This is a genomic window from Arthrobacter sp. P1_C12_2 (genome assembly GCF_056406415.1).
In genome coordinates, this window is sequence record NZ_JBFUAF010000021.1 from 1 (window position 1) to 56617 (window position 56617).

The following is a 56617-nucleotide window of genomic DNA, read 5'->3' on the forward strand; positions in this document are numbered from 1 at the left end:
GGCCGGGCGGAGGCTGACGTGCCGCTCGGTGGCGGCGTGCGCGGCACGGTCGGTCACGGTGCGCGGGTCACGCCGGTACGCTGCGGTCCGTGCCGCGGCGACCAGGCGCCGGTCACCCACCCCGGACAGGGTTCCGGTATCGGCGGCGAGTTCCGCGTCGACGGCGGCCCGGTCGGCGGCGGTCAGGCACGCGGTTTCCCGCACCAGCAGGGTGGCGCGCCATTCGTTGAGCTGCCCGGTCTGCAGGGCGGCGAGGGTGTGCGGCATCTCGGTCACGAGGGCCTTGGCCAGGCCCAGGAGCCGGCCGCCCCTGGCCGGGGATTCGCGCCGGGCCAGGGCGATCTGCGCGCCGATCCCGGCGCCAAGCCGGTCCGCGGGGACCCCGGCGGCGGCCTGGTCGCGGCGTTGGGACAGATCCAGTGCGACGGCGTGCCGGGCCTGCCGGGCTGCCAGGGCGGACTTCAGGTCCTCCAGGTCCCGGATCTCGTCGATCAGTGCCGCGGCGCTGTCCGGGGCCGGGAGGAAGGCCAGGATCCGGGCCAGTTCAGCGACCGTCACGGCAGTTGCTGGTGCCGGGTCTGCCGGAACCACGGTGACCGGTCCGGAGGCCGCACCGCGCCCGGCGCGACTGAGGCCAGCGTCGCCGTGTCCTGCCGGAACCACTTCGGGCCCCTGATTGCCGTCCATGAGTCAAGTGTCCCTGCGGGCTATGACATTTTTGGCCTTCCGGAGCCGTTCCACCGCTTCGGAAGCCATCGGCGACCCTCCAGGTCCCAAAGTCACTCCCGGAACGCTGCCCAGGAAAACTTCGAGCTCAAGACGCGTCCGCAACGCGTGGAACGCAGAGCCAAACTCGCCAAGCTGCCGGTACTGTTCGATTATCCCGGCGGGATCCTCGGCCTGACGCACGTCCCGGAGCACGCGGGCGCAGAATGCGAGCAAATCCTGGAGGCCGCCGTCGCCGCGCCCTGCCACTGATGGAGTCACGTCGGGCCCCTGATTGCCGTCCATGAATCCAGTGTCCTTTGGGGGTCTGACAAAATATACCGGTCGCCAGTTGCGACGGCATGAGCGCGCAGGGCGGCTGTCGAAGGCCTCCGGTGCATATGGCCACGGGGGCTCTCGGTCCGCACCGAACACCCCGCATTCCAAAGTGGAATACATGCCGGGACCGGGGGTAGCGTCAACGTATGACACCTGGACGTCCCGTACCCCCGCCCCTTGCCAAGCCGCTGCCGGATTCCGACACCACCGCGAACACCACCACGGGCAGCGGCGCGCAGACCATGGCCCCTACCCTGGCCGCCGCATACGGTGCCACCGCACCGGACAGCGGACTTGTTCCCTTGACCGTAGCCCGTCGCGCCCCCAAAAAAGACGACGTCGAGATCGCCATCGAATTCTGCGGACTGTGCCACTCGGACGTGCACGCCACCCGGGGCGAATGGGGCGGCGACACGTACCCGTTGATCCCGGGCCACGAGATTGTCGGCCGGGTCACCCGGCTCGGTTCCGCCGTCGACGACTTCACGGTGGGTGAACGCGTGGGCGTGGGCTGCATTGTGGATTCCTGCCGCGAGTGCGACAGCTGCCTGGACGGTCTCGAACAGTACTGCGAAAACGCCGCGGTGGGAACCTACGGGGCGAAGGACGCCCGCAACGACGGCGGGATCACCCAGGGCGGGTACGCCACGTCGATCGTGGTGGACCGCAACTATGTCCTGCGGGTGCCGGAAGCCCTGGACCCCGCCGCCGCGGCGCCCCTACTGTGCGCAGGCATCACCACGTATTCGCCCTTGAACCACTTCGAGGTCGAGGAAGGCGACGTGGTCGGCGTCGTCGGACTGGGCGGCCTCGGCCACATGGCCGTCAAGATCGCCAAGGCCATGGGCGCCGAGGTCAAGGTCTTTACGACGTCGGAGAACAAGTTCGCCGCAGCGCGCGAGCTGGGCGCCGACGAGGTCATCCTTTCCACGGACCCGGCCGCGATGGCCGCCGCCGACCGCAGCATCGACGTCATCATCGACACAGTTGCCGCCTCGCACGACCTCAACCCCTACTTCCGCACGCTGCGCCTTGACGGCGCGCTGTTCCAGCTGGGCCTGCCCGCCGAAGCGATGCCGCCCGTCAACCCCGGGGCTTTGATCCGGCGCCGGATCGCCTATGCGGGTTCGCTGATCGGCGGCATCGCCGAGACCCAGGAAATGCTGGACTTCTGTGCCGAGCATGGCGTGGTGTCCGACGTCGAGGTGGTCGGGGCAGACCAGCTCAACGAAGCCTACGACCGCATGGTGGCCGGCGACGTGAAGTACCGTTTTGTCCTGGACGTCAGTACCCTGGGGTCCCCGGCAGAAAAGGCGGACGCATGAGCACTCTCTTCACCAAAATCATCAATGGCGACATCCCGGGCCGCTTCGTCTGGCGCGAGGACGACGTCGTGGCGTTCCTGACCATGGGCCCGCTGGCCGACGGCCACACCCTCGTGGTGCCCACCGAGGAAGTGGACCGCTGGACGGACGCCTCGCCTGAAGTCCTTAGCCGGGTCATGGAAGTTGCCCGCAAGATCGGGGCCGTTCAGGTGGAGGTGTTCGACGCCGCCCGGGCAGGGCTGATCGTGGCCGGCTACGAAATCAACCACATGCACGTCCACGTGTGGCCCTCCAACTCGATGGCGGACTTTGATTTCGGCTCGGCGGACCATCACCCCGATCCGGCCAGGCTGGACGCCAATGCCGAGAAGCTCCGCGAAGGCCTCCGCACGGCCGGCCATGCGGAGCACGTTCCGGCCGCCTAGAACCAAACCACGCAAGCCACTCCCGGCCGCCTCCGCGTAAACAATCCACTGGCGCCGGCGCAGCACTCCCCAGGGGGACTACGCCGGTGCCAGTACCTTGTTCAGCGCCGCCCGGATGCGCTTTTCGGACACCGAATAGGCGGTTCCGAGTTCGACGGCGAAGAGGCTCACCCGCAGTTCTTCGATCATCCAGCGCACGTGGGTTAACTCCGCACCGGCCCGCCGCCCGGGCAGCAGCGCGGAGACGGCGTCGTCGTAGTCGTCCTCGAGGGCCTGGACAGCGGACATGTGCTGGGCGTCCCGCTGGACGTTGCCCGGCAGCTTCTCGAGGCGCTTTTCGATCGCCGTGAGGTAACGGGGCAGCTGGCTGAGCTGGGCATAGCCCGTGCGTGCCACAAAACCCGGATACACCAGCTGTTCGAGCTGGCTCTTGACGTCGTTAAGCGCGCTGATAAGGGCCAGGCTCGTGGTGCCCTTGAGCTGCTTTTCGATCCGGCGGGTGCTGGCCAGGATCCGTTCGACGACGGCGGTGACCGTGAAGACGGTGTCGATCAGCTCCGCCCGTACGGTCTCGTAGAGCGCCTTGAACGATGACTCGTCCCACGGCAGCCCGGCCGGCGTGAGCTTGTCGATGGCGGCCAGGGCGCAGTCAGCGATCAGCGCCGTCACGGAACCGTGCGGGTTCTGGCTGAACGTCAGTTTCTCGGTGTTGTTCAGGTGCTCCAGGACGTAGCGGTCCGGCGGCGGCACTTTCAGGGCCAGGAGCCGGATGACACCGCCGCGCATGGCTTCCTGCTGTTCCGACGGCGTCTGAAACAGCCGCAGCGCCACGGAAGTTCCCTCGTCCACCAGGGCCGGGTAGCCGGTGACGGTGTGCCCGCCAACGCTGCCCTGGACCTGGCGCTGGACGGTTCCGAAGGTCCAGTCCTTGAGCCCGGACAATTCCGTGAACCCACCCGGGGCCGCGGCTGTGGCAGCCGCCAGTGCGGCCGACGGCGACGTGCCTGCCCGTGACGTCCGGGTGTCTTTCCCGTTCGCGCCGGCCTTCCCCCTCGCCGCCGCCGTCCCTTTCGCCGGTGCCGTGGTGCCCGGTGTGGCGCCGAGGGATTCCGCGATGGCCCGCCGGGTGGCCGGGGCCAGCCGCTCCTGCAGAGCGTTCAGGTCCTTACCCTCATCCAGCAACTTGCCGCGGGAATCCACCACCCGGAAGCTGACCCGCAAATGCGACGGCACGGCGTCCCAGTTCCAGGACCCCGGCGGAATGACCTGTCCGCGGATCCGGCGCAGCACGAGCTCCAGCGAGGGTTCGAGCTCGTCTGTGGCGGGATCGAAGTCCGCTTCCAGGGCCGCGACGGCCTGGCGGGCCACGTCCGGGGCAGGAACGAAGTTCTTGCGGATCTGCTTCGGCAGCGACTTGATGAGCGCCGTCACGAGCTCCACCCGCTGCCCTGGGATCAGCCAGCGGAGCGCAGCGTCGTCGAGCTGGTTCAGGAACAGCACGGGGACCTCGGCGGTGACGCCGTCGGACGGATTCGGCGGCGAACCCGGCGCCACGGGGTGGAACTCGTAGCTCAGCGGCAGTTCGAAGCCCTTGTGCAGCAGGGTCTTGGGGTAGGCCGAGTCATCCAGGGCCGCGGCGTCCTCGCTGATCAGCAGGGACTGGTCGAAGTCGAGCAGCGTGGGATCCTGCTGCCGCGCGTCCTTCCACCACTTGTCGAAATGCCGCTCCGAGACGACCTCCGCGCCGATCCGGGCGTCGTAGAACTCGAACAGCGTCTCGTCGTCCACCAGGATGTCCCGGCGCCGCATCCGGGCCTCGAGCTCCTCGACTTCGTGCAGCAGTGCGCGGTTGCGGTGGAAGAACTTGTGGTGGGTCTGCCAGTCGCCTTCAACCAGGGCGTGCCGGATGAAGAGCTCGCGGCAGAGCTCCGGATCCACCTTGCCGTAGTTGATCCGCCGGCTCGGGATGATGGGCACCCCGTACAGGGTGACCTTTTCGTGGGCCATCACCGCGCCCATCTTCTTGGACCAGTGCGGTTCGCTGTAGCTGCGCTTGACCAGGTCAGGGGCCACCTGCTCGGCCCAGAGTGGATCGAACTTCGCCGCGACTCGGGCCCAGAGCCGGCTCGTCTCCACGAGTTCGGCGGCCATGACGAAGGTGGGTGACTTCTTGAACAGTGCCGAACCCGGGAAGATCGCGAAGCGGCTGCCGCGGGCGCCGGCGTACTCGCGCTTTCGCTCGTCGAGGATGCCGACGTGGCTCAGCAGCCCCGAGAGCAGGCTGATGTGGATGCCGTCATTGTGGCCCACCGGATCGGCAAGGCGCTTGTTGTCCAGGCTGATGCCCAGCGGGCGGGCCAACTGGCGAAGCTGGGCGAACAGGTCCTGCCACTCCCTGACCCGCAGGTAGTTGATGAACTCGTTGCGGCAGAGCCTGCGGAATGCCGTGGAGGACAGTTCCTGCTGTTTCTCCTGCAGGTAGTTCCACAGGTTCAGGTAGCCGGTGAAGTCCGAGTTCTCGTCCCGGAAACGGGCGTGCTTCTCCGCGGCGAGCTGCTGCTTGTCCGTTGGGCGCTCGCGCGGGTCCTGGATAGTGAGCGCGGCCGCCAGGATCATGACTTCCCGGACGCAGCCGCGCTTGCCGGACTCCACGATCATCCGGCCGAGCCTGGGGTCCACCGGCAGCTGGGCCAGTTGCTGCCCGACGGCGGTGAGTCCGCCTCCGTTCCTGTCGCTGCCGTTTCGGCTGGCAGCAGCGCCCGCCGGCCGGCGGCCGGGGCGGCCGTCGCCGTCGTCCGCTGGTTCCTGGGCCCGGGCGGCGCTGAGGGCGCCAAGCTCGCGCAGGAGACTGACGCCGTCGTTGATGGCGCGCGAATCCGGCGGCTCGACGAAGGGGAAGTTCTCAACATCCTTCGGTCCCCGGGCCACGCCCATGGCGGTCATCTGCAGGATGACGGCCGCGAGGTTGGTGCGCAGGATCTCCGGGTCCGTGAACAGCGGCCGCGACTCGAAGTCCTCCGCGGAGTACAGCCGGATCGCGATGCCGTCGGAGACACGGCCGCAGCGGCCCGAGCGCTGGTTTGCCGAGGCCTGGGAGACGCGCTCGATCGGCAGCCGCTGGACCTTGGTCCGGTGCGAGTAGCGCGAGATCCGCGCCGTGCCGGTGTCGATGACGTACTTGATGCCGGGGACCGTCAGCGAAGTTTCGGCGACGTTGGTGGCGAGCACGATCCGGCGTTTGCTGCCGGGGTGGAAGACCTTGTGCTGCTCCTGCAGGCTCAGCCGGGCGAAGAGGGGAAGGACCTCGGTGCCGGCCAGGCGCCGGTTGGACTGGATGCGGGCGTTGAGGGCCTCCGCCGCGTCGCGGATTTCGCGCTCGCCGGAGAAGAAAATCAGGACGTCGCCGGGGGCTTCCAGCGCGAGTTCGTCGACGGCGTCGCACACCGCATCGAGCGGGTCGCGGTCCTCCTCCAGTTCGTCGTCCGCTGCTGCGCCTTCCCCGTCACCGTCTTCGGCAGCGCCGCCGGCGGGCTGGGAGAGCGGGCGGTAGCGGATTTCCACCGGGAAGGTCCGGCCCGACACCTCGATGATGGGGGAGGGCTCTTCCTCGCTGCCGAAGTGCTTGGCGAAGCGCTCCGGATCGATGGTGGCCGAGGTGATGATGATCTTCAGGTCCGGGCGCTGCGGCAGGATCCGCTTGAGGTAGCCGAGGATGAAGTCGATGTTGAGGCTGCGCTCGTGCGCCTCATCGATGATGATGGCGTTGTACTTGCGCAGCAGCCTGTCGCGCTGGATTTCCGCCAGCAGGATGCCGTCGGTCATGAGCTTGACCTTGGTGGACCGGCTGACCTCGCCGGTGAAGCGGACCTGGAAACCGACTTCCTGGCCGATCTCGACGCCGAGTTCCTCCGCGATGCGCTCGGCTACCGTGCGGGCCGCGAGCCGGCGGGGCTGGGTGTGGCCGATCAGCCCTTTCTCGCCCAGGCCGAGCTCGAGGCACATCTTGGGAATCTGGGTGGTCTTTCCCGAGCCGGTCTCGCCGGCGATGATGGTCACCTGATTGGCCGCGATGGCGGCCATCAGATCTTCGCGGCGCTCGGAGACCGGCAGCTCGGCGGGGTAGGAAATATGCAATGTCATGGCTGGAGACAGTCTACTGGGGTGGACTGTCCACTGGGGTGGCGACGGCGGCTGTCCGGTCCGGCTGCTTCAGTCGAGCTGTCCAGCCGCGGTGTTCACTCCCTGCGCATGTTGAGGGCCCGGCTGGATAAGCCGGGCCCGAGGGGCGTGGGGACAAAACGTGCGCGGACTCAGAAATTCCGCAGGGTGTAGTTGACGCTCGGCAGGTCCCGGGCCATCCAGTACTCTTCCGAGCGGACGGGCGGGGTGTGGCCGAGGCCGTCCTTCCGCAGGGCGGAGATGGTGGCTGCGAGGCCGGCGATGATCAGGATGATGACGGCGATTCCGAGGAGTTCCATACCTCTATGGTTCTCCTGGCCGCACACTAAAAGAAGTGGCAGAAATGACCAAAAAGCTATAATTTCTGCCACAATGGAAACATGATCAAATCAGTGGCAATGATCGTGGTTCCCAACTTCTCGATCTTCGAGTTCGCGACGGCCTTCGAGGTCTTTGGCATAGACCGCTCGGACCGCGGAAACGGCGTGCCCGCCTTCGATTTCCGCGTCTGCGCCCCGGAGCCGGGCGACGTCCCGCTCAAGTCCGGTCTGTCCATGCACGTCGGGCTCGGGCTGGAAGCGGCCGCGGACGCAGACCTCGTGGTAATGGCCCCGTACGGCCGGGACGAGGACGTTCCCGAATCCGTCCTGGAGGCGCTGCGGGCGGCCCACGCCCGCGGTGCATGGGTGATGTCCATTTGTTCCGGGGCCTTCGCCCTGGCCCGGGCGGGCCTGCTCGATGGCCGGCGCTGCACCACGCACTGGCATTACTCCCAGGAATTGGCCACCAGATATCCGGCCGTCCTGGTGGATGAAAATGTCCTCTATGTCGAGGACGGCCGGATCATCACCAGTGCCGGCACGGCCGCAGGGATCGATGCCTGCCTGCACCTGATCCGCGTTGAGTTCGGCGCCAAGGTGGCCGCCGCCATCGCCCGGGACATGGTGGTCCCGCCGCACCGGGACGGCGGCCAGGCCCAATACATCGACCGGCCCATTCCGCAGTGCGGCTCGGAGCCTATGGAGCAGCTGCTGCAGTGGATGGTCCGGCACCTGGACGCGGAACACGCGGTCAATGAACTGGCGGCACGGGTCCATATGTCGCCGCGGACGTTTGCGCGGCGCTTCCGCGCGGAAACGGGGGCCACCCCGGCGGCCTGGCTCAATTCCCAGCGGGTGCTGCGCGCCCAGGAGTTGCTGGAGAGTACGGAGCTCAATATCGACGAGATCGCGAGGGAGGCCGGCTTCGGGCATTCGGTCCTGTTGCGGCACCACTTTGCCAAGGCGCTGGACACCAGCCCGCAGTCCTACCGGCGCACGTTCCGGGGGCACCTGGCCACGGCATAAGCGGTTACGGCTAGCCAAAGCCCGGCGGTGCCGCCTCCTCGGCCGCGGCCCGGGCGCATTCGACGAGGTCGCGCCAAGGACCCGTCACCTCACGCTCCGGCAGGACCGCCCGGCGTTGATCGGCCCGGATGCTGTACATGAACCGGTCCGGCTGGCCGGATGTCCCGCTGATCCCAGCAACGTCGTCCCAGGGGCAGGCCTCGATCAGCGGCTGCCACCGGTCGGTGTCCTCCGGCGGCTCGGGCCGGACGGTCCACGTCCTTTTCATTCCGGCCACGCCGCCACTGCGCTGGACAGTTATCTTCATCGGACTCGGATCTCAATCAGACTCGATCTGCAGGGGCTCGGCTTATCGTCGGGCTCCCGGGAGCTTTACTTTCACAGTTTCCCACGCGGAGCGAACGGCGTCATGCTCCTTGGAATCATCGCCGAAAAGCTCCTTGGCAGAGGCGACAGTGGCCTTCGCGAAGGCACCGAACGTGGCGGTGGGGGACAGCGTGCCGCCCGTCAGCGTCTGGTACCAGATCTGTGCCGGCGCATCCCAGGCATTGCCGCCGAGGGCCGTGGCCACCAGGCAGAACGCGCGGTTGGGGATTCCGGAGTTGATGTGCACGCCGCCGTTGTCCGCGCTGGTGCGCACGTAGCCGTCCATCGAGTCCGGCTGCGGGTCCTTGCCGAGCACGTCGTCGTCGTATGCCGTTCCGGGGGCCTTCATGGAACGCAAGGCGGCCCCCTGTACTTGGTCGGTGAAGAGGCCTTCGCCGATCAGCCAGCTGGCCTCCGCCGTCGACTGCTTCCGGACATACTGCTCAACGAGGGCCCCGAAGACGTCGGACATCGATTCGTTCAGGGCGCCGGCCTGGTTGCGGTAGACCAGCCCGGCGGAGTACTGGGTCACGCCGTGGGTGAGCTCGTGCCCGATGACGCTTAAGGATTTCGTGAACCGCTCGAAGACCTGGCCGTCACCGTCGCCGAAGACCATTTGCTCGCCGTCCCAGAACGCGTTGTCGTAGAGGCGTCCGTAGTGGACCGTGGCATCAAGGTGCAGGCCTTTGCCGTCGATCGAATTGCGTCCGAAAGCTTCGGCGTAGAGGCGGTGGGTGTGCCCCAGCCCGTCGTAGGCCTCGTCGGCGGCGGGATCGCCGGTGGGCGGTTCGCCTTCTTTGCGGACCACGCTGCCGGGCAGCTTCTCGGCGGACTTGGCGTCGTAGACCGTCCGTTCCGGCGGGGACGGCTTGAGCTCCCGCAGGCCCGGACGACTGCCGGGCCCGGGCACTGTGCGGGAGGCCTGGAAGCTCGGGACGTGTTGCAGGGCCTGCTTTGCCCCGTGGGCGGCCCTGGAGAGCTCCGGCTTTTGCTGTGCGGCCAGCCTGCGGAGCAAATACGGCGGAACGATGGAGCAGTACGGTGTTGGAACGAACATGTGAGACCCCCTCAAGCTTCGGAGCGGGCAGGGTAGCCCGCCACCGATGAACACAGCCTACGAGGGGGCGCCGACAATGGGCAGGGGCAAGCCGCTGGATTTCCGCGGTCTTTCGGCGGGATTCAGGGCACAAATAACCCCGCCGTTTCAAACGGCGGGGTTTTGTCTGTGCCCTCGATTGGAATCGAACCAACGACCTTCTGCTCCGGAGGCAGACGCTCTATCCCCTGAGCTACGAGGGCATCCAGGGATCCTGCCGTTACCGGCGGGACGTCCTAGAGCTTAGCAGGAAGTTGGCCTCCAACGGAAAATCGGCACTCACTGGTGCGGTCAAACGTGTCTTAAGTGCGTGGCAAGTCCCGCGAATTGGCCGGCCGCTCCGTAGCCGGCTCAGTAGCCGGTGAACGTATCCACATGGACCCGGCGGGCGCCCGCACCACGTGCCGCGGCCCGCAGCGAACGCACACTGGCGGGCGAGCCGGAGACGAAGACCACCCGGCCGCTGATGTCGGGGACCAGCTCCTTGAGGGCCGCCGCATCGATCCTTCTGGAGCCTGCGTCCTCCATGTTGGCCGGCGGCGCCGAACCGTCGGCAAGCCGGGCCAGGATGCGCGCCCCGGAGCGCTGCAGCTCGCCGGCGTAGGCCAGCTCGGCGGCATTCTTTGCCAGATACAGGAGGACAACGTCGCGGTCCCCGGACGGGGTCCCGGCTGACGCCGCGGCCAGTTGGGCCATGTAGGGGGTGATGCCGATTCCGGCCGCGATGAGCAGCACGGGGGTGGCCGGGTTCCGCGGCAGGAGGAAGTCGCCGTTCACCGTGGTGGCGGTGAGCCCGTCGCCCGGGGCAAGGGCCAGCAGCGAGCGCTTGGCTGAGGACACCGGTTCCGCCGTCCCCACCCCGATCGTCAGCAGGGAGGCGTCGGGCGCGCTGGTCAGGCTGAACACGCGCCGGATTCCCTTCCCGTCACCTTTGCCGGGCGACTTCCCGTTACCCTTGCCGCCGGTCGTGTCCGGCGGCAGGTGCAGCTCCAGGGCCTGTCCGGGAGCGAAGCGCACCGGGCGCTCCGGGCGGAAGCTGAATTCCGTCGTCGTGGGCGTCAACGGACGGCTGGCGACGAAGCGCAGCCGGACCCCGCCGCGCTGTCCAACGGCGAAGGCGAGCACGTTGCCCACCAGCAGCGCCAGCTCGGGGGAGTTGGCGACAAAGCCCAGGTTGTAGGGAACGGCGAACAGCACCCCGACGACGCCGGCCAGCGCCAGTTGCTGCCAGCGCCGCGGGGGCAACGTGAGCGGCTCGGTGAGCATGAACCCGACGAAGAACAGCACCGGGCGCTGCGCGAGCGTCTGCCACAGAGCCTCGGGAAGCTCCATCCCGGTCCGGAGCAGATCCGCGGCGACAATGGACACGGCAACCACTGTGAAGACGGCCGCCATCGGGAACTTCCCGATCCGGTAGAGCACCAGCAGCACCCCCGGCAGCACGAGCAAGAGCATCGCCGGCGTCGCGGCCCACCAGGTGGCAATGTTGAGCCCGGTCAGCCCGGCGAGGAACGCGCCGGCCGCGGCCGGATTGAAGATGTGCCGGCCGCGCCAGGCCAGCGCATACTTCGAGGCCGAGGCCAGGACGCAGGCCAGGGCGACGCCGGCGAGCTCCGCCAGCTGAACGCCCTGCGTCAGCTGGCTGGGCCAGAAAAGGAAGTACAGCAGCAGGCCGGTGATGAGCGAGGATTCCGTGTGCGGCCGCACATGGAACAGGGCGGCCAGCGCCTGGCTGGAGGCGTACGTCAGGCCAAGGCACAGGGCAAGGTGGGCCAGCATTTCCGGCAGCCCGAACGTCAGCCAGCCCAGCACATTGAGCAGCAGGCTGTAGCCGGCCAGGACGGCCAGGACCCACAGCACCAGCCGGTACATCGTGAGCCGGCCCAATGCGGTGTCCAGCCTCGAGCCGAGTGCAGTGGTGGTGATGGCAGTCATGAGAACAGGGCCCCTTCAAAATCGGCTGAATATTCCGCGTGCCCGTCCGCATAGGCCGTGAGCCAGGCGAAATCGAACTCCTGCTCCAGCCGCGGACCGTCGACAAAGAACAATGCAGTGGCGAGCGCGTCGGCCACCATCGCGGTCCCGGCCATGGCCCAGCTGGCGACGACGGTGCGCACCGGCGCCCCCGTGGTGCCGTCCAGGACGTGATGGAACCCGTCGCCCCACACTCGCCGGTTGGCGGCGGAGGCGCACAGGGCGCCGGCCCCCAGCTGGACGGTGCCGATTGCCCGGGTGGGATCGTAGGGGTGCTCGAGGGCAACCACCACCGGATCCGGTCCCGGATTCAGCAGGTCCCCGCTGGCATCGATGAAGTGCTCGGCGCAGCCGTTGTCCCGGAGCTCGGCGGAGAGCAGATCGGCCAGCTGCCCCTTTCCGGCCGCGCCGACGTCGATCACCACGGGAGCCATGGTTGTCAGCGCGGTGCCCTGCCAGTCCAGCACATCCTCCCACCGCGGGGCGGGAAGCGGCGCGCCGCCGGGACGCAGGGTGTAGTTGGCGTCGTAGCCCAGGCGCTCGAGGCTCCCGCCGATGAGCGGGGTCATTGCACCCTCGGTGAGCCGATACAGCGTGCCGTACAGCTCGCCCAGGGCGGCCCCTTCGGCTGGCAGCTCAATGCGGCCAGGCGTCCGGGCTGCGTCGGCAATGAGCGAATCGGGACGGAACCGGGACCACGCGGCGTCGTACTCCTCCACCGTGGCGAGCAGGCCACGGCGGAGCTTGCCGGAGAGCCGGGACGGCGTGGAAATCTCCCAGCGGGTCCCGATCCCGTCAAAGCTGAAGTGCGCCCAGCCCGGATGCGCCACGATTCCTCCGTCCCTTGTTGCGCTATTGGGCCTGTGACTTGATCTTCGCCACGGCCTGGTTGAAGCCGCCGCTGGTCAGGGAGGATCCGGCCACTTTGGAAACCTTGATCTCGTCGAGCTTCTTGCCAACAACCTGGGACTGGATGCCGCCGGCGAACTCGCCCTGGAATTTGCGGGTGTTCGGATTCGAGGGGTGCTGTGTGATCTTCACGTCGGACACGGCACCGTCGGCCAGCGTCAGTTCCACGCCGACGGTCTCGGTGCCGTTGGGGGAGGTGTAGTTCCCGTCGGCACTGTACGTGCCGTCCTTGTAGGAGCCGGTGCCGGCAGCGGACTCGGATGCCGGGGGCGCGCCCTGCGCGGCCGGGGCCTGCGCAGAAGGGGCGCAGCCAGCCGCAGTTCCGGCCACGGAGAGGCCGGCAATGCCGACGAGGACGCTTTTGCGGAAGGAGGTATTCATGCGGGACTCGATTCTTTGCGGGGATCGGACAGCGAACATTGTGCGGGGATCGGACGGCGAACAAAGTGGAGGCATGACAGGGTTGCAGACGTTGAACTCAGGGTAACGGTTCACCCTTGGTGCGAGGCATTGACGACCTTGGGTTTTCCCGGAACCGGCCCCAGCCGTCATGCCGGGCGCCAGATTCCGCCACACTCCGGGCCCACCGGTAGGCTAGAAGTGTGACCCCAGAAGAACTCTCCCTCGCCATATCCGCCTGCCTGAAGGACGCTGTCGCCGCCGGTGACATAGCCCTTTCCGCAGCCGACATCCCGGATGAGGTGCGCGTGGAGCGCCCCAAGAACAGGGACCACGGGGACTGGGCCACCAACGTCGCCCTCCAGCTGGCCAAGACGGCGGGCACCAACCCGCGGGAGTTCGCGTCCGTCCTGAGCGCCCGGCTCAAAACGATCGACGGCGTGTCAGCGGTGGACATCGCCGGCCCCGGCTTCCTGAACATCACCGTGGACGCAGCCGCCGCCGGTACCCTCGCCAAGGCGATCGTCGAGGCCGGTGCGGCCTACGGCACCAACACCGCGCTCGCCGGGCACGTAGTCAACATGGAGTTCGTCTCGGCCAACCCCACCGGCCCGCTGCACATCGGCCACACCCGCTGGGCCGCCCTCGGCGACGCGATCGCCCGCGTCCTCCGGGCGTCCGGTGCCGACGTCACCGCCGAGTACTACATCAATGACGCCGGCTCCCAGATGAACGTGTTCGCGAACTCCGTGTTCGCCCGGCTGCACGGCAGGGACGTGCCCCAGGGTGGCTACCCGGGCCAGTACATCGCGGACCTCGGCCACCAGGTGCTCACCGAGCACCCGGACATCCGCGAACTCACCGAAGTGGCGGCCCTGCCGGTGATCCGGGGCGCCGCATACAAGGCGCAGATGCATGACATCAAACAGACGCTGGCCGAGTTTGGCGTCGACTTTGACGTCTACTTCTCCGAGCAGGAACTCCACGACGCCGGCGCGATCGAAGACGCCGTCGCCCGCCTGCGCGAACAGGGCCACGTGTTCGACGACGGCGGCGCCGTCTGGCTGCGCACCACCGACTTCGGCGATGACAAGGACCGCGTGATGGTCCGCGCAAACGGTGAGCCCACGTACTTCGCCGCCGACGCCGCCTACTACCTGTCCAAGAAAGACCGCGGCTACACCGAGAAGATCTACCTCCTCGGCGCCGACCACCACGGCTACATCAACCGGCTCAAGGCCATTGCGGCCGCCGCGGGCGATGACCCCGAGGTCAACATCGAGGTCCTGATCGGCCAGCTGGTCTCCGTCAACGGCGCCAAGCTGTCCAAGCGCGCCGGCAACATCATCGAGCTCAAGGACCTCATCTCCTGGCTCGGCAAGGACGCCGTCCGGTACTCGCTCGCCCGGTTCCCCGCCGATTCGCCGCTGACGCTGGACCCGGAGCTGCTGAAGAAGCACAGCAACGAAAACCCGGTGTTCTACGTGCAGTACGCGCACGCCCGCTCCCGCGGTGCCGCGCGCAATGCCGTGGCCGCAGGCGTGGAGCGCCGTGTGGACGGCAAAGACAGCTTCAACGCCGCCTTGCTGGACCATCCCACCGAAAACGAGCTGCTCTCGCACTTGGGCAGCTATCCCTCGATCGTGGCCAAGGCCGCCGAGCTGCGCGAGCCGCACCGCGTGGCCCGCCACCTCGAAGTCATCGCCGGCGCCTACCACCGCTGGTACGACGCCTGCCGCGTGGCGCCCCAGGGCGAGGAGCCCATCACGGACACCAATCGCACCCGGCTGTGGCTCAACGACGCCACCAGCCAGGTGTTGGCCAACGGCCTGGAACTGCTGGGCGTCTCGGCGCCGGAACGGATGTAACCGCCATGACGTCAAAATCAGGACAGCCCGCAAACCCAGGACAGCCGGCCGACGCGCGCAACACCGGCCATGCAGGCTCGCCGCTCGCGCCGGGCTGGCTCGAGGTCCCCGCCGACCTCAACGCCCTCCACGAACCGCTGTGGGCGGGCGGGGTCACGCGGAACGACGACGGCGAGCTCACCATCGAGGGACTGACGGTCAGCGAGCTGCAGCGCCAGTACGGCACGCCCCTGTTCGTGCTGAGCGAGACCGACTTCCGGGCCCGGGCCCGGGCGTTCAGCGACGCGTTCAACGACGCGTTCGCCGATATTTGCGGGGGAGTGGACGTCTACTATGCCGGCAAGTCCTTCCTGTGCACCTCCGTTGTCCGGTGGGTCGAGGAAGAGGGGCTGCGCCTGGACACGGCGTCCGGCGGCGAACTCGCCGTCGCCTTCCGCGCCGGCATCCCCGGCGCCGACGTCGCCCTGCACGGGAACAACAAGTCCGACGCCGAAATCCACCGTGCCCTGGACATGCAGCTGGGCCGGATCGTGGTGGACAGCCTCGACGAGCTCGAACGCGTCGCGGCGATCGCCGCCAACCGGGGTGAGACCGCCAAGGTGATGCTGCGGCTGACCCCCGGAGTGCACGCCCACACCCACGAATTCATCGCCACCGCCCACGAGGACCAGAAATTCGGCCTGTCCATGGCCGGGGATTCCACGGACCAGGCGGGACTGTCCGCCGCGGAGGAAGCCGTGGCCGCGGCCACCGGGCACGCCAGCATCGAACTGCTGGGCCTGCACTGCCACATTGGCTCCCAAATCTTCGAACCGGACGGCTTCGCCCTGGCCGCGGAGAGGCTGCTGGACTTCCTGGCAGCGATGCAGGCGAAGTACTCTATCGTGCTGCCCGAACTCGACCTCGGCGGCGGCTACGGCATCGCCTACACGCCGGTGGACACCCCGCGGCCGGCCGCCGAGATCGCGCAGGCGATGGCCGCCGTCGTCCGTTCCAAATGCGCTGAGCTGGGCATTACCGCCCCCCGGATCTCGATCGAACCGGGCCGCGCGATCGTCGGAAGCACCACCTTCACGCTGTATGAGGTCGGCACGCTCAAGACCGTCCGCGTGGATTCCCCGGGCTCCGGGGCCACTGTTGGTGCCGCGGCCGGCCACGACGCCGCCGGGGACGTTACGTACCCCCGCCGGTATGTGTCGGTGGACGGCGGGATGAGCGACAACCCCCGGCCGGTGCTGTACGACGCGGATTATTCGGCGATTCTCGCCTCGCGGAGCTCCGACGCGGCGCCGCAGCTGTCCCGAGTAGTGGGCAAACATTGCGAGAGCGGCGACATAGTTGTTAGAGATGTATATCTGCCCGAGGACGTGGCAGCCGGTGATCTGCTTGCTGTACCGGGGACCGGCGCCTACTGCTGGGCCCTGTCAAGCAACTACAACTATCTGGCCCGGCCGGGCGTTATCGCTATCAGCGACGGATCTGCCCGGCTCATTGTCCGCGGCGAGACCGAAGAAGATATGCTCAACCGCGACATGGGAGTCTGAATGACCGAATTGCGAACCCTGAAAGTGGCCCTGCTGGGCTGTGGCAACGTTGGGGCCCAGGTTGCGCGGATTCTCATTGACGACGCCGACGCCCTCGCGGCGCGCACGGGCGCCCGCCTGGAACTGCAGGGCATCGCGGTGCGCAACCTCGATGCCAAGCGCGACGTCGAGCTGCCGCAGGAACTGTTCACCACCGACGCCGAAGTCCTCGTCAAGGACGCCGACATCGTCATCGAGCTCATGGGCGGGATTGAGCCGGCCCGTACCCTGATCCTCACTGCCATGCGGCACGGTGCCTGTGTTGTCAGCGGCAACAAGGCGCTCCTGGCCCAGGACGGCCCCGCGCTGTACGAGGAAGCGGGCAAGGCCGGGGTGCAGCTGTCCTACGAGGCCGCCGTGGCCGGCGCCATCCCCATCCTGCGACCCATCCGTGACAGCCTGTCCGGCGACCGGATCACCCGGGTGCTCGGGATTGTCAACGGCACCACCAACTTCATCCTCGACCAGATGGACTCCACCGGCGCGCAGTTCGCCGACGCGCTGGCCGAGGCCCAGCGCCTGGGCTACGCGGAAGCGGACCCCACCGCCGACATCGAAGGCCACGACGCCGCCGCCAAGGCCGCGATCCTCGCCTCCCTGTCCTTCCACACGCGGTTCGCGCTGGAAGACGTCTCGTGCGAGGGCATCACATCGGTCACCGCGGCGGACATTGCCGCCGCCAAGGAAGCCGGCTTTGTCATTAAGCTGCTGGCCATTGCCGAGAAACTGGCTGACGAGGACGGCAAAATCGGTGTCTCGGTCCGTGTCCACCCCACGCTGCTGCCCCGCGAGCACCCGCTCGCCGCCGTCCGCGGTGCGTTCAACGCCGTCTTCATCGAAGCCGAGAACGCCGGCGAGCTCATGTTCTACGGCCAGGGCGCCGGCGGCACCCCGACGGCGTCCGCCGTGCTGGGCGACCTCGTCTCCGCGGCCCGCCGCATTGTCCTGGGCGGGCCCGGCCGGACCGAAACCACCACGGGGCACGTGCCATCGCTGCCCATCGACGCAGCCGTCACCAGCTACTACATCGGACTCGACGTCGCGGACGAGCCCGGCGTCCTGGCCCGGATCGCGCAGCTCTTCGCGGAGCACGGCGTGTCCATCGAAATCATGCGGCAGACCATCCACCGCGACGCCGACTCCAACGTGGAGTCGGCCGAGCTGCGGATCGTGACACACCGTGCACGCGAGGCCGCACTTGCAGCAACCGTCGAGGCCGTCAGGCGCCTGGACGTCATCAATTCCGTCACATCCGTACTCCGGGTAGAAGGAGTCTAAGTGGCTCACCAATGGCGCGGTGTCATCCGCGAATACGCTGACCGTCTTCCTGTCACGGAAGCCACCAAGGTCATCAGCCTGGGCGAGGGCGGCACCCCGCTGGTGCACGCCCGCCACCTCTCCGAACTGACCGGCAGCACCGTCTACCTCAAGGTCGAAGGGATGAACCCGACCGGTTCCTTCAAGGACCGCGGCATGACCATGGCCATGACGGCGGCGGTGGCCGCCGGCGCCAAGGCCGTGGTCTGCGCCTCCACCGGCAACACCTCTGCCTCCGCCGCGGCGTACGCGACGGCGGCCGGGCTGCAGTGCGCGGTGCTGGTCCCCGAGGGCAAGATCTCCATGGGCAAGCTCAGCCAGGCAGTCGCGCACGGAGCCACGCTGCTGCAGGTGGACGGCAACTTCGACGACTGCCTCGACATCGCCCGCAAGCTCGGCGAGTCCTACCCGGTGTTCCTGGTCAACTCCGTCAACCCGGCCCGGATCGAAGGCCAGAAGACGGGCGCCTTTGAAGTGGTGGACTCGCTCGGCGATGCTCCGGACTTCCATGTGCTCCCGGTGGGCAACGCCGGCAACATCAGCGCGTACTGGAAGGGCTACAAGGAATACGCCGCGGCGTTCGAGTCGCCCACCGCCGGGTCACTGCCCGCCGTGTCCACCAAGACGCCCGTCATGTGGGGCTTCCAGGCCGCAGGGGCGGCGCCCTTCGTGGCCGGCCACCCCATCACCGAGCCCGACACCATTGCCACCGCCATCCGGATCGGCAACCCGGCCTCCTGGGATACCGCTGTGGCGGCCCGGGATGAATCCGGTGGCGTGATCGAGGCCGTCACGGACGAGGAAATCCTGTCGGCGCACCGCTGGCTCTCCGCCCGGGAAGGCGTCTTCGTGGAGCCCGGCTCCGCTGCCGGCGTCGCCGGACTGATCAAGAAGCACGCGGCCGGGGAAGTTCCGGCCGGCAAGACGATCGTGATCACGGTGACCGGTCACGGCCTCAAGGACCCGCAGTGGGCCCTGCGCACCGAGGACGGCAGCGATGTGCAGCCGGTCAAGGTCTCCAACGACGTCGTCACCGTCGCCGCAGCACTGGGACTGGAAGAAAAGTAACGTTGGAAACAACCCTCACCGTCCCGGCCGAATCAGCAGCCGGCTCGCCGGCCGTTCCGGCGGGCCAACTGGTCACCGTGCGGGTTCCCGCCACGAGCGCCAACCTTGGCCCCGGGTATGACAGCCTCGGCCTGGCCCTCTCGCTGCATGACACGCTGACCGTGGAAACCCTGGCCAGCGGTGAACTTGAATTCGAGCTCAGTGGCGAGGGTGCCGAGTCCCTGCCCCGCGATGCGACGCACCTCGTGGTCAAAGCCCTCACCGAGGCCCTGCACCGCCTCGGGTTCCGGCATGACGGCCTGCGGATCACGGCGGACAACGTCAACCCGCATGGACGGGGCCTGGGTTCCTCGGCCTCGGCCGTGGTGGCGGCCGTCAGCGCCGCGAATGCCTTGGTCCCGGAGGCCTCCCGGCGCGGCCGGGACTGGATCCTGCAGCTCACGAGCGAAATGGAAGGCCACCCGGACAACGTGGCACCCGCCATTTTCGGCGGACTGGCGCTGTCATGGCAGGACAGTGACCAGTACAGCAGCACGTGCGCGTCCGTGGCCGCCTCGGTGATCCCGGTTGTCGCCGTGCCGGACTACGAGCTCTCGACTGAGGCCGCGCGGGCGCTTTTGCCGGCGTCGGTGGGCCACCATGCCGCGGCCATGAACTCCGGCCGCGCCGCGCTGCTGATCCATGCCCTGACCGCCAACCCGGAATTCCTGCTGCCCGGCACCGAGGACTACCTGCACCAGAGCTACCGCGCCCAGGCCATGCGGCCCAGCGCGGAGCTGATCGGCGCGCYGCGCCGGGCAGGGCACGCCGCCGTCGTATCCGGCGCCGGACCCACCGTGCTGGTCCTGGCCAACGGCGAAGCGGAAGCCCGTGAGATTGTTGACTTCATCGGCGCCCACACCGCGGGCAACACGCCGGAAGTGGGCTGGCGCGTGATGAAGCTGGCCGTGGACGTCGAAGGTGCTAAAGTGGAAGTGCACCGGCGGTAAATACGCAGGCGGTAAATTAGTAACCGTTGTAAGACCGCGATGTTGGCCACGTAGCCTCTCTCATCTTTCACTGCGCAATATTTTCCGGTGCCACCTGCTTTCGGTCTGACGCAGGAATCAGCAGAATTGCTCTGCCCCCTGAAACTCAGCCCGCCGTTCCTCATTTCTCGGATCGTGCATGGTGAAGCAGTATCCGGCCCTGCTGGCCGATATTCCATCCGGCAAGGCCGAAATCCCGGCTGCAGATCTGAACTGCAGCCCAGATCAAATCACCGCGTCCAGCTCTTAGCCTGGACGCCGTCGAGGGGGAAGGATCCTTCGTGACCGAAACCACTGAGCTGTCTCCGGCTGTGGATACATCTTCTGCTGCCGAATCAACGGCAGCACCCGCCAAGAGCAGCGGCCTTGCAGGCCTCAAGCTCGCCCAGCTCCAGGCCCTCGCCAGCCAGCTGGGCATTTCCGGCGGTTCCCGCATGCGCAAGGGTGATCTGGTCACGGCCATTTCCGCCCACCGCGCAGGCACCCCGGTAAGCAAGGCTCCGGCCCGCGCTGCCGAGAAGGCGAGCGACAACGGCACTGTTTCCCACGCAGCGGCCCCGGCAGCTGCGCCTGCAACGGCGCCCGCCGCCGAGGAGGCCCCGGCCCAGGAGAACCCCCGCGCCCGCCGTGGCCGCAGCCGCCGTGCAGGCAGCGACGGCGTCGTGACGGCGCCCGCCGCTGAGGCACCGGCAGCCGCCCCGGTTGAAGCCCCCGCGGTTTCCACCGACTCCGGCGCCCGGGAATCCGCCACTGCGGAAGCCGGTTCTGCCGTTTCCGCAACGGAATCCGGCGACCGCACGAGGCAGCCGCGCACCCGCAACCGCCGCCGCGGCGAAGCCGCAGCCCAGGCCACCGAGTCCGCCGGCCAGAACGCCGTCGAGGCCCAGGCTGAACAGCCCGCCGCCGAGCAGCGCACTGAACAGCGCGAGCAGCGTGAACAGCGCACTGAGCAGCGTGAACAGCGCGAGTCGGGCAGCGAAGACGGCCAGCGCCGCGACACCCGCACCCGTGGCGGCCGCGACGAATCCGCCGGCAGCCGCGAGAACACCCGCGACACTGCCCGCGATAACACTCGCGACAGTGCCCGCGATAACACTCGCGACAGTGACGATTCAGACGGCGGAAGCCGCCGGAACCGCCGCAACCGCCGTGACCGCAACGACCGCGGTGACCGCCAGGGCGGCCAGCAGGACAGCCGCGACAACTCGCGCAACGACCGCTTCCGCGACCGCAACGACCGCCGCCGCGGGCGTCAGCAGGGACCCGACGTCGACGACGTCGAGGTCACCGAGGACGATGTCCTGCTGCCGGTCGCCGGTATCCTCGACGTGCTGGAGAACTATGCGTTCATCCGCACGTCCGGTTACCTGCCGGGCCCGAACGACGTCTACGTCTCGCTCGCCCAGGTCAAGAAGTACAATCTGCGCAAGGGCGACGCCTGCGTCGGCGCCATCCGTGCACCGCGCGAAGGCGAGGACCGCAGCCAGCAGTCCGCCCGCCAGAAGTTCAACGCCCTGGTCCGCGTCACCTCGGTGAACGGCAAGACGCCGGAAGAACTCAAGGACCGCGTCGAATTCGCGAAGCTCGTCCCGCTGTACCCCTCCGAGCGCCTGCGCCTCGAGACGGACCCGAAGAAGATCGGCCCCCGCGTCATCGACCTCGTGGCCCCGATCGGCAAGGGCCAGCGCGGTCTGATCGTTTCGCCGCCGAAGGCCGGCAAGACGCTCATCCTGCAGTCCATCGCCAACGCCATCACCACCAACAATCCTGAGGTCCACCTCATGATGGTGCTTGTTGACGAACGCCCTGAAGAAGTCACGGACATGCAGCGCACCGTCAAGGGCGAGGTCATTGCCTCCACCTTCGACCGTCCCGCCGACGACCACACCACCGTGGCCGAACTCTCCATCGAACGCGCCAAGCGCCTCGTGGAAATGGGCATGGACGTTGTGGTGCTCCTGGACTCCATGACCCGCCTGGGCCGTGCCTACAACCTGGCAGCACCGGCTTCCGGCCGCATCCTGTCCGGTGGTGTCGACTCCGCCGCGCTGTACCCGCCGAAGCGCTTCTTCGGTGCAGCCCGCAACATCGAAAACGGCGGCTCGCTGACCATCCTGGCCACCGCGCTCGTCGAGACCGGTTCCAAGATGGACGAGGTCATCTTCGAAGAGTTCAAGGGCACGGGCAACATGGAACTGCGCCTGTCCCGCCAGCTGGCGGACAAGCGCATCTTCCCGGCCGTGGACGTCAACGCGTCCGGTACGCGCCGTGAGGAAAACCTGCTTTCCCCCGAGGAAGTCAAGATCATGTGGAAGCTGCGCCGCGTCCTGTCCGGACTCGAAACGCAGCAGAGCCTTGAGCTGCTGACCAACAAGATCCGGGAGACCCAGAGCAACGTCGAGTTCCTCATGCAGGTGCAGAAGACGACGCTTGGTGCGAAGTCCGATAACGACAAGTAGCGTCGCGTAACCGCTCGAAAATTGGCGGCCCCGCCCCTTCGCCGGGTGGCTCACGATCTGCGATCGAGAGCCACCCGGCTACGGCAGGCCCGAAGCCACTCCCTGGCCGCCAATTTCTCGAGCGGTTGTTGGTTTAAAAGGACCCGCCCGTTGTAACTAGACTTGGTTTCAAGTCGAAAGAGGTTTGAAAATGTTTGAGTCCGTACAGGGCCTGTTGGATGAGCATGACTCTATCCAGGCCCAGCTGGGGGATCCTGCTGTCTACGCTGACCAGCGGCTGGCCCGGAAGCTGGGGCGGCGTTCTGCCCAGCTGAACGGCATTGTGGAGGCCTACCACCGCTGGGAAAGCATCCGCGACGACCTGGCGGCTGCCAAGGAAATGGCGGACGAGGACCCCGAGTTCGCGGCTGAGGTGCCCGAGCTGGAGGCCGCGCTGGAGACGGCGGCGGCCAAGCTGCGCCGGCTGCTGATCCCGCGCGACCCGGACGACTCGCGCAACGTGATCCTCGAGGTCAAGGGCGGCGAAGGCGGCGACGAAGCTGCCCTGTTCGCCGCGGATTTGCTGCGGATGTACAGCCGTTACGCGGAATCCCGCGGCTGGAAGACCGAGATCATCTCCGCCACGGAATCGGACCTCGGCGGGTACAAGGACGTCCAGATGGCCGTCAAGGGCAGCTCGAACGACCCGGCCGAAGGCGTGTACGCCCGGCTCAAGTTCGAGGGCGGCGTGCACCGCGTGCAGCGTGTCCCCGTCACCGAATCCCAGGGCCGCATCCACACCTCGGCCGCCGGCGTGCTGGTGCTGCCCGAGGTGGACGAGCCCGAGGAACTCGAGATCAACCAGAACGATCTCAAGATCGACGTCTACCGCTCCTCGGGTCCCGGCGGGCAGTCCGTCAACACCACCGACTCCGCTGTGCGCATCACCCACCTTCCTACGGGAATCGTCGTCGCCATGCAGAACGAGAAGTCGCAGCTGCAGAACCGTGAGGCCGGCATGCGCGTGCTGCGGGCCCGCATCCTGGCACACCAGCAGGAGCTGATCGACGCCGAAAACTCGGCGCAGCGCAAGTCGCAGATCCGCACCATGGACCGCTCCGAGCGCATCCGCACCTATAACTACCCGGAAAACCGGATCGCGGACCACCGCACCGGTTACAAGGCCTACAACCTGGACCAGGTCATGAACGGCGACCTGGAACCGGTAATCCAATCGGCCATCGAATTGGACGAGCAGTCCCGGCTCGACGCCATCGGCGAATAGGCGCCGGTTACTCGTGATGACAGCAGGTGATGGTCCGAGCCTCGCGGAGGCCGTCAGCGAGGCGACGGCGGTTCTCGCGGCCGCCGGCGTGCCCAGCCCGCGCGTGGACGCCGAGCTCCTGGCCGAGCACCTGCTCGGCGTCGGGCTCGGCCGGCTGCGCGCGCTGATGCTCGGCGACTCGCCGGCGCCGGAGGGTTACGCAGACCTCGTCGCCGAGCGGGCGCAGCGGATTCCGCTGCAGCACATCACGGGCGTGGCGCACTTCCGCTACCTCGAGCTCGCCGTCGGTCCCGGAGTGTTCATCCCCCGGCCGGAAACCGAATCCGTGGTGCAGCTGGTGCTGGACTGGCTCAAGGGCAAGGACGGCCTGGCGCACCCCAAAGTGGTGGACCTGGGCACCGGATCCGGTGCGATCGCGGGATCGATCGCACACGAGGTTCCCGGCGCGGAAGTCCACGCAGTGGAGTACAGCGAATTCGCGCACGCGTGGGCGGCGAAAAACTTGGCTCCCCTAGGCGTCCACCTCATCCGCGGCGACCTGCGAGACGCGCTGGGCGAACACAACGGCACGTTCGACGTCGTCGTCTCCAACCCGCCCTACATTCCCGCCGAAGCGATCCCGAACGAACCCGAAGTGGCGCTGCACGACCCGCCCGAGGCGCTCTACGGCGGGGGAGCGGACGGGATGGAACTTCCGACGGCGGCGGCTGCCTCAGCTGCCCGCCTGCTTGTCCCCGGCGGCTACTTCGTGATGGAGCACGCCGAGGTCCAGTCGGAATGGATCGCCGCAATGCTGAACCGCGCCGGCGTGTTCGCCGAGGTAACAACGCACCGCGACCTCAACGGCAAGGACCGTGCCACCAGCGCTGTCCTGACACCGGCGAAAAAACCGTGTGACAAGTGATGAAAGAATAGGCCAGTGACGACTAGCTACGATTGCACGGCAGCTGAGCAGCGCGCCGCGGGACTTGAACACGCCCAACGGGCCATCCGGGAGAACAAGTGCGTGGTCTTCCCCACGGATACGGTCTACGGCATTGCCGCCGACGCCTTTTCACCCCTCGCCGTGACCCTGTTGCTCGCGTCCAAGGGCCGCAGCCGGAAGATGCCGCCGCCCGTGCTGATCCCCAGGCTGAACGCCCTCGATGGCCTGGCCACGGACGTTCCGGCCGAGGCGCGGCGGCTGGCCGAGGCGTTCTGGCCCGGCGGCCTGACCCTGATCCTGCATGCCCAGCCGTCCCTGGACTGGGATCTCGGCGAGACCAAGGGCACTGTCGCCCTGCGGATCCCGGCCGATGAGATCGCCCAGGACCTGCTGACGCTCACCGGGCCCCTCGCAGTGTCCTCCGCGAACCGCACCGGGCACGCAGCGGCGCAGACCGCCGCGGACGCCGAGGCCCAGCTGGCGGAATCCGTGGAGGTCTACCTTGAGGGCGGACCCCGGCCCGCCGAGGGCGCCGAGGCCCTCGCCTCAACCATTGTCGACGCGACGGCGCTGCCGTTGCGCGTCGTCCGGCAGGGAGCGATCAGCCTCGAACGCCTGCGCGGCGTGGTTCCCGGCCTCCTGGACGTCGACGGCAACGCCCCCGAAGCTGTGGACGCTGTTGAGCCCGCCGCCTCTGAAGGCGACGCTATGACCGAGACCGCTGTGACCGAGACCGCTGTGACCGAGACCGCTGTGACCGAGACCGACGCGGCGAGCGACGCTGCGCCGGAGCCCGGTTCCGCATGACGCTGGAGCGCCAGCGCGTCCCTTTCCTCGACGTCGAAGCGACCCCTGTGACGGTGTCCGAGCTGACCGCGGTCCTCAGCACCTTCATGGCCGAGGGCCGGACCCGGATCGTGGTGGGGCACAACCTGCACAGCGTCACACTGCTGCACTCCGATCCTGCCTTCCGCTCTTTTTACGAGCACAGCGACGTGGTCCTGATCGACGGCGCACCGGTGCTCTGGCTCTGGGCGAAGACGGGCGAAGAGGACGACGGCCGGGAACCGGTGATGGACTACCGGCTGGGGTCGACGGACTGGATTCCTGCGCTCGGCAACGTCGCGGGCCTGGAGCGCATTGCGGTCATCGGCGCAGGCGCCGTGGCCAACGCCGGCGCCGTGGCCAAGCTGCGTGAGATCGTCCCCGGGGCGCGGGTCGACGGCATGCCCGGCGAAGGCTGGAACAACGACGTTGAGGACACCGCGGTCGAATGGCTGAACCGGCTGCGCCCGCAGCTTGTGCTGCTGGGCCTCGGGATGCCTCTGCAGGAACAGGTCCTGGCCCGCCGGCTTGCCGCGCTCCCGGAGGCGGTCTACTGCGCCGTCGGCGGCGCCATCGAACAGATTGCCGGTGTGCAGAAACTGGCGCCGCGCTGGATCGGCCGGCTCGGGCTCGAGTGGGCCTGGCGGCTCATGCTCCACCCGCAGCGGGTGGCCTACCGGGTGTTCGGCGAGCCCTGGGTGCTGCTGGGCCTGCTGCTCCGCCGGCGCCTGCGCCGACAGCCCTAGGCTGCCGGCGGGGGAGCACGGTTAGAACTTCTGGTCCTCCAGCGGGCCGAAGCCCTTGCCGCGGAGCCCGGCGGAAAAGGCCCGGAACCAGTCAGCGAGCCCGCGGAAGTCGCCGCTGCGCAGGAAGTAGCCGAGGTAGCCGCCCACATCCGCGATGAAGGACTTGACCCGGAAATGGCGGCGGATCATGTACCCGCGGTTCCGGTAATAGAAATAGCGCTTGAAGGCGGAATCCGGAACGATCACGTGCCACCGCGCACCGAAGACGTGCTTGGTTTCAGAGAAGGCGTGCGGGTGCGTGATGGCGGCGGTGGTCACCGTGCCGAAGCGGATCCCGGCCTTCCTGAGCCTGAGCGTGAAATCCACTTCGTCGCCGCGGATGAAAAGGCGCATGTCCGGCAGGCCGACTTTGAAGAAGACATCGGAACGGATCAGGGCGCCATTGAAGAAGTGCCCGTCATCCGGCAGGAAGCCGACCTTTTCCACCTCCGCGCGCTCATGCGTGACCTTGCCGCCCAGCCGGAAGAAAAAGGACAGCTGGTCCGGGTGGCCGGGGGCCACCACGAGGGGCACGACGGCGTCCAGGTCACGTTCCTGCGCCTCCCGGAGCAGCGTCGCAAGGCAGTTGGGATCTGCCGGCTCGGCGTCGTCGTCCATCATCCAGATCCAGTCAGCCCCGCTGGCCACGGCCTTGAGGATGGCCAACGAGAATCCGCCGGCGCCGCCAAGGTTTGCCTCGGACCGGACATAGTCCACGTTGGCGTGCCGGCCGGCAACATCCTTCGAAGGCACGGTGCCACTGTCGACGAGGCAAATGGACTGCACTGAAGCGGTCTGGTTGTTGATGGCGTCCATCAGGACCGCCAGCTCCCTGGGACGGTCAAACGTCACGGCAGCGACTGCAACCGAGGGGGTCATCGCGGGGTCCTTTCAGCACGACCGTCAGTGGTTTTCCCGCCGGCAGAGGGCCGTGTGACGCGAAGACAGGTGGCCGTTGGCATTAGTATCTTGACTAGAGTCCACTGTAATACAGCCCTGTCAGGCACTACGCACTGCCTGCCCTGCGCACGGCGACGGAGAAGTTTCATTTTTCGAAAGACAGTTCCACGGCAATTGAATCCACCCCATTTCCGCAGCTCACCGGCGCGTCCGGTGCTGCGGGACGTGCCGGCGTGTGTTGCCTGCGCTGACGGTACCTGGTTGGTGGTCTTCCCGTGATCATGTACCTGCTCATGATGCTGACGGCAGCGATCGTGACCTACGCGGCGACTTGGGGGGCCCGGCTGGCGGGCAACAAGCTGGAGCTGTATTCCCCGATCCGCAGCCGCGACATGCATTCCACCCCGATCTCCCGGCTCGGCGGCCTGGGCATCTTCGCCGGCGTGCTGGTTGCCCTGGTCACGGCGAGCAATTCGTTCTTCGTCAAGGACATCTTCCGGAACAACACGGCGCCATGGGGAATCCTGGCCGGGGCCACCGTGATCGTGCTGGTCGGCGTGGCGGACGACCTGCTGGATCTTCGGTGGTGGGTCAAGCTGATCGGCCAAAGCGCCGCGGCACTGGTCGTGGCCACCTGGGGAGTCCGGATGACGGTCATCCCGTTCATCCCCGAGCCGATCGTGATTCAGAACGAGGCCGTGAGCATCGTGCTGACGGCCGGGCTGATCGTGACCACCATGAATGCGTTCAATTTCATCGACGGACTGGACGGCCTCGCCGCGGGTGTGGCGATCATTGGCGGGGCGGCGTTCTTCCTCACGGCGTACTGGGTGCACCGGACTGCCGTCCTGCTGGACCGCTCCGACCTCGCCACCCTCCTGACCGCCATCGTGGTCGGCAGCTGCGTCGGATTCCTGCCGCACAACTGGTTTCCGTCCAAGATCTTCATGGGCGATTCCGGTGCCATGCTGATCGGCCTGCTGCTGGCCTCGGCCGGCGTCGTCTCCACCGGCCAGATCAGCTCCGGCCTCTACGACCGGGCCAACGGCATTCCGACCATCATCCCCATCCTGCTGCCGTTCGCGGTGCTGTTCCTGCCGCTGCTGGACCTGGGCCTGGCGGTGGTGCGGCGCACCGCGCTGGGCCGATCGCCGTGGTCGGCGGACCGCGGGCACCTGCACCACAAACTCCTGGACATCGGGTACTCGCACCGCGGCGCCGTAGTGCTGATGTACCTGTGGACCTGCATCCTGGCCTTCGGCGGCCTCGCATTCGCGATCTTCCCCTGGCACATAGTCCTCGCCGTCGATCTGGCCGCTGCCGCAATCATGGCCGTGGTGACAGCCTGGCCGTACCTGCGCCAGCGGGGGCCGCGACAGATGGCCCGCACCCCCGAATAGCCTGCCCTGACGCGCTTTACCGAATAATTTCTATCTAATGTAGAATTCAGGGGCGGTACTTCGCCGCCCACCTTGACCAGCAATACGCCAGCGACGATTGGGATCTCATGACCTCCAACGCCGAACCGGAACCCGCTTCCGGCAACGGACCCGTTGGCGTCTCCGGCCCCACCAAATCCCTGTGGCTCAGGCTGCTGGCAATGAGCTCCGCCGCCTCCGCCGCAGCCCTCGTGCTGACCGGCATAGCAGCCTTCGTCTTCAACGGCGCCGTGGGGTTTTGGTCCGCCCTCTTCGGGGGAGCGCTGGTGATGGCGTTCTTTGCCATCAGCCTCGCGGTGGGCCACTTCGTCGGCCGCAACAACCCCTCCGGAGCGATCGGACTGTTCGTCGCGACGTACTTCGTCAAGGTTGTCGGCTTCGCCGTTGTCCTCTTCGTCATTGGCGCTCCGGCCTGGCTGCACGGCCGCTGGTTCCTGATCGGCGCCGTCGTCACCGTGGTGTCCTGGCAGGCAGCCGAAATTTACGGCTTCAGCAAGGCCAGGCTCCAGATTTACAACGATCCCGAAACCCGAAAAGGCGGCACCGATGTTTAGCCGCAAAACTGGCCGCAGGCCCCTTGCCGGACCAAATAACAAGCCAGCCAAATCCCCTAAAACTACGGGCGGCGCCCCCGGTGTATCGACGGATGGCAGCGACGGCGGATACAACGCCGGAATCGCCGTCTTCAGCTACATTGTTGGCGGAATCATCGTCTGGAGTTTGATAGGGTGGGGACTGGATAATCTGTGGGGAACCCGCTGGATTGTGCTCGCAGGCGCTCTGCTTGGAGCTGCGGGAGGGTTCTATCTTTCTCATATGCACGGCCTCACCAGTAACAGAACTTCAGCTGATGACGGCGATGCTGCACGTGGCCCGTCCCAGGACGAGGAACAGTAATGCCAAATAATTTCACAGGGGGAGAGGCGGGCACCTATGTCGCCGGTCCCCGCCCAACGCCCAATGATGGACACTGCAGAGAGGAAACGCGTTGATCGCGCTTGCGCTCCCGGCCCAAGATTCAGGAACCTTCACGCCTCCTGGAATTGAAGAACTTCACCTGCCGGCTATCATCCCCTGGGGTGCTGCCGAAGGATTTTCCAAGCAGATGCTGCTGGTAATCCTGTCGGTTGTCATTATCGGTACATTCTTTGTGATCGCTGCGCGAAAGCAGCAGCTCGTTCCCGGCAAGCTGCAGTTCGCAGGCGAGGCCGCCTATAGCTTCGTCCGCAACAGCATCGCCAAGGACATTATCGGCGGCCGGGACTTCATGAAGTATGTCCCGCTGCTGTTCACGCTTTTCTTCTTCATCCTCGTGAACAACATCTACGGTGCAATCCCGCTGATCCAGCTTCCGACCTTCTCGCACGTCGGCGGGGCCTACGTGCTCGCCGCGATCGTGTACATCACCTGGATCGCCGTCGGCGTCAGGAAGAGCGGCCTGAAGTACTTCAAGCTGGCAACGGTTCCCTCTGGCGTGCCGTTCTACATTCTTCCGATCGTCGTTCCGATCGAGATCATCTCCAACTTCCTGGTCCGCCCGGTCACGCACAGCCTCCGTCTGTTCGCCACCATGCTGGCCGGCCACTTGATCATCATGATCTCCGGTGCGGGCATCGAATTCCTGGTTATGCAGGAAAACGTCCTCCTCAAGGGCGCGTCCGTACTCGTCCTTGGCGGTGCGATCGCCATGTACATGCTCGAAGCGCTGATCATGGTGCTGCAGGCCTACGTCTTCACGCTGCTGACCGCGATCTACATCGAAGGCGCGCTGCACGCCGACAGCCACTAGGCGCAAAGCCTTCAGGCACCACGCCAGTCGGCACAACATAGTCTTCCCCTCACGGGGATGAAGCAACCCAAACAACCTGCCACATGGGTGGCATCTTGAAAGGAAGAAAAATGGAAGGCTCCATCAACGGCTCCATCAACCTCGTCGGCTACGGCCTCTCCGCCATCGGCGGTGGTATCGGTGTGGGTCTCGTGTTCGCCGCTTACATCAACGGTGTGGCACGTCAGCCGGAAGCCCAGCGCGTCCTGCAGCCGATCGCATTCCTCGGCCTCGCGCTTACTGAAGCCCTCGCCATCCTTGGCCTGGTCTTCGCGTTCGTTCTCAAGTAAACAGAACAACCGAACATCCAGAACCGAGTAGATAAGGACGGGTGAAATATGAATCAAGCGATCATCTCAGCCGCCACCGAAGGCGGTACTAACCCCCTCGTTCCCAATCCTTGGGAAATGCTTGTCGTCTTCGCCGGCTTTGCTCTCCTCCTGTTCATCGTGGTCAAGTACGTTGTCCCGATGTTCGAGAAGACCTTCGCAGAGCGGGCCGAAGCCATCGAGGGCGGTATCGCCAAGGCCGAAAAGGCCCAGGCCGAGGCCTCCGCAGCACTCGAAGAGTACAAGGCGCAGCTCACGGAAGCCCGCACCGAAGCCAACCGCATCCGCGAGGAAGCACGCGCCGAAGGTGCCCAGATCCTTGCAGAGCTGAAGGAGAAGGCGGGCGCCGAGTCTGCCCGCATCACCGCACAGGCCCACGCGCAGATCGAGTCCGAGCGCCAGGCGGCCGTTGTGTCGCTGCGCGCGGAGGTCGGCACGCTGGCCACGACGCTGGCGAGCCGCATCGTCGGCGAGGCACTGAGCGACGATGCACGGTCGGCCCGAGTGGTGGACCGCTTCCTGGCAGATCTGGAGAACCAGAACGCGGGTGTAGCTAAGTAATGGCAGGTGTATCGAGCGAATCGCTGGCCGCTGCGCTGGCGGCACTGGAAGCCAAGCTTCCCTCCGCGTCGCTGCAGTTGGCCAAGGAACTCTTCGGAATCCTGGGCACGGTCGACAGCTCGGCCGGCTTGCGCCGCGCCCTGACCGACCCGTCCCGCAGCGGTGACGAAAAGTCGGCGCTGGTCAAGCAGCTCTTCGGCGGGAAAGTTTCCGCTGACGCTGTTCAGATCGCTGCCGGACTGGCCAGCTCCCGCTGGGCATCCGCACGGGATATCGGCGATGCACTCGAGACTCTTGCCGCTTCGGTGGTCATCGCTGTTGCCGAGAACAAGTCGGCAGTCTCTGCCTCCGGGCTCACCGGACTGGAAGCCCTGGAGAACGATCTGTTCTCCTTCAACCAGTCCGTTGAGTCCAGCCACGAGGTCCAGCGTGCTCTGTCCGAGCCGCAGGCCAGCCCGGCCGCAAAGGTGACCCTCGCCGAGAGGCTCGTACCTGGTGCGAGCGAGGAAGCGAAGGTCCTGATCGGACAGGCCGTCACGGCTCCGCGCGGGCTCAAGGTCACCAGGCTGGTTCGCCGTTTCGCCGAGCTTGCCGCCAAGCGCCAGCAGCGCTGGATTGCAACGGTCAGCGTCACCCGTCCGCTGACGGCGACCCAGACCAGCCGCCTGCAGGCGGGGCTCAACGCCCTTTATGGGCGCGAGCTCAAGATGAACCTGAACGTTGACCCGGCACTGATCGGTGGCATCCGGATCCAGGTAGGTGACGAAGTGGTTGACGCTTCGGTCGCTGCCCGCCTGGGCCAGCTCCAGCGTCAGATTGCCTAGCCAGCCGGACAAGCACAACCTAACGACAAGAAACCCCGGTCATCGTGAGCAACGATGATCACGAAAACAGGAGAGCAGGGACTGCAGATGGCCGAATTGACCATCAACGCCGACGACGTCCGTAATGCGTTGAACGAGTTCGCGGCGTCCTACGAACCCGGAAACGCAGAGCGCGTAGAGGTCGGCCGTGTAACAACCGCAGGTGACGGCATCGCCCGTGTTGAGGGCCTTCCCTCGGTCATGGCGAACGAGCTGCTTCGCTTCGAAGACGGCACGCTGGGCCTGGCCCAGAACCTCGACGTCCGCGAGATCGGCGTCATCATCCTCGGTGACTTCACCGGAATCGAAGAAGGCCAGGAAGTCCACCGCACCGGGCAGGTTCTGTCCGTGCCGGTTGGCGATGCCTTCCTCGGCCGCGTGGTTGACCCGCTGGGCCAGCCCATCGATGACCTCGGCGAGATCAAGGCCGAGACCACCCGTGCCCTGGAACTCCAGGCACCCGGCGTGACCCAGCGTAAGTCGGTCCACGAGCCGATGCAGACCGGACTCAAGGCCATCGACGCCATGATCCCGATCGGCCGAGGCCAGCGCCAGCTGATCATCGGTGACCGCCAGACCGGCAAGTCCGCCATTGCCATCGACACGATCATCAACCAGAAGGCCAACTGGGCTTCCGGCGACGTGACGAAGCAGGTGCGCTGCATCTATGTAGCCATCGGCCAGAAGGCATCCACGATCGCTGCAGTTCGCCAGACCCTTGAGGACAACGGCGCCCTGGAATACACCACGATCGTGGCTTCCCCGGCGTCCGACCCCGCAGGTTTCAAGTACCTGGCACCGTACGCCGGCTCGGCCATCGGCCAGCACTGGATGTACGGCGGCAAGCACGTCCTCATCGTGTTCGATGACCTGTCCAAGCAGGCCGAGGCCTACCGTGCAGTGTCGCTGCTGCTCCGCCGCCCGCCGGGACGCGAAGCCTACCCGGGCGACGTCTTCTACTTGCACTCCCGTCTGCTGGAGCGTTGTGCCAAGCTCTCCGACGAGCTCGGTGCAGGCTCGATGACCGGCCTGCCGCTGATCGAGACCAAGGCGAACGACGTTTCTGCCTACATCCCGACCAACGTGATCTCCATCACCGATGGCCAGATCTTCCTGCAGTCGGACCTCTTCAACGCCAACCAGCGCCCCGCTGTCGACGTCGGTGTGTCCGTCTCCCGTGTTGGTGGCGCCGCCCAGGTCAAGTCCATGAAGAAGGTCTCCGGTACCTTGAAGCTGGAACTGGCCCAGTACCGCGACATGCAGGCCTTCGCCATGTTTGCCTCGGACCTCGACGCCGCATCGCGCCAGCAGCTGACCCGTGGTGCACGCCTGATGGAACTGCTCAAGCAGGGCCAGTACTCGCCGTTCCCGATCGAGAACCAGGTTGTCTCCATCTGGGCCGGCACCAACGGCCACCTCGACGAGGTTCCGGTTGAAGACATCAACCGCTTCGAGACCGAGTTCCTGGAGCACCTCAAGCACAAGTCCTCCATCCTGACGACGCTGGCCCAGACCAACGTCATGGACGATGACACCGCTGAAGCACTGAAGACCGCGATCGTGGACTTCAAGAAGGGCTTCTTCGGCGAGGGAGACAACCTCCTGGTCGGTGCGGGGCACGAGGAGCACGCCCCCATCGGCGAGGACCAGGTCGACCAGGAAAAAATCGTCAAGCAGAAGCGCTAGTTTCGCTGGCAGGGACTGCCGGGACCCGCACGGGTTCCGGCAGTCCCGGCCACCGGGATCTTAGGAAAGGATAAGTATGGGAGCCCAGATCCGGGTCTACCGCCAGAAGATCAGCTCGACGACGTCGATGCGCAAGATCTTCAAGGCGATGGAACTGATCGCTACCTCGCGCATCGGCAAGGCCCGCGCACGCGTAGCAGCTTCACTGCCTTACGCGAACGCGATCACGCGTGCCGTTTCTGCTGTCGCAAGCCAGAGCGAAATCGACCACCCGCTGGTCACCGAGCCGGCGCAGATTCGCCGGGCCGCCGTCCTGGTCATCACCTCGGACCGTGGCCTCGCAGGGTCTTACTCGGCGAGCATCCTCAAGCAGGCCGAAGGCCTCAACGAGCTGCTCCACGCGGAAGGCAAGGAAGTCAAGACGTTCCTGGTCGGCCGCAAGGCGCAGGCGTACTTCGACTTCCGGAACCGTGAATACGCCCGCGTATGGACCGGCAACACGGATGCACCGGAGTTCGCGACCGCGCGGGAAGTCAGCGAAGCACTGCTGGCTGATTTCGCTACCGCCTACGAAGAGGGCGGCGTCGACGAAATCCACGTCGTCTACACCCGCTTCAAGTCGATGGTGACCCAGGAGCCGACGGTCGTCCGTCTGCTGCCGCTCGAGGTTGTCGAAGAGAAAGCCGCGTCCGAATCGGACCTGCTTCCCCTCTACGAATTCGAGCCGGAAACGGAGCAGGTTCTCGATGCCCTGCTGCCGCGCTACATCGAATCACGTATCTTCGCCGCCATGTTGCAGGCAGCAGCTTCCGAGCTCGCAGCCCGCCAGCGCGCGATGAAGTCCGCCGGCGACAACGCGACGGACCTCATCAAGAAGTACACGCGTCTGCGCAACACTGCCCGCCAGGCTGAAATTACGCAGGAGCTTTCCGAAATCGTTGCCGGTGCCGACGCGTTGTCCGCGTCCTAGCCAGCACGAGCCCGGATCCAGCTGTACCTGCACCAAAGAATAAACTTAACCCCACGCCATCTACTGAGTGAAGTGAGAGAGATGACTGCCACTGCTACCGATCACGTAGCCGCAACGTCCGGTGCTACCGGTCGTATTGCACGTGTTATTGGCCCGGTTGTCGACGTCGAATTCCCGGCTGACGCAATCCCCTCGATTTACAACGCACTCACCACCGAGATCACACTCAACGGTGAGACCCGAACCGTCACGTTCGAGGTTGCCCTGCACCTGGGCGATAACCTCATCCGCGCTATCTCCCTCCAGGCCACCGACGGACTTGTCCGCGGTACCAACGTTGTAGACACCGGCGGCCCGATCACCGTGCCCGTGGGCGACGGCGTCAAGGGTCACATCTTCAACGTGCTGGGCAAGCCGCTGGACGTCGACGAGTCCGAGATCCAGGCTTCCGACCACTGGCCGATCCACCGCAAGGCTCCCGCCTTCGCGACCCTGGAAGGCTCGACCGAGATGCTGGAGACCGGCATCAAGGTGATCGACCTCCTCACCCCGTACATCAAGGGTGGCAAGATCGGTCTGTTCGGTGGTGCCGGCGTCGGCAAGACCGTGCTGATCCAGGAAATGATCACCCGTGTTGCCCGCAACTTCGGTGGCACCTCGGTGTTCGCCGGTGTCGGCGAGCGTACCCGTGAGGGCAACGACCTCTGGGTCGAAATGGAAGAGGCAGGCGTCCTCAAGGACACCGCCCTTGTATTCGGCCAGATGGATGAGCCGCCGGGAACGCGTCTGCGCGTCGCACTGTCCGCCCTGACCATGGCGGAGTACTTCCGCGATGTGCAGAACCAGGACGTGCTGCTCTTCATCGACAACATCTTCCGCTTCACCCAGGCAGGCTCCGAGGTTTCCACCCTCCTCGGCCGCATGCCGTCGGCCGTGGGCTACCAGCCCAACCTGGCTGACGAGATGGGTCTCCTCCAGGAGCGCATCACGTCCACCAAGGGCCACTCCATCACCTCGATGCAGGCCATCTACGTTCCCGCAGATGACTACACCGACCCGGCTCCGGCCACGACCTTCGCACACCTCGACGCGACCACGGAACTTTCCCGTGAAATCGCTTCCCGTGGTCTGTACCCGGCCGTTGACCCGCTGACGTCGACCTCCCGCATCCTGGATCCGCAGTACATCGGACAGGCCCACTACAACACGGCCGTCCGCGTCAAGCAGATCCTGCAGAAGAACAAGGAACTTCAGGACATCATCGCCATCCTCGGCGTTGACGAACTCTCTGAAGAAGACAAGATCGTCGTGTCGCGTGCACGCCGCATCCAGCAGTTCCTCTCGCAGAACACCTACACCGCCAAGCAGTTCACCGGCGTCGAGGGCTCCACCGTGTCCATCAAGGACACCGTTGAAGGCTTCACCGCGATCTGCGACGGCGAACTTGACCACGTTGCAGAGCAGGCGTTCTTCAACGTCGGCGGCCTGGACGACGTCGAACGCCAGTGGGCCAAGATCCAGGAACAGACCAAGTAATATGGCTGAGCTTGAGGTTGAGATTGTCGCAGCGGATCACTTCGTGTGGTCCGGAGCGGCCAAGATGGTCAAGGCCCGCACCAGCGATGGTGAAATCGGAATCCTGCCCGGCCACTCGCCCCTGCTGGCGATTCTGGCCGAAGGTGAGCTGGCAATCGAGCCGGTATCCGGTGACCGCATCTCTGTAGCTGTCGACGGGGGATTCTTCTCCGTTGACAACAACAGGGTGGTCATTGTTGCTGACAACGCCCAAATGGGCGAAGCGGCTACTGCGGGGATCCGCTAGCACGACCTTGATGAACGATATTGGTTTGCCGTTCATCGTCCTGGCAACTGCGTTTGCGTTGCTGGTATTTGCACTGTGCCTCATGGGGGTGCGCCGCTTCAATCTGCGGCGCGCCCTCGGCACGGTGGACGCCTCCATCTGCACGGCTGGAAAAAGCTGGCAGATGGGGGTTTGTCGTTATCAGGACAACGACCTTGAGTGGTTCCGCCTGGTCTCGCTCAGCGTCCGTCCCAAGCACACTTTCCGGCGCAGCTCTCTGGAGCTGCTTGGCCGGCGCAAGCCGACCGAATCCGAGCTCCTCAAGGTCCAACCCGACGCCGTGATCGTGGAGCTCCGCTACGAGGGGCAGCAGGTCCTGCTCGCGATGCGCTTCGATGCCTACACAGGGTTGTCATCCTGGCTTGAGGCCGGCCCCGTCATCGGCGTCGGCACCTGGCGCTAGCCCCGGTGGACTACGTTGATAGCCTCCGCCTGGCCGACGGCCCGGTGGTGTGGCTGGCGTGGGCCGCCGCCGCGGCGGGCCTGGCCTACCTCCTGTGGCACGCCGCCCTTAGGCGCACGGGATTTCGGCGCACCGGTCTTCGGCAAACCGGACACCGCCCGCCCGGCGCGGCCGTCGCCGTCGTGGCTGCCGTGACCCTGCTCGCCGCAGCGCTCGTCGCGGCCGTGCACTGGTTCCTGCTCTACGCCATCACGGTATTCCCCGACGAACTGCCGGGGGAGACCCTCGCCTGGTCCGTTGCCGCCGTCGTCGCGCTGCTCCTGTGGCTCATGCGCCTGCTCGGCCTCTGGGGCCGCGGAGGCAGCCGCACCAATCGCTGGCGCTCAAGCGCAGCAGCCACGGCCGCCTTCCTGGCCGTCCTCGCGCTGTCCGCCGTCCAGATCAACATCTACTTCGGCCTTAACCACACTGTCGGCGATCTCACCGGAACGGCCGTAGCCCGGATCCAGCCGCTCGAGGCCGGCCTGACGCGCGCCGCCGGCGGCCCTGCCGCCACCGGGCTCGCCCACTGGCGGGCACCGGCCGGCCTTCCCGACGGCGTCATCCGCAAGGCGGTCATCCCCGGCACGGTCTCCGGCTTCCAGAGCCGGGACGCCTACGTCTACCTCCCGCCGGCCTACCTGAGTTCCCCGCGGCCCGCGTTGCCGGTGCTGGTCCTCTTTTCCGGCCAGCCGGGCAGCCCCGCCGACTGGCTGACCGGCGGAGCGCTCCGGAGCCGGCTGGACCGGTTCGCCGCGGAGCACGCCGGGGTGGCGCCCGTAGCGGTGGTGGTCGATCCCAACGGCTCGCCGTCGGGAAACACGCTGTGCCTGGACAGCCGGATTGCCCGGGCGGACACCTTCCTGGCGCGGGACGTGCCGGACTGGATCAACCGCACGCTCGACGTCGACCCGGATCCCCGGCAGTGGGCCGCGGGCGGCTTCTCCTTCGGCGGCACGTGCGCCATCCAGATGGCGACGAGGCATCCCGACGTCTACGGCGCCGCGCTGGCCTTCTCCAGCGAGGAGGAGCCGGCCCTCGCGAAGGAGCGTGCCAAAACCATTGAGGCCTCCTTCGGCGGCGACATCGCGGCCTTCGACCGGCTGACCCCGCTGCGCGTCATGGCGGAAAACCGCTTCGACGGCCACGGCGTGTACTTCGCCGCCGGAGACCGCGACCCGCAATTCACCGGCCACATGGACGTGCTCGCCGCAGCGGCACGCCGTGCCGGGTTCAGCGTTGAAACACACCAGATCGCCAACACGGGGCACTCCTGGGACACGGCATCCAGCGGCCTGCCCGGCGGCCTGGACTTCCTGGCCCGTCGCTGGGGAATCACGCCATGAGCCAGGCCAACACCGGCAGCACCCGGACCGCGGCCGGTCCGGGGCCGGAGGTCCCGCCGTTCCAGGGCGTCTGGCGGCAGGGCCTGCGCCGGACGCTGGCGCACTTCCGCGCCGTACCCTTCACGCTGGCCGTCCTCGCGACCTTCCTCGGTGTCGGTGCCGTCACGGGCAGCTTCCTGTCGGGCCCGCCGGACGCCCTGCTGCCCATCGCGTCCGTCAACGCTCCCGGGCTGAAGGCGGGGGACTGGTGGTCCTTGTTCACCTCGCTGTTCTTCGCCACCAATCTGCTGGCCTACCTCACGGCATCGCTGATGATCCTCCTGCTGCTGGGGCTCGCTGAACGGCACCTGGGGACGCTGCGGACAGCCGTGTTCTTCTTTGTAGGCCAGTTCGCCGCTGTCACGGTGTTCCTGCTGGTCACCCAGCTGGCCCGGTATATCGGCGACGGCTGGCTCGGCCTCATGGTCAACGCCCGGCTGATCGGCCCCTACGCCGCCGTCCTCGCCGTGGCCCTGGCCGCCAGCGGGCTGCTGCCCACGCTGTGGCAACGCAGGCTGCGGACCGCCGTCGTGTCCGCGTCCCTGCTGCTGGTGCTGTACGTCGGGCATCCGGAGACGGTGGTGGGACTCGCCGGTGCCCTGGCCGGGCTGGCCGCGGGCTGGTGGATCCAGGGCGACCGGGGAACGCTGCACCGGCACCGTTCAACGGGACGCGAAACACGGAACCTGCTGGCGCTCACGGTCGCGATCTTCGCGGTGGGCCCGATCCTCACGGCCGCTGTCAGCAGCCCCACCGGGCCGCTGGCGCTGCTGCGCGACGTAGTGCTGAATCCGCTGCCCACGCTGGGCCAGCTGGAGCAAAACTGCGGCGGGACGGTGGACGTCAGCTGCATGGAGGCCGGCCGCGCCGGACTCGCCGGTCCGCTGGGCCTCGCGCTGGCAGTTGTCCCGGTGGTCCTGCTGCTGATCTGTGCGGACGGCATGCGGCAGGGCCGCCGCCTGGCTCTGCGGATCGCCATCATAGTCCAGCTGGGCGTGACCGCCCTGGCCGCCGTGTACCTGGCCCTGTTCGCCCGCATTCCGCACTACCCCAGCCGGCCGCGCACGGCCGTGATGGGCTCCGGCTTCGTCCACGTCCTTCCGCTCGTGGCCGTCCCGCTGCTGCTCGTTGTGCTGCTCTGGCTTAACCGCCGGCAATTCAGGGTCGAGACGGCTCCGCGGGCCCGGCGGAACCTGGGCATCGTGGTCGGCGGCACATGGCTGGGGCTCGCCGGGGCCTATGCGGTGGCCTGGCTGGCTGCCGGCGGGATGGACCGCGACGGCGGAGTGCTGGGCCTCGCGGCGGAACTCGCCCGGCAGTACCTGCCGCTGCCAATTCCAGGGGCCTACAGCCGGCTCTTCCAGAACCGTAACGCCGTCGAGTCCTTTCTGTTCGCCTATGCCGGCATCATCTTCTGGGGGGTGGCCCTGGCGGCGGTCTGGCTGGTGCTGCGGCGGCGGCTGCACGGTACCGGCCTGAACAGTACCGACGTCGGCTCCGGGGACAGGGACACGGCCCGTGACCTCATCCGCCAGGGCGGGGACTCACTGTCCTGGATGGCGCTCTGGGAACCGAACAAATACTGGTTTACGCCGGACCGGCGCGGCGGCGTGGCCTATCAGCAGCACGGCAATGTGGCCCTGACGCTCGCGGGCCCGTTCGGACCGGCTGCCCTTCATGAGGAAACCGCGGCGGGCTTCATGCGCTACTGCGCCGAGCACGCCCTGATCCCATGTTTCTACTCCTGCACCGCCGGGCTCTGGCCGATGCTCCGGGCCCGCGGATTCCGCCGCGTGGCAGTGGCCCAGGAAACCAGGCTCGCCGTGCGCGAACTCGAGTTCAAGGGCAAGGAATGGCAGAACGTCCGCACCGCCCTGAACCGCGCCGCGAAGACCGGCGTCCAGGCGGTGTGGGGGCGCTACAGCGAATTTTCTGCCCCGCTGCGGGCCCAGCTCAGCGAGGTCTCCGAAGAATGGGCGGCGCAAAAGCACGTGCCGGAGATGGGCTTCACGCTGGGCAGCATCGACGAGCTCGACGACGACGAGGTGCTGTGCTGCCTGGCGGTGGACGCCGCCGGACGCGTGCAGGGCGTGACGAGCTGGCTGCCGGTGTATGCCGACGGACAGCTCGTGAGCTGGACCCTGGATTTCATGCGCCGGCGCGGGGACGCGTTTCCTGGCGTCATGGAGTTCCTCATTGCTTCCGCCGTGCTGGAGCTCAAACGCACGGTCGAGGTAATCTCCCTCTCCGGCTCACCGCTGGCGAAGGACCGTGACGATGCAGCCGGCAACAGCGGCGCCGGGGACGGCGCCGCTGACGGTGCCCGCGACGATGCCGGAAACGGTGCCGGACGCTTTGCCGGGGGCGGCGACGCCGGGCCGGAGGGGCTGGCCGGGATCCTGGACGTGGTGGGCCGGGCCCTGGAACCCGTCTACGGCTTCCGTTCGCTGGCAACCTTCAAGTCGCGCTTCAAACCGGACTACCGCACGCTGTACCTCTATTACCAGGATCCGTTGCAATTGCCCGCGATGGGCCGGGCCCTGAGCCGCGCCTACCTTCCCGGATTGTCCGTCCGGCAAAGCGCGCGCCTGCTGCGCACCCTGGTGCGTTAGCCGGCGAACGCATTCGCGCGGCCGCGCAATTCGGCTGAAGAATGCATCCTGGCCAATACGGAGGACCCGAAACGCCGCGCCAACAATGCACAAAAAAATGATCCCCGGCACAAATGCCGGGGATCATTCTTGGTGCCGGAAATGCCCTAAAGCACTTCCCGACGGGAGACTAGACCAGCGTTACGCCGGTAGCCTGGGGGCCCTTGGCGCCCTGGCCGATCTCGAACTGAACACGCTGGTTCTCGTCGAGGGTCTTGAAGCCGCCGGTCTGGATCTCGGAGTAGTGAACGAAGACATCGCCATCGGAGTCATCCGGGGTGATGAAGCCGAAGCCCTTTTCTGCGTTGAACCACTTGACGGTTCCCTGTGCCATTTGTTTCTCCTCATTGTGGATCTTGAATAAGTCCGGCGCACTTCGCACCGCACTTGGTCACTCTGCGAGAAGAACCTTTGGCGTCGGTCCGGATTCCCGGACCGTGGCTGCAGGAGCTTCACGCTCGCAACATGTCTTGCGAGCATGAAATAACACCTACACAAAGACTTGTATAAGAATTTCATGACACTTGCGTCAGGTCAACGGGCTAACGAAAGAATTGCATAAATTTTGTGCAAAGAACCGCTTAACGCGAATCGCCGCCGCGGAAGGCCTGCCACAGCGTGCCTAAAAGAGCCGGGATTCGCTGTCGTCAACGCCGCGCATGGCGTCGTAGTCTAGGGTCACGCAGTCGATTCCGCGGTCTTTGGCGAGGACCTTGGCCTGCGGCTTGATCTGCTGGGCGGCGAAGATTCCCCGGACCGGGGCCAGTAGCGGGTCCCGGTTCAGCAGTTCCAGGTACCGGGTGAGCTGCTCGACGCCGTCGATGTCGCCGCGCCGCTTGAGCTCAATGGCGACGGTGGCGCCATCCGCGTCCCGGGCCAGGATGTCCACGGGCCCGATCGCGGTGAAGTACTCCCGGCGGATCAGCGAGAACCCGGTGCCGAGCAGATCGATCTGGGCGGCCAGGAGCCGCTGGAGGTCCGCCTCGACGCCGTCCTTGATCAGGCCGGGGTCCTGGCCCAACTCGTGGGACGTGTCGTGCAGCTGCTCATGGATATTGATGATGAGCCGGTCATCGGTCTTGGCCGACTGGACCGTCCACTGCTCGACGACGCCGACCTCGACGTCGACCTCATCCGGGGTGGAGACCCGCAGGGACGCCGGAGGGCTCATCCAGTTCAGGGGCTTGTAGGATCCGCCGTCGGAATGGACCAGGACCGAGCCGTCGGCCTTGACCAGCAACAGCCTGGTGGCCAACGGCAGGTGGGCTTTGAGGCGGCCGACGTAATCAACGGAGCAGCGGGCTATGACTAAACGCACCCGCACTACTCTACCGTCTGCGCGGGCGGCGGCTGGGCGGGAGGCAATGCGCGGCAGCCGGACTGGGGCAGAATGGAGGCATGCCCCGTTCCAACCGACCCCGCCGCGCCGGTTCTGCCAAGACAGGCTCTGGCAAGGGCTCAGCGCCCGGAAAGAGCAAAGCCGCCGGAGCCAAGCAGGGCCCGGCACCGGAGCTTGATCTGGAGCGCGCCCGCTCAGGTTTCGCCCGCCGGGAAAGCGCTCCCGATGGCGAATGGATGGTCCGCCCCATCACCGCGAGCCGTGCCGAGAAGACCTACATCTGCCCGGGCTGCTCCACCGCCGTGCTGCCGGGGATCGCCCACCTGGTGGTCTGGTCCGAGGACCACCTCTTTGGCGCAGCCGCGGGTCTCGCCGAGCGGCGCCACTGGCACAGCAACTGCTGGACTTCGCGGAGCTACCGGTATCGCTAAGCTGGTCAGCATGAGCTTTGATCCCGCGTCCTACGTCTTCACCCAGCCGTCTGCACCCACTGCCATCCGCGCTTCCACCGTCCTGCCGGCGCACCGGGAGAACGTCGAACTCCGTACGTCGGACGGACACCGCCTGGTGGGCGAGCTCGCCCTCCCGGAATCCGGCGAGATCAAAGCAACACTCATCACGCTGCACCCGCTGCCGACGCACGGCGGCTTCATGGATTCGCACGTCTACCGCAAGGCCTCCTACCGGCTGCCGGCCCTCGCCGGAATCGCCGTCCTGCGCTTCAACACGCGCGGCACGTCTTCGCCGCGGGGGACCAGCGGGGGAGCCTTCGAGGAAGGCATCGGCGAGCGTCTCGACGTCGAGGCCGCCGTGCAGTTCGCCGTGGACCGCGGCCTGCCGAACCGGTGGCTCGTAGGCTGGTCCTTCGGCACCGAGCTTGCCCTCATGTACGGCGCCACCGAGCCCGTCGCCTCGGAAATCGAGGGGGCTGTGCTGCTCTCGCCCCCGCTGCACCGCGCCACGGACGTGCACCTGAAGGAATGGGCCGAGACCGGCAAGCCGCTGAAGGTCCTCGTCCCCGAGCACGACGACTACCTCCAGCCGGCGGCTGCGGCCGCGAGGTTCGCGCTCGTGCCGCAGGCGCAGGTTTTGGGGGTCGACGGCGCCAAGCACCTGTGGGTGGGGGAGAAGTATGCCGGGCGCGTGCTCAACGAGATCGTGGACGAGGTCATCCCCGGCAGCGCAGCAACCGTGCTTCCGCAGGAATGGGACGGGCCGGTCGCCACGGCGCACGCCTGAGGTTAGCGGCTGTCCTGGCGGGCGATGAAGATTTCCTTGACCAGCAGCAGGATCGCCGCCGCCGTGGGGATGGCGATGAGGGCCCCGAGCACGCCGAGCAGGCTGCCGCCGGCGATGACCGAGATGACGGCGACGGCCCCGGGCACCGCCACGGCCTTCTGCATGATCCGGGGCGAGATGAAGTAGGCCTCGAACTGGAGGTACGCGAAATAGCAGATGGCAAAGACAAGCGCCGTCTGCCAGCCGGCGGTCAGTGCAATGAGCGTCACCAGGAACCCGGCAATCATGCCGCCCACCAAGGGGATGAACGCCAGCAGGGCCACCACGAACGCCAGCAGCGTCGCGAACGGCACCCCGATGATCGACATCACGATGAAGGCGAAGGTGGCGTTGAGCACGGCCACGGCGGCCTGGCCGATCACGTAATTGCCCACCGAACCCGTGATTTCCTCGGACAGGGCTTGGACGCGGGGCCGGCGCGAGCGCGGCGCGAGCCGGTAGCCCCACTTCTTCATGGCGGGAAGGGCTGCGAGGAAGTACAGGCTCAGGACAAGCACGATCAGCGCGCCGAACAGCCCGTTTGCCAGGGTGGTGCCGAAGCCGACAACACCGCCGAAGATGCCGCCCATGGCCTCCGGGTTGTTGACGAACTTCTCCAGCTCCTGGCTGATGCGGTCCCTGATGCCGAACTGGCTGTCAACGCTCCGGAAGAATTCCGAGTCGATGAAGTCCTGGACCCACTTGGGCGCCTGCTGCACGACTTGCGTCACCTGCTGCACGATCGTGGGGATCAGGGTGGCGAAAAATGCGGCGACCCCCACGGCCAGGGTGGAGACGGACAGGAGGATGCCGGCGGCCCGGGGGACGTTCCGGTGTTCGAGCCAGCGGACCACCGGGTCCAGCCCCAGGGTGATGAAGAGCGCCGTGATGATCCACAAAAGCAGCTGCGTCGTGTTCGACCCGATCCAGTAGACCAGGAGCGCGAAGCCGACGCCGACCGTGCCCATGAAGCCCATGTACAGGGGGTGCTGGGCAGACATCCGGGGACCGGGGCTGCCGAAGGGGGCATCGGATCCGTCCCCGGCCACGGCCTCATGCTCCGGCGGCATCTCGAAGCGGATTCTCGGCTGGGCGCCCGGCAGGGGCTGGCGCAGGCGCCGGGCCGCCGACAAAAGGACATTTGCCGCGGCAATCCGGGGACGGGACGATGCGGGCAGCGGACTGGAAACAGGTTGCTCGGGGCCAAGTTCCTGGCTGTCGGATTCCTGGGCTGCTTCGTGTCCGGCGGAGGACGAATCCGTATGTTCAGTCACTGCGTTGAATGCCCTTATTTCTCTGCGGCGCCACTGCGGCGGCGCTGGTGTGATGATCACCGCAAACACTATCAGCAGGCCTGTAAGAGCACGGGCGGGGACCCGCGCGGGAGCCGGGGGCGGGGGTGTGCCGGGTCCCCGATCTGACTCGTGGGTAACAAAATGGTTACTATTGAAGCTAACTGTCCGCTGATGATAGGTAGTATTTTGCGTTTCAAGACTGCAGTCGCCCTGGTGCTGCTTGGCCTCCTGACACTCCTGGCCGGGATTGGCCAGAAGACGTTGTGGGCTCCCCCGGAGACGATTACGGCCACGGCTCCGACCGGCTCTGCCGCGCCGCTGACCGTTTTCGACGAGAAGCTGAAGACACTGCACCCCGGGACCGTGAAGATCCAGGTCAAGGGTGAAGGGGCCTTCCTGCTGGCCGCGGGACGGCCGGACGACGTCGACGCCTGGGTGGGTAAGACGGCGCACAACACCGTCGCCGGCGTCACGGAGGACGGCAAGGCCCTGCAGCTGACGCATACCGACGGCGAAGCTACCGCGCCGTCGCCCGCCGGATCGGATCTTTGGGTCAGCACCGAGAACGCCACCGGCGAAATGGACTACTCGTGGGACGCGCCGGCCGACGGCGACTGGTCCCTCCTCCTCGCGGCTGACGGCACCAAGCCCGCCCCGAGCTCCATCACGATAACTTTCCCGAACGACACCTCTACGCCGTGGGCCATTCCGCTCATGGTGCTCGGCGGCCTGCTGATCATCGCCGGCGGGGCGCTGCTGGTGCTCAAGCCGAAGTCAGGCAACCGGACCGGCGGCGGGACTGACGGCGGGACCGACGGCGGGACCGACGGCGGGGGTGGCAGCGCGGGCGACAGCGCTTTCGCCCGCCGTGCGCAGGCCAAAGCCGCCGCACGCCGCGCAGGACAGGGTTCGCCGGCAAGCACGCCGGAGCCTGCCGCAACCGCAGCACCCGAGACGGCACCGCAGCCGGTTACACCGGAGAAGGCAGCACCGGAGAAAACAGCGGCCGGGCAGAATAAGGGGTCCGGCACGGCACGCCGTTCCAGCATCGTGGTGGCCGTGCTGACCGCCGCGGCCGTCGCCGGAACGTCAGTGGCCGCCCAGGCCAGCCAGACGCCCGCGCCGTCGCCCAGTGCTCCAGTGTCCAGTGCCCCTGCCTCCAGCGGCGCGACCCCGGGCGGTTCCACTGGGGGCCAGGCCGGAGATGCCCCGGTGCTGCTGGACGCCCAGTTCCGCCGCGTCCTGGAACAGGTTGGCGGTGCTGTCGATGCCGGAGATGCTGCCAAGGACGCCGCAAAGCTGGCGCCGCGCGTGGCGAAGTCCGAACTCCAGGTGCGCACGCAGAACTACAAGATCCGCTCGCAGGTCGGCTCTTACGAGGCCCGCATGCCTGTCCGCTCCACGAAGCTGCTGACCACGGTGGTCACCAACAAGCGCAGCTGGCCCCGCTCGGTCATGGCCGTGACGCAGGGCGAGGGCAACGTCGTCCCGCAGCTGCTGACCCTGAGCCAGGTCTCCCCGCGGGAGAACTACAAGCTGGTCAGCAGCACCCCGCTGCAGCCCGGTGCCACCTTCCCGGGGATCGGGCGGGCCGGCACGGAGACGCTGGCGCCCGCAGACAAGACCGGGCTGCTGTACAGCGGCGACGAAGCCCTCGCCGGGCTCGGTGACCGCCTGACCACGGCCGACTCTGCCTTCAAGGACAAGCTCGTCGAAGGCCAGTCCTCCCCGTACATCGCGGACACCCTCGCCTACCAGGCCGACGTCGTCAAATCAGGCGTCAACGGCACCTTCGCCTTCACGCACAAGGCGGCCGCCGACAACACTGTCGTCTTCCGTACCGCTGACGGCGGGGCGCTGGTCCTGGGACGCCTGAACTTCTCGTTCGACGGCACTCCGAAGGCCGACGGGGACAAGCTCGCGATCGGCGACGACGCGGCCGCCCTGGCCGGAGGCAAGGAGACCAGCACCGGCATGGTGCTGGACTTCGCAGAGTCCGTGGCTGTCTATGTTCCGCCGGCCGGTTCCAAGGATCCGATGAAGCTCGTGGCCGCCACCCGCGGCCTGGTCGGGGCGGCTTTCAAGTAGCCTTCGCCGGCGGGCATGGTGGCACCGGGCAGGACATCAATGGCTAGAGTGGAGCTATGACTACGCCAGCTTCCCGCCCGGTCCCGCCAGTTGCCGCCAGCCCGCTGAACCTGCGCGGCGCCGTCGACCTCTCCGCCCTGAAACAGCGGCCGGCGCCGTCCGCGCCCGGCCCTGCAGCGCCCGGCCCTGCAGCCTCCGGCCCGGCCGGTTCCGCCGGTGGCCCGGCCGCACCGGCAGCCGGCCCGGCCGACCACTCCGGCCGGCCGCTGCGCGTGGACGTGACCGAGGGCAACTTCCAGGAGCTGGTGGACCTCTCGGCCCAGGTGCCCGTGGTGATCGCCCTCTGGGCCTCCTACTCGCCAGGCTCCGGCCAGCTGGTGGACGTCCTCGAAGGCATCGTCGAGAGCTACGACGGCCGACTGGTCCTCGGGGCCGCGGACATCGACGTTTTCCCGGAACTTGCCCAGGCGTTCCAGGTGCAGGCTGTGCCGACCGCCGTCGCGGTCGTCAAGGGCCAGCCCGTTCCGCTCTTCCAGGGCGGCGCGGACGAACAACAAGTCCGAAGCCTGTTCGATGAACTCCTCAAGGTCGCGGCCGCCAACGGCGTGACCGGACAGATCGGCGCCGACGGTCCCGTCGGGGAACCCGAAGCCCCGCCGCTTCCGCCGCTGCACCAGGCGGCGTTCGACGCGATTGAGGCCGGCGACTACGCGGCCGCGGCCGCAGCCTACCGGCAGGCCCTGAACGAAATGCCCGCCGACGCGGAGGCCAAGGCCGGCCTCGCGCAGGTGGAACTGATGGAGCGCCTGCAGGCCGTCTCGGGGCCCGAGGCAGATGCCCTCCGCCGGCTTGCGGCCGACGAGCCGGACAACCTCGAGGCCCAGCTTGGCGTTGCGGACCTGGATGTCGCCGGCGGCCACATCGAGGACGGCCTCGGCCGGATCGTGACGTTCATTGGCCGCAACTTCGGCCCGGAACGGGAGACCGCCCGGGTCCGGCTGCTGGAACTCTTCGACGTCGTCGGCACCGGTGACGAGCGCGTCGCCAAGGCACGCCAGGGACTGGCCCGGGTGCTGTTCTAGTGGGATCGGCACTTTTCGCGCCGCTGGATTTGAGGTCCCTGCGGCTGCAGCACCGCGGCTGGGTGTCCCCGATGTGCCAGTACAGCTGCGAACCCGAAACGGGCGAGGGCGTGCCCACCGACTGGCACCTCATGCACCTGGGCTCCTTTGCCACCGGGGGAGCGGCCCTGGTCCTCACCGAGGCGAACTCCGTGAACGCCGCGGGCAGGATCAGCCCCCGCGACGCCGGCCTCTACAACGACGACCAGGCCGCGGCCTGGGAACGCATCACCGCCTTCGTGCACCGCCACGGCACTGCGGAGACCAAGATCGGCACCCAGCTGGCGCACGCCGGCCGGAAGGCGTCGTCCTACTGGCCGTTCTCCGGCAAGAAGGGCAGCGTGCCGGAGTCTGCGGGCGGCTGGGACACCGTGGGTCCCGGCACCGGCGCGTTCGACGGCTACGCTCCACCGTCGGCCATGACGGAAGCGCAGATCGACGGCGTGATCGCCGATTTCGCGGCCGCTGCCGTGCGGGCCGTCGGTGCCGGGTTCGACACGATCGAAATCCATGGCGCGCACGGCTACCTGCTGCACCAGTTCCAGAGCCCGCTGGTCAACGACCGCACGGACCGCTGGGGCGGGGACGAGGCGGGCCGGAACAGGCTGACGCTGGCTGTGGTGGACGCCGTCCGCGCGGTCATCCCGGACTCCATGCCCCTGCTGCTGCGGATCTCGGCCTCGGACTGGGCGCCGGGCGGAATCGAGGCCGAGGACTCGGTCCGGATGGCCGCTGCCGCCGCGGAGCGCGGAGTGGACCTGGTGGACGTTTCCAGCGGCGGGGCCGTTGCCCATCAGCAGATTCCCGTGGGCCCCGGCTACCAGACCGGGTTCTCCGCCCGGATCCGGCGCGAAACCGGGGTCAGGACCGGCGCGGTGGGACTGCTAACGTCGGCCGGGCAGGCCGAGCACGCGGTGGCCACCGGCCAGGCCGACGGCGTCTTCATAGCCCGCGCCGCGCTGCGGGATCCGCACTGGTGGCTGCGGGCCGCGTTCGAGCTAGGCCATGACCTTGCGTGGCCGCCGCAGTACGAGCGCGCCATACCCCGGCATTTGTTCTAGAAACGCCCGGTAGCGGGGCCGGTTCCCGCGCGTGGGAACGTACGCCTTGCGGACGATCCATTTCGCGCCGCCGGGCAGTTAGTCTGGCGTCATGACATTCCAGCCCCCGGTGCCGCCCGGCCCGTCTTCGCCGCCGGTTCCTGCCCTGTCCCTGCTCGGCCTCGCCAAGCGCTTCGGCGACAAAATCGCCGTCGACGGCATCAGCCTGGACGTCCCGGCCGGCTCTTTCTACGGGGTGGTAGGGCCCAACGGAGCCGGCAAGACCACCACATTGTCCATGGCGACCGGCCTGCTGCGCCCCGACTTCGGCACCGCGCTGGTCCACGGCGTCGACGTCTGGCAGCATCCGCTGGAGGCCAAGAAGCTGATGGGCATCCTGCCCGACGGCGTCCGGCTGTTCGACCGCCTCAGCGGTGAGCAGCTGGTCACCTACGCCGGCCTGCTGCGCGGGATGGACAGGGAGATGGTGGCGTCGCGGGTGGCGGACCTGCTCGCTGCGCTGGACCTGGCCAATGACGCGGGCACGCTGGTGGTGGACTACTCCGCCGGCATGACCAAGAAGATCGCGCTGGCGTCGGCGCTGATCCACGCCCCGCGGCTCCTGGTTCTCGACGAGCCGTTCGAATCGGTGGATCCCATCTCCGCGGCGAACATCCGCGACATCCTGGACCGCTACGTTTCCTCCGGCGGAACGGTCATCGTCTCCAGCCACGTCATGGACCTGGTCCAGCGCATGTGCGATCACGTCGCCGTCGTCGCCGGGGGCAGGGTCCTCGCCGCCGGCACCGTGGAGGAAGTCCGCGCCGGGGCCAGCCTCGAGGACCGCTTCGTCCAGCTCGTGGGCGGCCGGAACCACACGGAAGGGCTGGAATGGTTGCGCACCTTCTAAGGCTCAAGCTGACCCTGCTGCGCAACAGCGTCCGGCGCAGCCCCTGGCAGCTGGTGGGCCTCGGGATCGGCGCCCTGTATGCCCTGGGAATCGTCGTTCTCTTGGTGGTCGGGCTGTTCGTCCTGCGCGGAGTGGAGATTGAACTCGCCCAGACCGTGGTTGTCCTGGGCGGCGCCGCGGCACTGCTGGGCTGGGCCATCATCCCCGTCGCGGTCTCCGCCGCGGACATGACGCTGGATCCTGCCCGGTTCACCACCTTCGCCGTGCCCATGCCACAGCTGCTGGCAGGGCTGGCGCTCGGCGGCCTGATCGGCATACCGGGTCTCGCTACCTCGCTCGTTGCGCTCGCCACGGTGGGCACCTGGTCCCGCAGCCTGCCGGCCGCGGCTGGCGCCCTCGTGGGTGCCGTGCTGGGCGTGCTGAGCTGCGTCGTTCTCTCCAAGGTCGTGACCACGGCCACGGCCGGCCTGGCCAGCTCCCGGCGCTTCAAGGACATCAGCGCGGTCGCCTTCCTCATCCCCCTCGTGCTCACGGGTCCCATCGTGGCGGGCATCGCGAGGGGAATCGCCGCTTCGGGCGATTTCCTGACCGGCCTGGCCCGGGCCCTGTCCTGGACGCCGGCCGGGGCGGCCTTCTCGCTCGGCGGCGAGCTTGCTGCCGGGAGCTACGCGGCAGCGGCCGCGAAATTCCTCATCGCGGTGGCCACACTGGCGGGCCTGGCCCTGGCGTGGAAGCTGCTGCTGCAGCGCGCCCTGGTAACCCCGCCCTACGCCGGGACATCCAAACGGCGGACCGGCGGGGCGGGCCTGTTCGGGCTGCTCCCAGCGACACCGGCCGCTGCCGTCGCCGCGAGGTCCCTGTACTACTGGCTGCGCGATCCCCGCTACGCCGGCGCGCTCGTGGTCGTTCCGCTCCTGCCGGTGCTGTTCCTCTTCCAGGGCAGCCAGAGCGGGTTCTACGGCCCGTTCCAGTTCGTCGGGCCGCTGACGGCCTTCCTCCTGGCCTGGTCCATCTCCACGGACGTCTCCTATGACAGCACCGCCTTCGCCCTGCACGTGGCCACCGGTGTGCGCGGCGCCGACGACCGGCTCGGCCGGGCGCTGGCGTGCCTGAGCTTTGCGCTGCCCGTGGTGGTCCTCTTCAGCGTCGGGCCGTTCTTCTTTACCGGCGACTGGGACAAGCTGCCCGCGGTCCTGGGCCTGTCCCTCGGTGTCCTCTTCACCGGGCTGGGGCTGGCCTCGGTGATCTCGGCGCGCTACACCGTGAGCGTCCCGCTGCCGGGAGACAGCCCGTTCAAGAAGCCGCCGGGCAAYGTGGCCCAGACCCTCGCCGTGCAGTTCGGCGGCATGGCCTTCCTCATGGTCCTCGTGGCGCCCGAGGCGGCGCTCGTGGCCGCGCAGTTCATCACCGGCAGTTCCGTGCCGGGCTGGATCGCGCTGGTCCTCGGACCCGTGCTGGGCCTCGCGCTCTTCGCCGCCGGTGTCCGGACCGGCGGAGCATGGCTGGACCGGCGGGCGCCGGAGCTGCTGGCACAACTGGCCGTCAACCGCTGACGGGTGCATGCTGGGAGTGCGCAGACTCGAACACCAGGTAGGCCAGTAAAGGCAGGATCATGGAAGTTGTCATCCTTCCCGGCAGCAAACAGATCGCGTCGCTGGCTGCGGATGCGGTGGAGGCCCTTCTTCGCCGCAAGCCCGACGCCGTCCTGGGCCTGGCGACCGGTTCCACGCCGCTGCCGGTCTACGCCGAACTGGCGGTGCGGCACGAGCGCGGCGGCCTGGATTTCAGCAAAGTCCGCGCCTTCGCCCTGGACGAATACGTGGGACTGCCGGCCGGCCACCCGGAATCCTACCGAGAGGTGATCGCGCGCGAATTCACCGCACGGGTGAACATCAGCCCGGCCAACGTCCACGTGCCCGACGGCGGGGCGGCGGACATCCCCGCGGCCTGCCGGGCCTATGAAGACGCCATCCGCGACGCCGGGGGAGTGGACCTGCAGCTCCTCGGCGTCGGAACGGACGGCCACATCGGGTTCAACGAACCCGGCTCGTCGCTGGCGTCCCGGACGCGGATCAAGACCCTGATCGAGCAGACACGCCGGGACAACGCACGGTTTTTCGGCAGCCTGGCCGACGTGCCGCACCACGTCTTGACCCAAGGCCTGGGCACCATCCTGGATGCCCGCCACGTGATCCTGATCGCCACCGGTGCGCAAAAAGCCCAGGCCGTCCGGAACCTCGCGGAGGGCCCCGTCGCCGCCATCTGCGCGGCCTCCGTGCTGCAGTTGCACCCGCACGCCACCATCCTCCTGGACGAGGCGGCGGCGTCGTCGCTGCGGCTGGCGGATTACTACCGCCACAGCTACGACCACAAACCCGCCTGGCAGAGCCTCTAGGCGCCGCCGCCGGCATCGCGCAGGTCCGGCGGCGCCCTTCCACCGGCTAAGATGGGTGTCATGACTAGCATGACCGATCCTCTCGAAAACGATCCGATGCGCGAGCTCTCCGGAGCCGGGACGTCAACGGCCACGATCGAGCGCGAAGAACTGCGCCAGGAAGTCGAGCCCGGTGACCGGGAGCGCTTCTCGCACTATGTGCGCAAGGAAAAGATCATGGAATCCGCGCTGTCCGGTGAACCGGTCATCGCGCTCTGCGGCAAGGTCTGGACACCGGGCCGGGATCCGCAGAAGTTCCCCGTCTGCCCCGAATGCAAGGAAGTCTACGAGGGCCTGCGCCCCGGGAACGACGGCGGCAAGGGCTCCGGCGACAAGTAACGGCAATTAACGGACCAAACAAGATCCGTTAGCCGTCCCCGGACGGCGTTTCTCTATGGCGGTGCGCTCTCGCGCCCCCGATTCCTGTACTCCTGCTCTGCTGATTTTCTGCTCTCCTGCTTGCCGGTCCACGCTGTCCGGGTACTGCCCTTTGCGGGGTTCCGCCGGGTCCATCCGAAAAAGATTGGTGTTTTTGTGCTTAATTGGGTTTCTCCGTCGGCTGCAGCCATGCGCGGATGGCGGGCGCCTTAATGACAGAGACACTTTTCGGCGGACCCACGCTTCCTCCCGCTTATCCCGAGCGGGCCGCCTGGGGTACCGCCCCCAAGCTGCGCGCCTGGCAGCAGGAGGCGCTGGACAGCTACTTCAGCATCCATCCCAAGGATTTCCTTGCAGTCGCGACCCCTGGCGCGGGTAAGACCACCTTCGCCCTGCGCGTGGCGTCCATGCTCATCGACTCCGGTGTGGTCAACCGCGTGACCATCGTGGCGCCCACCGACCACCTGAAGCGCCAGTGGGCCGACGCCGCCGCCCGGGTGGGCATCGCGATCGACCCGAACTTCAAGAACGCTGACGGCCAGCACGGACGCGGGTTCATCGGCGTCGCCGTGACCTACGCCCAGGTGGCCAGCAAGCCCATGCTGCACCGGGCCAAGACCGAAGCCGCCCGCACGCTGGTGATCCTGGACGAAATCCACCACGGCGGCGAGGCGCTGTCCTGGGGCGACGGCCTCCGCGAAGCGTTCGACCCGGCGGCCCGCCGGCTGTCCCTGACGGGTACCCCGTTCCGCTCCGACACCTCGCCCATCCCGTTCGTGGAGTACGCCGAGGACCGCGACGGAATCCGGCGCTCCAAGGCCGACTACACCTACGGCTACGGCAAGGCGCTCCGCGACCACGTGGTCCGCCCGGTGATGTTCATGGCGTACTCCGGCCAAATGCGCTGGCGCACGAGCGCGGGGGACGAGATGGCCGCCTCGCTCGGGGAATCGGCCGTCACGAAGGACATCACCTCCCAGGCCTGGCGCACCGCACTGAACCCGGCCGGCGAATGGATCCCCGCCGTGCTGGCCGGTGCGGACAAACGTCTCAGCGAAGTCAGGCGCAGCGTCCCGGATGCCGGCGGCCTGGTCATCGCCACCGACCACGACGACGCCCGCGCGTACGCCGGCCAGCTGAAGAAGATCACCGGCGAATCGCCCACCGTCATCCTCTCCGACGACGCCAAGGCCTCCAGCAAGATCGAGGAATTCACCGCCAGCGAGAAGCGCTGGATGGTGGCCGTCCGGATGGTCTCCGAAGGCGTGGACGTTCCGCGGCTGTCCGTCGGCGTCTATGCCACCTCGACCTCCACCCCGCTCTTCTTCGCCCAGGCCGTGGGGCGCTTCGTGCGTGCCCGCAAGCGCGGCGAGACGGCGTCGGTCTTCCTTCCCTCGGTGCCGCAGCTGATGGCGCTGGCCAACTCGATGGAGGCCGAGCGCGACCACGCCCTGGACCGCCCGGAGAAGGAAGACAGCGACGGCCTCTTCAACCCTGAAGATTCACTCATGGACGAGGCCAACCGCGAGGAAAAGGCCTCCGACTCCCTGATGAAGGGCAAGTTCGAGGCCCTCGACTCCCAGGCCTCCTTTGACCGGGTGCTCTTCGACGGCGGCGAGTTCGGCACCGGCGGTGAGGTGGGCTCGGAGGACGAGCTCGACTTCCTCGGAATCCCCGGCCTGCTGGACGCCGAACAGGTCGGCACGCTGTTGCGCCAGCGCCAGCACGAGCAGCTGAACCGGAAGAACAGGCGCTCCCCGCAGCCGGAGGCCGCGCCCGCGGCAGCCCCGGCCGTGCCGGACCACCGGATGCTCATGGACCTGCGCACCGAGCTGGCCAAAAACGTGGCGGCCTGGTCGGCCCGCACCGGGACCCCGCACGGTGTCATCCACACCAAGCTCCGGACCGTCTGCGGCGGCCCGGCCGTCGCGCAGGCCAACGAGGAACAGCTGCAGACCAGACTGCGGAAGCTCCAGGACTGGTTCATCGGCCGGAAGTAGCCCCTCGGAGCGCAATAAAGCAGAGGGCAATAAGCAGAGCACAAAAGCACAGGGACCAGGCCGATGGCCCGGTCCCTGTGCTGTTTACTCTGCTCTGCTGTTGCTTGCGTTACTGGCCGGCGCCGCAGACCTGGCTGTAGGTCTGGCCCGCCGCGGTGTAGTCGGCCTTCATGTCCTCGAGCTTGGCGGTGTCCGGGGAGGGCTTGGCCGACTCGTCAAAGTATTCGATGATGGTCTGCAGCGGAGCCCGCAGGTCCTCGGATGCCGCCGCCTTGATGGGCCGCAGCTGGTTGGCGACCCTGGTCATGCCGGTCTTGTCCGACGTGGCCGACTGGGCGGAGACCACGGTCTTGACCCGGGCGCAGGTTTCCTCGTTGGTCAGCTGCGGCGAGGCCGAGCAGCCGGCCGCGCCGAGCAGCGCTCCGGCGGCAATCAGAACGGTCAGGGTCTTCTTCATGGTGTACTCCGGGGTTCTACGGGTCGGTCAATATTGCAAGACTGGCGATAGGGCAAGGATTTCGAGTCTACTGGCTCAGAGGACATCGACGCCGCCGAGCTCCATCTCGGCCACGGCGTCGTCCAGGTCTTCGGCAATGCCGACCGTCAAACCGCGCAGCACCGTCACGGAGTAGCCGGCCTGGACGGCATCCAGGGCCGTCGCCTTGACGCAGTAGTCCGTGGCCATCCCCACCACCACGATGTCCTCGACGTCGTGGCTCTGCAGCCAGTCGTCCAGTCCGATCGCCTCCTCATCGGCGGCGAAATCACTGGCGGCGAAGGCACTCACAGCGTCTTCGGTGCCGGTGCCGGTGCCGGATACGGGCATGGCGCCGGGCTTGCGGTCCCCGGTGGGGACGTCGTCCTCGGGGGCCAGGAGCCCTTCGAAGCCGGAGTACGCCGCGGCGAACTGACCCTTGCGGAAGTAGGCCTGGATGTGTTCGGGATCGAGATCGGGATGCAGTTCGGCCCCGCGGGTGCCAGCCACGCAGTGCCGCGGCCAGCTGTCCACGTGATCGGGTTCCTCCGAGAAATGCGCACCCGGATCGATGTGCCAGTCCTGGGTGGCCACGACGTGGTCAAACTGGCCGTGGTGGGCGTCAACGTACTCGCTGATTTCGCCGGCGAGGCCTGCCCCGCCGGGGATGGCCAGGGAACCTCCTTCACAGAAATCGTTTTGGACGTCAACGATGATCAGGGCGCGGGACATTTAGTCCTCCTCGTAGATGGTGGGGATGGCCGCTTCGCCGCGCTGGAGCCGGTTGACCACCGCGGGAAGCTCCCGCATGGTCTCCGCGTGGCGCCGGCGCGCGCGCTGGACCCCTTCGGGGCCGGTCCATCCGGGCAGGAGCTCGCCGTTCTTGACGAACTGCTGCAGCAGCGGGCGGTCGTTGCCGTCGTCCTCCGGGTGATGGCCGACGCCCACGATTTCCGCCGTGGCGGTCCCGCGCTCGTTGAGCTTGCGCAGCGCGTACTTCCGGCCGCCCTTGCTGGCTTTGTTCTTCGCGGCCTTGGCCACGGAGATGAAATCGCCGGCATCGTCGGTACGGGTGACGAGCTTGTAGACCATGCTCGCGGTCGGGGCCCCGGAACCGGTCACGAGCGAGGTGCCCACGCCGTAAGAGTCCACTGGCGCG

52 protein-coding genes, 1 tRNA gene and 1 pseudogene (1 of these 54 cut by a window edge) are annotated in these 56617 nt (G+C 67.3%); 38 read left to right on the forward strand and 16 right to left on the reverse strand.

Features of this window, described 5'->3' with window-relative positions; translation table 11 throughout:
* A pseudogene (locus AC1DZQ_RS18825) lies at positions 1-687 on the reverse strand (HNH endonuclease); the annotation flags it as partial.
* Between the two features lie 147 nt (positions 688-834).
* Here AC1DZQ_RS18825 and AC1DZQ_RS18830 point away from each other — a divergent pair.
* From AC1DZQ_RS18830 to AC1DZQ_RS18840, 3 genes are all read left to right on the forward strand, one after another.
* Positions 835-978, forward strand: a complete 144-nt coding sequence (locus AC1DZQ_RS18830) for a hypothetical protein (protein ID WP_476964929.1) — start codon at positions 835-837, stop codon at positions 976-978.
* A 212-nt stretch (positions 979-1190) separates the two neighbouring features.
* Positions 1191-2369, forward strand: coding sequence for an NAD(P)-dependent alcohol dehydrogenase (locus tag AC1DZQ_RS18835; RefSeq protein WP_476964930.1), 1179 nt, complete (start codon positions 1191-1193; stop codon positions 2367-2369).
* Positions 2366-2794 (forward strand): HIT family protein, encoded by a 429-nt coding sequence (locus AC1DZQ_RS18840; protein ID WP_476964931.1) that lies wholly within the window; start codon positions 2366-2368, stop codon positions 2792-2794. The genes AC1DZQ_RS18835 and AC1DZQ_RS18840 overlap by 4 nt, the downstream gene beginning before the upstream one ends.
* Before the next feature lie 78 nt (positions 2795-2872).
* Here AC1DZQ_RS18840 and hrpA read toward each other — a convergent pair whose 3' ends face one another.
* Together hrpA and AC1DZQ_RS18850 are read right to left on the reverse strand one after the other, a co-directional pair.
* Positions 2873-6934 carry an ATP-dependent RNA helicase HrpA gene (gene hrpA / locus AC1DZQ_RS18845; RefSeq protein ID WP_476964932.1) on the reverse strand — a complete coding sequence of 1354 codons (4062 nt, stop codon included), beginning with the start codon at positions 6932-6934 and terminating at the stop codon, positions 2873-2875.
* Between the two features lie 170 nt (positions 6935-7104).
* Positions 7105-7272 carry a hypothetical protein gene (locus AC1DZQ_RS18850; RefSeq protein WP_476964933.1) on the reverse strand — a complete coding sequence of 56 codons (168 nt, stop codon included), beginning with the start codon at positions 7270-7272 and terminating at the stop codon, positions 7105-7107.
* A gap of 81 nt (positions 7273-7353) precedes the next feature.
* Between AC1DZQ_RS18850 and AC1DZQ_RS18855 the strand changes: the two genes are divergently transcribed.
* Complete coding sequence (locus AC1DZQ_RS18855; protein ID WP_476964934.1) at positions 7354-8319, forward strand: GlxA family transcriptional regulator; 966 nt, start codon at positions 7354-7356, stop codon at positions 8317-8319.
* A 10-nt stretch (positions 8320-8329) separates the two neighbouring features.
* On the opposite strand, the gene AC1DZQ_RS18860 is transcribed toward AC1DZQ_RS18855, so the two are convergent.
* The 6 genes from AC1DZQ_RS18860 to AC1DZQ_RS18885 all read right to left on the reverse strand — a co-directional run bounded on the left by AC1DZQ_RS18860 (position 8330) and on the right by AC1DZQ_RS18885 (position 13045).
* Positions 8330-8626 carry a protealysin inhibitor emfourin gene (locus AC1DZQ_RS18860; protein WP_476964935.1) on the reverse strand — a complete coding sequence of 99 codons (297 nt, stop codon included), beginning with the start codon at positions 8624-8626 and terminating at the stop codon, positions 8330-8332.
* 42 nt (positions 8627-8668) lie between these two features.
* A complete protein-coding gene (locus AC1DZQ_RS18865; protein WP_476964936.1) occupies positions 8669-9742 on the reverse strand; it encodes a M4 family metallopeptidase in 1074 nt (357 codons plus the stop codon).
* 169 nt (positions 9743-9911) lie between these two features.
* Positions 9912-9984, reverse strand: a tRNA-Arg gene (locus tag AC1DZQ_RS18870).
* A 148-nt stretch (positions 9985-10132) separates the two neighbouring features.
* Complete coding sequence (locus tag AC1DZQ_RS18875; RefSeq protein WP_476964937.1) at positions 10133-11716, reverse strand: FAD-dependent oxidoreductase; 1584 nt, start codon at positions 11714-11716, stop codon at positions 10133-10135.
* Entirely contained in the window at positions 11713-12585 is an 873-nt protein-coding gene (locus AC1DZQ_RS18880) for an FAD:protein FMN transferase (RefSeq protein ID WP_476964938.1), read from the reverse strand. The genes AC1DZQ_RS18875 and AC1DZQ_RS18880 overlap by 4 nt, the downstream gene beginning before the upstream one ends.
* Before the next feature lie 22 nt (positions 12586-12607).
* Positions 12608-13045, reverse strand: coding sequence for an FMN-binding protein (locus AC1DZQ_RS18885; protein ID WP_476964939.1), 438 nt, complete (start codon positions 13043-13045; stop codon positions 12608-12610).
* A 221-nt stretch (positions 13046-13266) separates the two neighbouring features.
* Between AC1DZQ_RS18885 and argS the strand changes: the two genes are divergently transcribed.
* The 10 genes from argS (at position 13267) to AC1DZQ_RS18935 (ending at position 26146) form a co-directional block, all read left to right on the forward strand.
* The gene (argS, locus tag AC1DZQ_RS18890; RefSeq protein ID WP_476964940.1) at positions 13267-14931 is read left to right on the forward strand and encodes an arginine--tRNA ligase; all 1665 of its coding nucleotides are present in this window, start codon (positions 13267-13269) and stop codon (positions 14929-14931) included.
* A 5-nt stretch (positions 14932-14936) separates the two neighbouring features.
* Positions 14937-16475, forward strand: a complete 1539-nt coding sequence (lysA, locus tag AC1DZQ_RS18895; RefSeq protein ID WP_476964941.1) for a diaminopimelate decarboxylase — start codon at positions 14937-14939, stop codon at positions 16473-16475.
* A complete protein-coding gene (locus tag AC1DZQ_RS18900; RefSeq protein ID WP_476964942.1) occupies positions 16476-17792 on the forward strand; it encodes a homoserine dehydrogenase in 1317 nt (438 codons plus the stop codon).
* Positions 17793-18899, forward strand: a complete 1107-nt coding sequence (gene thrC / locus AC1DZQ_RS18905; RefSeq protein WP_028276075.1) for a threonine synthase — start codon at positions 17793-17795, stop codon at positions 18897-18899.
* Positions 18900-18901: 2 nt separating this feature from the next.
* Entirely contained in the window at positions 18902-19888 is a 987-nt protein-coding gene (gene thrB / locus AC1DZQ_RS18910) for a homoserine kinase (RefSeq protein WP_476964943.1), read from the forward strand.
* A gap of 320 nt (positions 19889-20208) precedes the next feature.
* A complete protein-coding gene (gene rho, locus AC1DZQ_RS18915; protein ID WP_476964944.1) occupies positions 20209-22386 on the forward strand; it encodes a transcription termination factor Rho in 2178 nt (725 codons plus the stop codon).
* Between the two features lie 190 nt (positions 22387-22576).
* Positions 22577-23650: a peptide chain release factor 1 gene (gene prfA, locus AC1DZQ_RS18920; protein WP_026539626.1), complete on the forward strand. Its 1074-nt coding sequence runs from the start codon at positions 22577-22579 to the stop codon at positions 23648-23650.
* A gap of 16 nt (positions 23651-23666) precedes the next feature.
* Positions 23667-24554 (forward strand): peptide chain release factor N(5)-glutamine methyltransferase, encoded by an 888-nt coding sequence (gene prmC, locus AC1DZQ_RS18925; RefSeq protein WP_476964945.1) that lies wholly within the window; start codon positions 23667-23669, stop codon positions 24552-24554.
* 15 nt (positions 24555-24569) lie between these two features.
* The gene (locus AC1DZQ_RS18930) at positions 24570-25382 is read left to right on the forward strand and encodes an L-threonylcarbamoyladenylate synthase (RefSeq protein ID WP_476964946.1); all 813 of its coding nucleotides are present in this window, start codon (positions 24570-24572) and stop codon (positions 25380-25382) included.
* Positions 25379-26146: a WecB/TagA/CpsF family glycosyltransferase gene (locus AC1DZQ_RS18935; RefSeq protein ID WP_476964947.1), complete on the forward strand. Its 768-nt coding sequence runs from the start codon at positions 25379-25381 to the stop codon at positions 26144-26146. Before AC1DZQ_RS18930 ends, AC1DZQ_RS18935 begins: the two co-directional genes overlap by 4 nt.
* Positions 26147-26167: 21 nt before the next feature.
* Here the strand turns inward: AC1DZQ_RS18935 and AC1DZQ_RS18940 are convergent, their stop codons facing one another.
* Entirely contained in the window at positions 26168-27064 is an 897-nt protein-coding gene (locus tag AC1DZQ_RS18940) for a glycosyltransferase (protein ID WP_476964948.1), read from the reverse strand.
* A gap of 296 nt (positions 27065-27360) precedes the next feature.
* Here AC1DZQ_RS18940 and AC1DZQ_RS18945 point away from each other — a divergent pair, with 296 nt between their 5' ends.
* The 14 genes from AC1DZQ_RS18945 (at position 27361) to AC1DZQ_RS19010 (ending at position 41061) form a co-directional block, all read left to right on the forward strand.
* The gene (locus AC1DZQ_RS18945; RefSeq protein ID WP_476964949.1) at positions 27361-28485 is read left to right on the forward strand and encodes an MraY family glycosyltransferase; all 1125 of its coding nucleotides are present in this window, start codon (positions 27361-27363) and stop codon (positions 28483-28485) included.
* Positions 28486-28592: 107 nt separating this feature from the next.
* Positions 28593-29078, forward strand: a complete 486-nt coding sequence (locus tag AC1DZQ_RS18950) for a hypothetical protein (RefSeq protein ID WP_476964950.1) — start codon at positions 28593-28595, stop codon at positions 29076-29078.
* Positions 29071-29421, forward strand: coding sequence for a hypothetical protein (locus tag AC1DZQ_RS18955; protein WP_476964951.1), 351 nt, complete (start codon positions 29071-29073; stop codon positions 29419-29421). The genes AC1DZQ_RS18950 and AC1DZQ_RS18955 overlap by 8 nt, the downstream gene beginning before the upstream one ends.
* A 91-nt stretch (positions 29422-29512) precedes the next feature.
* On the forward strand, positions 29513-30313 hold the full coding sequence (atpB, locus tag AC1DZQ_RS18960; RefSeq protein ID WP_476964952.1) for a F0F1 ATP synthase subunit A: 801 nt from the start codon (positions 29513-29515) through the stop codon (positions 30311-30313).
* Positions 30314-30423: 110 nt separating this feature from the next.
* On the forward strand, positions 30424-30642 hold the full coding sequence (gene atpE / locus AC1DZQ_RS18965) for an ATP synthase F0 subunit C (RefSeq protein ID WP_091559519.1): 219 nt from the start codon (positions 30424-30426) through the stop codon (positions 30640-30642).
* Positions 30643-30690: 48 nt separating this feature from the next.
* Positions 30691-31242 (forward strand): F0F1 ATP synthase subunit B, encoded by a 552-nt coding sequence (locus tag AC1DZQ_RS18970; RefSeq protein ID WP_476964953.1) that lies wholly within the window; start codon positions 30691-30693, stop codon positions 31240-31242.
* The gene (locus tag AC1DZQ_RS18975; RefSeq protein WP_476964954.1) at positions 31242-32066 is read left to right on the forward strand and encodes a F0F1 ATP synthase subunit delta; all 825 of its coding nucleotides are present in this window, start codon (positions 31242-31244) and stop codon (positions 32064-32066) included. The genes AC1DZQ_RS18970 and AC1DZQ_RS18975 overlap by 1 nt, the downstream gene beginning before the upstream one ends.
* Before the next feature lie 87 nt (positions 32067-32153).
* Positions 32154-33791, forward strand: coding sequence for a F0F1 ATP synthase subunit alpha (atpA, locus tag AC1DZQ_RS18980; protein ID WP_277523579.1), 1638 nt, complete (start codon positions 32154-32156; stop codon positions 33789-33791).
* A gap of 76 nt (positions 33792-33867) precedes the next feature.
* Positions 33868-34761 (forward strand): F0F1 ATP synthase subunit gamma, encoded by an 894-nt coding sequence (locus AC1DZQ_RS18985; protein WP_229995283.1) that lies wholly within the window; start codon positions 33868-33870, stop codon positions 34759-34761.
* A gap of 81 nt (positions 34762-34842) precedes the next feature.
* Positions 34843-36297, forward strand: a complete 1455-nt coding sequence (gene atpD / locus AC1DZQ_RS18990) for a F0F1 ATP synthase subunit beta (RefSeq protein WP_476964955.1) — start codon at positions 34843-34845, stop codon at positions 36295-36297.
* Position 36298: 1 nt separating this feature from the next.
* Complete coding sequence (locus AC1DZQ_RS18995) at positions 36299-36583, forward strand: F0F1 ATP synthase subunit epsilon (protein WP_090581408.1); 285 nt, start codon at positions 36299-36301, stop codon at positions 36581-36583.
* A gap of 10 nt (positions 36584-36593) precedes the next feature.
* The gene (locus tag AC1DZQ_RS19000; RefSeq protein WP_476964956.1) at positions 36594-37025 is read left to right on the forward strand and encodes a DUF2550 domain-containing protein; all 432 of its coding nucleotides are present in this window, start codon (positions 36594-36596) and stop codon (positions 37023-37025) included.
* 5 nt (positions 37026-37030) lie between these two features.
* Positions 37031-38410 carry an alpha/beta hydrolase gene (locus AC1DZQ_RS19005; RefSeq protein WP_476964957.1) on the forward strand — a complete coding sequence of 460 codons (1380 nt, stop codon included), beginning with the start codon at positions 37031-37033 and terminating at the stop codon, positions 38408-38410.
* Positions 38407-41061, forward strand: a complete 2655-nt coding sequence (locus AC1DZQ_RS19010) for a bifunctional lysylphosphatidylglycerol flippase/synthetase MprF (protein WP_476964958.1) — start codon at positions 38407-38409, stop codon at positions 41059-41061. Before AC1DZQ_RS19005 ends, AC1DZQ_RS19010 begins: the two co-directional genes overlap by 4 nt.
* 169 nt (positions 41062-41230) lie before the next feature.
* Here AC1DZQ_RS19010 and AC1DZQ_RS19015 read toward each other — a convergent pair whose 3' ends face one another.
* Positions 41231-41434 carry a cold-shock protein gene (locus AC1DZQ_RS19015; protein ID WP_011692441.1) on the reverse strand — a complete coding sequence of 68 codons (204 nt, stop codon included), beginning with the start codon at positions 41432-41434 and terminating at the stop codon, positions 41231-41233.
* A gap of 288 nt (positions 41435-41722) precedes the next feature.
* Positions 41723-42418 (reverse strand): endonuclease NucS, encoded by a 696-nt coding sequence (gene nucS, locus AC1DZQ_RS19020; protein ID WP_476964959.1) that lies wholly within the window; start codon positions 42416-42418, stop codon positions 41723-41725.
* Between the two features lie 80 nt (positions 42419-42498).
* On the opposite strand from nucS, the gene AC1DZQ_RS19025 reads away from it, so the two are divergent.
* Complete coding sequence (locus AC1DZQ_RS19025) at positions 42499-42870, forward strand: ATP/GTP-binding protein (protein ID WP_476964960.1); 372 nt, start codon at positions 42499-42501, stop codon at positions 42868-42870.
* A 10-nt stretch (positions 42871-42880) separates the two neighbouring features.
* Positions 42881-43678, forward strand: coding sequence for an alpha/beta hydrolase (locus AC1DZQ_RS19030; RefSeq protein WP_476964961.1), 798 nt, complete (start codon positions 42881-42883; stop codon positions 43676-43678).
* 2 nt (positions 43679-43680) lie between these two features.
* Here the strand turns inward: AC1DZQ_RS19030 and AC1DZQ_RS19035 are convergent, their stop codons facing one another.
* Positions 43681-44991 (reverse strand): AI-2E family transporter, encoded by a 1311-nt coding sequence (locus AC1DZQ_RS19035; protein WP_476964962.1) that lies wholly within the window; start codon positions 44989-44991, stop codon positions 43681-43683.
* Positions 44992-45183: 192 nt separating this feature from the next.
* On the opposite strand from AC1DZQ_RS19035, the gene AC1DZQ_RS19040 reads away from it, so the two are divergent.
* The 8 genes from AC1DZQ_RS19040 (at position 45184) to AC1DZQ_RS19075 (ending at position 54983) form a co-directional block, all read left to right on the forward strand.
* Positions 45184-47100, forward strand: coding sequence for a hypothetical protein (locus AC1DZQ_RS19040; RefSeq protein WP_476964963.1), 1917 nt, complete (start codon positions 45184-45186; stop codon positions 47098-47100).
* Between the two features lie 56 nt (positions 47101-47156).
* Positions 47157-48182 carry a co-chaperone YbbN gene (locus AC1DZQ_RS19045; protein WP_476964964.1) on the forward strand — a complete coding sequence of 342 codons (1026 nt, stop codon included), beginning with the start codon at positions 47157-47159 and terminating at the stop codon, positions 48180-48182.
* On the forward strand, positions 48182-49282 hold the full coding sequence (locus AC1DZQ_RS19050) for an NADH:flavin oxidoreductase/NADH oxidase (RefSeq protein WP_476964965.1): 1101 nt from the start codon (positions 48182-48184) through the stop codon (positions 49280-49282). Before AC1DZQ_RS19045 ends, AC1DZQ_RS19050 begins: the two co-directional genes overlap by 1 nt.
* 91 nt (positions 49283-49373) lie before the next feature.
* Complete coding sequence (locus tag AC1DZQ_RS19055) at positions 49374-50171, forward strand: ABC transporter ATP-binding protein (protein ID WP_476964966.1); 798 nt, start codon at positions 49374-49376, stop codon at positions 50169-50171.
* Entirely contained in the window at positions 50153-51724 is a 1572-nt protein-coding gene (locus tag AC1DZQ_RS19060) for a transporter (RefSeq protein WP_476964967.1), read from the forward strand. Before AC1DZQ_RS19055 ends, AC1DZQ_RS19060 begins: the two co-directional genes overlap by 19 nt.
* 59 nt (positions 51725-51783) lie before the next feature.
* Complete coding sequence (gene nagB, locus AC1DZQ_RS19065; RefSeq protein WP_476964968.1) at positions 51784-52566, forward strand: glucosamine-6-phosphate deaminase; 783 nt, start codon at positions 51784-51786, stop codon at positions 52564-52566.
* A gap of 60 nt (positions 52567-52626) precedes the next feature.
* Positions 52627-52944, forward strand: a complete 318-nt coding sequence (locus AC1DZQ_RS19070) for a DUF3039 domain-containing protein (protein WP_427130602.1) — start codon at positions 52627-52629, stop codon at positions 52942-52944.
* Positions 52945-53195: 251 nt separating this feature from the next.
* On the forward strand, positions 53196-54983 hold the full coding sequence (locus tag AC1DZQ_RS19075; RefSeq protein ID WP_476964969.1) for a DEAD/DEAH box helicase: 1788 nt from the start codon (positions 53196-53198) through the stop codon (positions 54981-54983).
* Positions 54984-55092: 109 nt separating this feature from the next.
* On the opposite strand, the gene AC1DZQ_RS19080 is transcribed toward AC1DZQ_RS19075, so the two are convergent.
* The 3 genes from AC1DZQ_RS19080 to AC1DZQ_RS19090 form a co-directional block, all read right to left on the reverse strand.
* The gene (locus AC1DZQ_RS19080) at positions 55093-55440 is read right to left on the reverse strand and encodes a hypothetical protein (protein ID WP_476964970.1); all 348 of its coding nucleotides are present in this window, start codon (positions 55438-55440) and stop codon (positions 55093-55095) included.
* A gap of 75 nt (positions 55441-55515) precedes the next feature.
* Positions 55516-56190: an isochorismatase family protein gene (locus tag AC1DZQ_RS19085; protein WP_476964971.1), complete on the reverse strand. Its 675-nt coding sequence runs from the start codon at positions 56188-56190 to the stop codon at positions 55516-55518.
* Positions 56191-56617: the 3' end of a nicotinate phosphoribosyltransferase gene (locus AC1DZQ_RS19090; protein ID WP_476964972.1), read on the reverse strand. It continues 902 nt past the right edge of the window; 427 of the gene's 1329 nt are visible here — the last part of the coding sequence; its start codon lies beyond the right edge, outside the window; it ends in the stop codon at positions 56191-56193.

Excerpts from the sequence above, each read along its gene's own strand:
- AC1DZQ_RS18835 (WP_476964930.1), top strand. The coding sequence starts at position 1,191 with ATGACACCTGGACGTCCCGTACCCCCGCCCCTTGCCAAGCCGCTGCCG.
- AC1DZQ_RS18840 (WP_476964931.1), top strand. The coding sequence starts at position 2,366 with ATGAGCACTCTCTTCACCAAAATCATCAATGGCGACATCCCGGGCCGC.
- hrpA (WP_476964932.1), bottom strand. The coding sequence starts at position 6,934 with ATGACATTGCATATTTCCTACCCCGCCGAGCTGCCGGTCTCCGAGCGC.
- AC1DZQ_RS18850 (WP_476964933.1), bottom strand. The coding sequence starts at position 7,272 with ATGGAACTCCTCGGAATCGCCGTCATCATCCTGATCATCGCCGGCCTC.
- AC1DZQ_RS18855 (WP_476964934.1), top strand. The coding sequence starts at position 7,354 with ATGATCAAATCAGTGGCAATGATCGTGGTTCCCAACTTCTCGATCTTC.
- AC1DZQ_RS18860 (WP_476964935.1), bottom strand. The coding sequence starts at position 8,626 with ATGAAGATAACTGTCCAGCGCAGTGGCGGCGTGGCCGGAATGAAAAGG.
- AC1DZQ_RS18865 (WP_476964936.1), bottom strand. The coding sequence starts at position 9,742 with ATGTTCGTTCCAACACCGTACTGCTCCATCGTTCCGCCGTATTTGCTC.
- AC1DZQ_RS18875 (WP_476964937.1), bottom strand. The coding sequence starts at position 11,716 with ATGACTGCCATCACCACCACTGCACTCGGCTCGAGGCTGGACACCGCA.
- AC1DZQ_RS18885 (WP_476964939.1), bottom strand. The coding sequence starts at position 13,045 with ATGAATACCTCCTTCCGCAAAAGCGTCCTCGTCGGCATTGCCGGCCTC.
- lysA (WP_476964941.1), top strand. The coding sequence starts at position 14,937 with ATGACGTCAAAATCAGGACAGCCCGCAAACCCAGGACAGCCGGCCGAC.
- AC1DZQ_RS18900 (WP_476964942.1), top strand. The coding sequence starts at position 16,476 with ATGACCGAATTGCGAACCCTGAAAGTGGCCCTGCTGGGCTGTGGCAAC.
- prfA (WP_026539626.1), top strand. The coding sequence starts at position 22,577 with ATGTTTGAGTCCGTACAGGGCCTGTTGGATGAGCATGACTCTATCCAG.
- prmC (WP_476964945.1), top strand. The coding sequence starts at position 23,667 with ATGACAGCAGGTGATGGTCCGAGCCTCGCGGAGGCCGTCAGCGAGGCG.
- AC1DZQ_RS18935 (WP_476964947.1), top strand. The coding sequence starts at position 25,379 with ATGACGCTGGAGCGCCAGCGCGTCCCTTTCCTCGACGTCGAAGCGACC.
- AC1DZQ_RS18940 (WP_476964948.1), bottom strand. The coding sequence starts at position 27,064 with ATGACCCCCTCGGTTGCAGTCGCTGCCGTGACGTTTGACCGTCCCAGG.
- AC1DZQ_RS18950 (WP_476964950.1), top strand. The coding sequence starts at position 28,593 with ATGACCTCCAACGCCGAACCGGAACCCGCTTCCGGCAACGGACCCGTT.
- AC1DZQ_RS18955 (WP_476964951.1), top strand. The coding sequence starts at position 29,071 with ATGTTTAGCCGCAAAACTGGCCGCAGGCCCCTTGCCGGACCAAATAAC.
- atpE (WP_091559519.1), top strand. The coding sequence starts at position 30,424 with ATGGAAGGCTCCATCAACGGCTCCATCAACCTCGTCGGCTACGGCCTC.
- AC1DZQ_RS18970 (WP_476964953.1), top strand. The coding sequence starts at position 30,691 with ATGAATCAAGCGATCATCTCAGCCGCCACCGAAGGCGGTACTAACCCC.
- AC1DZQ_RS18975 (WP_476964954.1), top strand. The coding sequence starts at position 31,242 with ATGGCAGGTGTATCGAGCGAATCGCTGGCCGCTGCGCTGGCGGCACTG.
- atpA (WP_277523579.1), top strand. The coding sequence starts at position 32,154 with ATGGCCGAATTGACCATCAACGCCGACGACGTCCGTAATGCGTTGAAC.
- AC1DZQ_RS18985 (WP_229995283.1), top strand. The coding sequence starts at position 33,868 with ATGGGAGCCCAGATCCGGGTCTACCGCCAGAAGATCAGCTCGACGACG.
- atpD (WP_476964955.1), top strand. The coding sequence starts at position 34,843 with ATGACTGCCACTGCTACCGATCACGTAGCCGCAACGTCCGGTGCTACC.
- AC1DZQ_RS18995 (WP_090581408.1), top strand. The coding sequence starts at position 36,299 with ATGGCTGAGCTTGAGGTTGAGATTGTCGCAGCGGATCACTTCGTGTGG.
- AC1DZQ_RS19000 (WP_476964956.1), top strand. The coding sequence starts at position 36,594 with ATGAACGATATTGGTTTGCCGTTCATCGTCCTGGCAACTGCGTTTGCG.
- AC1DZQ_RS19010 (WP_476964958.1), top strand. The coding sequence starts at position 38,407 with ATGAGCCAGGCCAACACCGGCAGCACCCGGACCGCGGCCGGTCCGGGG.
- AC1DZQ_RS19015 (WP_011692441.1), bottom strand. The coding sequence starts at position 41,434 with ATGGCACAGGGAACCGTCAAGTGGTTCAACGCAGAAAAGGGCTTCGGC.
- AC1DZQ_RS19025 (WP_476964960.1), top strand. The coding sequence starts at position 42,499 with ATGCCCCGTTCCAACCGACCCCGCCGCGCCGGTTCTGCCAAGACAGGC.
- AC1DZQ_RS19030 (WP_476964961.1), top strand. The coding sequence starts at position 42,881 with ATGAGCTTTGATCCCGCGTCCTACGTCTTCACCCAGCCGTCTGCACCC.
- AC1DZQ_RS19040 (WP_476964963.1), top strand. The coding sequence starts at position 45,184 with ATGATAGGTAGTATTTTGCGTTTCAAGACTGCAGTCGCCCTGGTGCTG.
- AC1DZQ_RS19045 (WP_476964964.1), top strand. The coding sequence starts at position 47,157 with ATGACTACGCCAGCTTCCCGCCCGGTCCCGCCAGTTGCCGCCAGCCCG.
- AC1DZQ_RS19055 (WP_476964966.1), top strand. The coding sequence starts at position 49,374 with ATGACATTCCAGCCCCCGGTGCCGCCCGGCCCGTCTTCGCCGCCGGTT.
- nagB (WP_476964968.1), top strand. The coding sequence starts at position 51,784 with ATGGAAGTTGTCATCCTTCCCGGCAGCAAACAGATCGCGTCGCTGGCT.
- AC1DZQ_RS19070 (WP_427130602.1), top strand. The coding sequence starts at position 52,627 with ATGACTAGCATGACCGATCCTCTCGAAAACGATCCGATGCGCGAGCTC.
- AC1DZQ_RS19075 (WP_476964969.1), top strand. The coding sequence starts at position 53,196 with ATGACAGAGACACTTTTCGGCGGACCCACGCTTCCTCCCGCTTATCCC.
- AC1DZQ_RS19080 (WP_476964970.1), bottom strand. The coding sequence starts at position 55,440 with ATGAAGAAGACCCTGACCGTTCTGATTGCCGCCGGAGCGCTGCTCGGC.
- AC1DZQ_RS19085 (WP_476964971.1), bottom strand. The coding sequence starts at position 56,190 with ATGTCCCGCGCCCTGATCATCGTTGACGTCCAAAACGATTTCTGTGAA.